The organism is Bartonella tribocorum CIP 105476 (assembly GCF_000196435.1).
Classification (GTDB): domain Bacteria; phylum Pseudomonadota; class Alphaproteobacteria; order Rhizobiales; family Rhizobiaceae; genus Bartonella; species Bartonella tribocorum.
Genome location: NC_010161.1, coordinates 288,357 through 346,027 on the forward strand (window position 1 = coordinate 288,357; position 57,671 = coordinate 346,027).

The following is a 57,671-nucleotide window of genomic DNA, read 5'->3' on the forward strand; positions in this document are numbered from 1 at the left end:
TTCGTGAGGGGTACGCATAGCACCAGTTATGATGAGTGGTTCAGCTTCCTGCCAATAAAGAGAAAGAAAAAAAGCAGTTTCTTCCAGAGTATCAGTCCCTTGTGTTAAAACAATCCCTTCTGCGCCAGCATTTATTTGTTGTTTTGCCCACTCGATTATTTCAAAAAGAATTTTAAAAGATAAAGATCCACTTGGTATTTGCATTAATGTTTGTGTATGAATATCAGCAACCTTATTTAAATCAGGAACACTTTTTATGAGGTTGTCTGAGGTTAAAGTTGGTTGCATGTGGCCAAAATGATCAGCAGTCATTGCAATTGTTCCACCTAAGGTTCCTATAGCTATTTTTTTCATAATTTTCCTCTATAAAGGCACAAACTGTTTACATAAAGCTATTTAGCAGTAATTTACATTGACAACAATGATATCATTTTTTCAATTTCAACAAATTGAATTGTGCTGAATCATTGTGTTTTGCTGTATATGTTCTTAAATAGAACAATAGTAATTGAGTTTTACATTGTATAAAAACACAATATTAAAAAGAAAAATTAATATTAAGGAGTTTCCTTATGACAGAACATAAGCCAGACATAATGTATGGTACAACGATTATTACGGTACGAAAAGGTGGCAAAGTTGTGATGGCTGGCGACGGTCAAGTCTCTCTTGGACAGACGATTATGAAAGGCAATGCACGTAAAGTCCGCCGTCTTGGAAAAAGCGGAGTGGTTATTGCTGGTTTTGCAGGTGCTACAGCAGATGCGTTCACATTACTGGAAAGATTGGAAACAAAGCTTGAGCAATATCCTGATCAGCTTATGCGTGCTTGTGTAGAACTTGCAAAAGATTGGAGAACAGATCGCTATTTGCGTCGTCTTGAAGCAATGATGCTTGTGGCTGATAAGAAAGTAACTTTGGCTCTAACAGGGCTTGGTGATGTCTTAGAACCAGAAGATGGGGTTATGGCCATTGGCTCTGGAGGAAATTTTGCTCTTTCAGCAGCACGGGCACTCATGGACTTGGATTTGGATGCAGAAACTATTGCCCGTAAAGCTATGGCTATTGCCGCTAAAATTTGTGTTTATACCAATGATCATTTTACGATTGAAACATTGGATGCAGAATTATCTTCTTTAGAGAAAGCTATTTAAATGTGTATTGTATTTTCCCCTCGTGAGACTGTTTCTGAACTTGATCGCTTTATTATTGGCCAAAATGATGCCAAACGTTCTGTCGCTATTGCACTGCGTAATCGGTGGCGTAGACAACAGCTTGATGAGCCGATGCGTGAAGAAGTGATGCCAAAAAATATTTTAATGATAGGGCCAACAGGTGTTGGTAAAACAGGGATTGCACGTCGATTAGCAAAACTTTCTGGAGCACCCTTCGTGAAAGTAGAAGCGACTAAATTTACTGAAGTTGGTTATGTAGGGCGTGACGTTGAGCAAATTATTCGAGACCTTGTTGAAATTGCTGTTTCTCTTGTGCGTGAAAAAAAACGGGATGAAATAAAAGAAAAGGCGCACATGAATGCTGAAGAGCGCGTTTTAGATGCCCTTGTTGGCAAAACAGCAAGTCCCGCTACCCGTGATAGTTTTCGCAAAAAATTGCGTGAAGGTGAATTAGATGAGAAAGAGATTGAAATTGAAGTAGCCGATAATAATAGCAATAGTGCTTCAACCTTTGATATTCCTGGTATGCCTGGGGCGCAAATGGGGATTATGAATTTATCCGATATTTTGGGCAAAATGGGCAATCGTACAAAAGTCCGTAAAACGACAGTAAGGGATGCTTTTAAACCGCTTATTGATGATGAATCTGAAAAACTCCTTGATCAGGAACAAATTATTCAAGAAGCGCTTCGTGTTGCTGAAAATGACGGTATTGTTTTTATCGACGAGATTGATAAAATTGCAACGAAAGATGGTGGAGCCAGTGCTGCGGTTTCGCGTGAGGGCGTCCAACGTGATCTTTTGCCTTTGGTTGAAGGAACAACAATTGCTACAAAATATGGGCAAATCAAAACAGATCATATTCTTTTTATCGCCTCTGGTGCATTTCATGTTTCCAAGCCTTCTGATTTATTACCGGAACTTCAAGGACGTTTGCCTATCCGCGTGGAGCTCAACCCTTTAACAAGGGAAGATTTACGACGTATTCTAACAGAACCAGAAGCGAGTTTGATTAAACAGTATATTGCTCTTATGGCAACGGAAGAGGTTCATTTGGAAATTACCGATGATGCGATTGATGCTCTAGCAGATATTGCTGTAGATTTAAATGCAAGGATTGAAAACATAGGAGCGCGTCGTTTGCAAACCGTTATGGAGCGCGTTTTAGATGAGATTTCTTTCACGGCACCGGATAAAGCTGGAACATCATTTAAAATTGATGCTGCTTATGTGAGAAAATCTATTGGCGAGCTTGCTGCTGATATCGATCTTTCTCGTTTTATTCTTTAGAGGTATTGCTTGTTTTGTTTATTTTCGTGCTTCGATAATTTTGAAACCATGGGCTTGTTCATGTATCAACACTGTGCGGAAAATATCTTTTAACAATGTTTCATAAGGCAGGTGGCGGTTTGCAACAAGAAGCAGACTGCCACTGGGCTTTAGGCATTTTGCAGCATTTATAATAAAATGTTTTCCTAAGGAGACATCTGTCGTTTGTTGTGTGTGAAACGGTGGATTTGAAATGATTGTGTCATACAGATTTGTGACAGGCTCATGCACAAGGTCGTGCCAATAAAAATGAATTGGAAAAGGAGCTGTTATGGGTTTAAGGTGCTGTTTTGCTGCTTTCAAAGCGTTGTAGTCTGCTTCATAAAGATCAAGAGATGTAAGTTTTACATCGCTTTTAAGTGCGACGTGAGAAAGATAGCCCCAACCAGCCCCAAAATCAGCTGTTTTCCCAGAAATAACTTTGAGCATATAAGAAGCAAGCACTGCAGATCCTGGATCAATACGACCGTGTGAGAACATACCGGAAGTGGTTTGAAATTTATCAAAAGAAAGCGGTTGTGAGCGCAATTGTGCAATATTTTGCCTCTCTATTTCTTGAGGAACTTGAAGCCAAAATACAAGACCATGGTTTTTAGATAGTTTATTGGTTATGGGAACAATTGTTTTGATCCATTTCATCATTGAAGCAGCACCAGCCGTTTTATTCCCACTGATCACAATCCATCCACTGGGTTTAACGCATTCTAATAAATCAAGAAAACAATTTTGGTTGAAACCACGATATTTGCTTAAATGTAAAAATGCTCCATCATAGATGAAAGTTTTATCTATTTGAGGAGAACAGTGAAATTGAGTATCGACGAATTTTAAAAAATCTGGTCGCCAAGGCGTAATAACTTTTAAATTTTGCGCCCATTCTGGAGCAGGGACCTCCGTTAAACCGAAACTTAGCCAGCATTGGTTTGGATCTGGATAAGGGAGTGCATAATTTTCAAAAGGTAAAAAAGATAACACATGTGGTTCTTTCAAAGAAAAATGCCACTCCAGTGTTGGGATGGCATTTCATGATTACGATAAGAAGAAAAGATTACTCTTCTTTTTTCTTCCGGCGGCGCTTATTTTCAGGTTGTTTTTTTTCATCCATGCACTTTTCTTCTTTCACCGATTTATCATCGGTCATTTCCTTTCCGGTTTTTTGATCAACGGCCTTCATTGATAAACGCACTTTTCCACGCTCATCAAAGCCCATGAGTTTAACCCAAACTTTATCACCTTCCTTAACAATATCTGTTGTTTTGGTGACGCGTTCTGATGCTAGTTGAGAGATATGAACGAGCCCATCACGAGAACCAAAGAAGTTTATAAATGCACCAAAGTCTGCAGTTTTTACAACTGTTCCTTGGTAGATAGCACCAACTTCAGGTTCATCGACAATAGAATGGATCCAGCGTTTTGCTGCTTCAATGGTTTTAGCATCAGCAGAAGCAATTTTGATAGTACCATCATCTTCAATATTAATTTTTGCTCCAGTTTGTTCCACAATTTCTCGAATAACTTTACCACCAGAGCCGATAACATCACGGATTTTATCAACAGCAATATTTATCACTTCGATTCGTGGAGAAAATTCACTCAATTCAGCTCGTGCGCTGGTTAAAGCTTTCGCCATTTCGTTAAGGATATGAATTCGTCCATCCTTGGCTTGTTCAAGTGCGATTTTCATAATTTCTTCGGTAATACCGTCAATTTTGATATCCATTTGTAAAGCAGTAATACCATTTTCTGTTCCAGCAACTTTAAAATCCATATCGCCAAGATGATCTTCATCTCCTAAGATATCAGACAGAACAGCAAAGCGTTCTCCTTCTTTAATCAAGCCCATGGCAATACCTGCAACGGGGCGCGCGAGCGGAACACCAGCATCCATGAGAGCAAGCGAAGTTCCACAAACGGTTGCCATAGAAGAAGAACCATTGGATTCAGTAATTTCTGAGACAGCGCGAATGGTATAAGGAAAAGATTCTTTTGTTGGCAACATGGGGTGAATTGCGCGCCATGCTAATTTTCCATGTCCAATTTCACGACGACCAGGAGAACCAAGGCGTCCTGTTTCACCTACTGAAAATGGTGGAAAATTGTAATGGAGGAGGAATGTTTCCTTATACATCCCCGTTAAGGCATCAATATATTGTTCATCTTCACCAGTTCCCAATGTCGCAACGACAATCGCTTGCGTTTCTCCGCGGGTAAAGAGTGCTGATCCATGTGTGCGGGGCAAAATACTTACTTCTGATTGGATAGGACGCACGGTAGAAAGATTACGTCCATCAATACGCTTTTTTGTATCAAGAATGTTTCCGCGAACAATTTTTGCTTGCAACTGTTTAAATACAGTTGCAATTTGGTCTGTACTAAATTGACAGTCTTCTTCTGTTTCTGGCATAAATTTATTGATGATCTCTGTTTTGAGCGCATCAATTGCGGCATAACGTTCTTGTTTATCGGTAATTGTGTAAGCCTTTCGTATATCCTGTTCGGCCATTTCCTGCATTGCTTTTTCAAGGTCAGAAAGATCTTCAGGAACAAAATCACGAGGATCTTTTGCCGCAACCTCAGCAAGTTTGATGATGGCATCAAGGACAGGTTGAAGACCTTTATGACCAAACATTACAGCACCCAACATGATATCTTCCGGCAATTCTTGTGCTTCTGATTCAACCATCAATACAGCACTTTCTGTTCCAGCAACCACAAGATCAAGTTTTGACTCAGGCATTTCATCCATATGAGGATTGAGAACATATTGCCCGTTACAATAGCCAACGCGGGCACCCGCTATAGGCCCCATGAAAGGAACACCTGATAGGGTCAATGCCGCAGAAGAAGCAATCATCGCGAGGATATCGGGATTATTTTCGAGATCATGCTGTATAACGGAAACAATGACTTGTGTATCATTTTTATATCCCTCAACGAAGAGAGGACGAATTGGCCGATCAATCAAACGTGAAACCAGAGTTTCATTTTCACTTGGCCGACTTTCACGTTTTAAATAGCCCCCAGGTATTCGACCAACGGCATAGGATTTTTCTTGATAATTAACGGTAAGTGGAAAAAAGTCCTGGTCTGGTTTTGGGCTTTTGGCCGATACAACGGTTGCTAAGACAATCGTTTCTCCATAGGTAGCAATCACTGCACCATCAGCTTGACGCGCTATTTTCCCTGTTTCAAGGGTAAGCGGACGCCCGGCCCATTCAATTTCTATCTTGTGCGTTTTGAACATTTTTTATCCTTAATGACCAGTGTTTAAATCTTTGATTGCTCACATTCTGGCTTTGCGTAGCATATTTTCAGGCTCTAGGGTGGACAACAAGTTACTTCCATCTTTGTTGGGAGAAGAGAGAGATAAATCGCCTTAAATGCGAAATGATGAACAGTCCTATCCCATAATAACTTGTCAGTTTTTAAAATTTTTAACTAAAAGCAACATGTTGAAAAAATGGGTGGTTTTTTCACACCACCCCATTTTTCTTTTAGCGACGCAAACCTAACTTCTTGATAAGTGTCTGATAACGATTTTGGTCAACTCCTTTAAGATAATCAAGAAGGCGCCGGCGTTGAGACACCATCTTTAAAAGACCACGACGAGAATGGTTATCTTTTTTGTGAGATTTAAAATGGTTTGTTAAATTAGAAATACGTTCAGAAAGCACAGCAATCTGCACTTCTGGTGATCCTGTATCACCAACTTTATTTGCATATTCTGCCACAAGAGCTTGTTTACGTTCAGCTGTAATCGACATCGTATCATCCTTTCAAAAAACGAAGAAACATAAAGTCACCCATAGCCGAGATGTCGTTCAGCTAGGGTCTGCGAGGAAATAAGAAGAGCCAAAGACTCTTACCTACTTTCGCTCTTATATAGGAAAGAAGGTTAAAATACTAGTCCTTTACAGCATTTTGAAGTCTTTCTTTAAATAAAGGCTTTTGTTTTGAAATATTGATTTAAATAGGGTTTTATGAGAAGTTTTTTAAAGATTTATGCATCCTTTTGATACAAAGATTATGAACGTGCGTGTGGTAACAAAAGTGATAAATACCGATTTGGAGGGAAAAGATGCAGAGTATTTCAACATTAAAACTTTTTCGTAATTCGGTATTTCGAAATTTATGGTCATCTACGCTTATTTCTAATTTAGGGGGGCTGATACAGGCTGTTGGAGCAGGGTGGTTAATGGCATTAATTAGTTCTTCGCATTCCATGGTTGGGCTTGTTCAGAGTGCGACAACATTACCACTTGTTATATTTTCTTTGATGGCAGGGGCATTAGCGGACAATTTTAATCGGCGTCAAATTATGTTGTGCGCACAGATTATGATGATGGTCATATCCATGATTCTATCTATTTTAGCCTATATGGGATTTTTAACACCTTGGCTTTTGTTATGTTTTACGTTTTTGATTGGATGTGGCACTGCCTTTTATAATCCTTCTTGGCAAGCAACCATAGGAGATATTGTGAGCAGGGAAAATATTCCTGCTGCTGTTAGTTTGAATAGTGTCGGCTTTAATTTGATGCGAAGTGTTGGTCCCGCTATCGGAGGAGCCATCATTGCAACTTTGGGAGCATCTGCTGCTTTTTTGTTTAATGCTATAAGCTATATCCCTCTTATTGGTGCATTATTTTTCTGGAAATTGAATTATGAAAACAACCCATTGCCACGAGAAAGATTGTTGGGGGCTGTCTCAGATGGTCTGCGTTATGTTGCGATGTCACCTAATCTCCTGAGTATTATGGTTCGAGCGTTCCTTTTTGGTATAGGAGCAATTTCGATTTTAGCCCTTTTGCCAATTGTTGCGCATCAAGTTCTGGGAGGAAATGCTCTGCTTTATGGGACATTGCTTGGTTGTTTTGGGTTAGGAGCCATGACAGCAGGGATTATTAATGCATTTATACGGCATCATTTTCGTTCAGAAACAATTATTGCAAGTGCATTTATTGGTTTTGCTTTTTCTTGCTTTTTATTGGGAATAAGCCGTTCACTGATTATAAGCCATATTGCTTTATTTCCTGCAGGCCTAAGTTGGGTTTTGGCGTTATCATTGTTTAATACATCTGTACAACTCTCAACACCACGCTGGGTTGTTGCACGTTCTTTAGCGCTTTATCAAACGGCATCTTATGGGGGGATGGCTATTGGTAGTGCGATCTGGGGAATTTTGGCTGATGGTTATTCTCCAACAATTGCTTTAAGTATTTGTTCTCTATTCTTGATTGTTGGGGCTCTTGCAGGGGTAAAGTTTAGAATTCAAGAAATTCCTCAAATAGATTTGAATCCTCTTGATCATTTTAGAGAGCCAGAACTCTTACTCGACCTAAAAGCAAGAAGTGGCCCGATCATGATAATGATCGATTATCAGATTCATGAAAATGATCTGGAAGAGTTTCTCAAAGTGATGACGCGTCGACGCCATATTCGTTTACGTGATGGTGCGCGTCAATGGGTCCTTTTACGAGATCTTGAAAGACCTGAATATTGGACAGAGGCTTATCATATGCCAACATGGGTAGATTATTTACGCCATAATCATCGTCGTACGAAAGCGGATGCTGAAGTTAATAAGCGTTTGCGTCATTTAAATTGTGCTTCTAGCGGTATAAAAGTTCACCGCATGATTGAACGACAGACAATACCCCAAGTCAATGAGATGCTTTTAAAAGTCCCTTCTGATCATCTTCCTTAAGGTTAGAACAGTTTTTTTGTAAAAATATTAAATATGATCATATTCTTTTAATCAATTGGTTAGCGTAAGCACAATAAATCAATGATTTAATTATTAACTCATTGATTTATAATGATATTTTATCATTTTTTTATGTTGAGTAATAGCCCTAAAAATACTTAAGCTTAATCTATTAATCTTATTTATATTGAATCAATCCAAATCATTTTTTGTACGTTACAAGTGAAGTAAGTATGAGAAAGACGATAGAAAAAGAAGGATTTTTGATGAACTATATTCGTTGCTAAGGTTTATTGCGACATTTTAAATTGAAAAATAGGATTATGATACCGGCTTGTACTTTGTATTGTGCGTAAAAGATGGGGTGATGCACAATGGATTTTATACACTTTACGAACGCTGTCGTGAATAGGCTAGAGTATATTGAGAAACATTTTTTAAAAAAGCGCGTGAATAAGTCGTACAACAATTTTCTGTTTTGGGCGTTCTACTTTGAGTAAAGGATGGCTATATGTCAAAGATAGAGAGAAATAAAGGAGTGGGATAGATAAATGCATAATCTCCATTATTTAAAAGGTAAAGCCGAATTGGTAAAAATAGCTTGCTCCCTTTATGGTTTCATATTTTTCCCAAATGAAGTCACCTTATCTTTTTAAATATACTCAAATAAATATATGCCTAAGCATATATGGTATAGAAAACTATAACTATTTACAAAATACTAAACTCTTTTAATCGTTGTTTTCAAATATGCTTGTAGTATCAGGATTGAATATTACTTTACAAGAAAGAGCAAAAGTACAATTTTATCAGATAAAAAAGGTCATGAAAGAAAAAATATACCAACAATAGGCTGAAGAGACATATCAGTTTTTTATTTGATACAAAAACCAACAATAAGATACCGATCTTTAAAATTTTTTATTCTTTACAGATATTTTTACAAATCCTTTACATAATATTTATGACAATTAGAATAATGGCTGATTGTAAGCATAATTACACCATTTTTAGGGAGAAAGATCGATTTTTACGAGACAGATAGTTGGTGTGCATCATCTTTGTATTTCAATTCTAGGGTTTGAGTTTTCTTATTCTAGATAATTCTCTTAGCAAAAATAGAGTGTATCCATGTATTTTGTAATGACTGAAATAGTAATTTAGAATGATATCAATTTTTGAGCTTTTAAAATTGAATTCAATGAATGTGATTGCAATGCAATTAATTATAAAGGATAAATTATTGTTTTTTATATTGAATGTAAGATTCTACAATATCATAGGGTTATCTCATTTCAAATCTGTTTAGTTTGAATCAATCCAAATTATTTTCTTGCACATTACAAACGGGGCCTAATGTGAGGGCAAAAACGATTGAAAAAGGAATAAAAAAGTCTCTTGAAGCTTCTCAAATATGAGGGTTTAAAAATTAGGGGATGGCAAAGTATATGATAGTGTTAGCTTGTAGCACGATCTTGAAGTTTTGATATGAATACGGTGAGCGTAGAGAAATGAAAAGCAACATATTTCTCTTCATTTGATAGAGAACAATATCTTAAGATGATGGTTAGAAGAAAGAAACGCTTAAATTGTGAAAATCCGCTTTGGTTTAAATAGACCTTTGTCGAGAGTACCAATAGCAAGAAGTTGTTCCTTATAGAGGACACAAACTTCTTCTTCATCAAGAAGTGTTTTTTGAGCAGACAAAGGAATAGAATGCCCCCGCATAACTCTCTGCGCTTGGGTATCAGTAAGCGGATAATGAGGGAGACAATCTAATGCTGCTCCCGTTTCAATTAACAGTTCATCGAGTGTTAAAAAGTCTTTTTCAAAAGAATTCTCGTTTTCATCTGTTGTGTTTTTATTTGGCGATATTGCTGCTTTTAGTTCATCCCATGTAACGAGATCTTCTTCACAAAAAGGTGCGACAGCAATACGTCTTAAGTCAGCGATATGCCCATAGCATCCCAAATCACGTCCCATATCGCGTGCTAGCGAGCGCACATAAGTTCCTTTTCCGCAGGTTATTTCAAAGACAGAGTGCTCTTTAGTAGGAGTTTCTACTAACTTGAAAGTTTCTATTTCCACTTCACGGGGCGGAATTTCAATGACTTCTCCTTCACGCGCTAGATCATAGGCACGATTTCCAGCAATTTTAATTGCTGAAAATTGTGGAGGTGTTTGCAAAATAATACCTGTATATTGAGGAAGAAGAGCAAGTATTTCTTCTTGTGTTGGGCGTTTGAGAGATGTTTTCGTTATTTCTCCCTCTAGATCATCTGTTGAGCGCTCTTGCCCCCAAGCGATATGAAAACGGTAAGTTTTTTTGCCTTGCATTACATAAGGAACAGTTTTGGTTGCTTCACCCAATGCAATGGGGAGGAGACCAGAAGCAAGAGGGTCAAGCGTACCCGCATGCCCTGCTTTTTGTGCATGAAAGAGCCATTTGATTTTTGAGACAGCTTCTGTTGATTTCATGCCTTTTGGTTTATCAAATACGACCCAGCCAGAAACAGGACGTCCCTTTTTTTTTCGTTGCCGTGCCATATCTTTAATCCTCATCTTTATCACTATGGTGAAGATCGCGTGCAACCTCAGGGGAACGAAGGAGAGCATCAATTTTTGAAAAATTATCAAAACTATTATCAAGTCGGAAACGCAGTTCCGGCATATATTTCATTTGTCGCAACGCATGACTGATTTCTCCACGGAGAAAACGACTATGTTTATTGAGAGTATTAACGACATCGGTATGGGAAGTATTTTTAAGCGTGCTGAGAGGTGATACAAAGCAAGTAGCAATTTTTAAATCTGGAGATATGCGTACTTCAGAGACAGAAATAACAATATCTTTCAAGACATCATCAAGCAAAATACCACGTTGTAATATATGCGCTACTGCGTGACGTACTTGCTCTGCTACTCTAAGTTGTCGCTGTGATGGCCCTGCATTTTTCATCAAAATTTTATCCTTGCTCCAAGCCCTCTTTTTTTGACCATCCAGATAAGGAAAAAAGAGATATTGTGTATAGAATTCCAATAATTTTTCTCATTTCAAAATAGAGTAAGTTATGGGATTATTTTATAATGTGCGATTAATATGTTCGATACGGAAGGTCTCAATAATGTCTCCTGCGCGCATATCTTCATAGTTTTCAAAGGCTATTCCACATTCTTGACCACTTTGCACTTCATTGACTTCATCCTTAAAGCGTTTGAGTGTTTTCAGTTTTCCTTCGTGAATAACGATATTATCCCGGATAAGGCGAACACCAGCTCCTCGTTCTATTTTACCTTCTGTAACACGACATCCAGCAACTTTTCCGATTTTTGTAATATTAAAGACTTCTAGAATTTCAGCATTACCAAGGAAAGTTTCACGCTGTTCTGGTGAGAGTAATCCAGACATGGCTGCTTTTATGTCATCAACAAGATCATAAATGATGTTGTAATAACGAATTTCAATTCCTTGTGTTTTAGCAAAATCACGCGCCTGCTTATTGGCTCGAACATTAAAACCAATCACAGCTGAGTTAGAAGCTTCTGCAAGAGAAATATCACTTTCGGTAATTCCTCCAGCACCAGAATGTACAACACGTGCACGAACTTCATCATTTCCTAGTTTTTCTAATGCCGAAGCGATTGCTTCAATTGATCCTTGCACATCTCCTTTGATAATAAGAGAAAACTCTTTAACACCAGTGGTTTGCAATTTTGTCATCATTTGTTCAAGAGAACCACGCGAACCGGTTTGTCGAGCAACAGCTTTATCACGTGCTAATCGTTGACGGTATTCAGAAATCTCGCGCGCTTTTGCTTCATGGGTGACAACCGCAAAACGGTCTCCAGCTTGTGGTGTTCCTTGCATGCCCAAAATTTCAATCGGTGTAGAGGGAACAGCTTCTTTGACATGGCGACCATGGTCGTCGATTAAAGCACGCACACGACCCCACTCATTTCCGGCAACAATAATATCAGAAGGATGTAATGTACCTTTTTGAACAAGAACGGTTGCAACAGATCCGCGTCCGCGATCCAATTTGGCTTCAATGACAACGCCCTCTGCCGTTCGCTGAGGATCTGCTTTGAGATCAAGCATTTCAGCTTGAAGAAGGATAGCTTCGAGAAGTTTATCAAGATTTTGACCAGTTTTAGCAGAAACTTCAACGTCCAAAGTCTCACCACCCATCGTTTCAACAAACACTTCATGTTGTAAAAGTTCTGTACGAACTTTTTGTGCATTCGCAGCGGGTTTATCAATTTTGTTGATAGCAACAATGATAGGGACACCAGCAGCTTTGGCATGATTAATTGATTCAATCGTCTGCGGCATGACACTATCATCAGCGGCGACAACAAGAACGGCAATATCAGTAACACGAGCCCCACGGGCACGCATAGCGGTAAATGCAGCATGACCCGGTGTATCAATAAAGGTAATTTTTTGACCGTTTTGTTCTACTTGATAGGCCCCAATATGCTGCGTAATACCACCTGCTTCACCAGAAACAACATTTGCTTTGCGAATGGCATCCAAAAGAGAAGTTTTTCCGTGGTCAACATGGCCCATAATGGTTACAACAGGAGGGCGCGGCTGCATATTTTGAGGATTATCTGTTATATTAAAAATACCTTCCTCGACGTCAGATTCTAAAACCCGTTTAACAGTATGACCAAATTCAACAGCGATGAGTTCAGCAACGTCTGCATCAATAACATCGCCAGGTTTCATCATTTGTCCTTGTTTCATTAAAAATTTAATGACATCAACAGAACGCTCAGTCATACGTTGTGCGAGCTCTTGAATGGTAATCGTTTCAGGAAGGACAACTTCACGAGAAATCTTTTCTCTTGGTTCTTGATTTTGTGCACGCTTAAACTTTTCCTGTCTGCGCCGCATTGCAGCCATTGAGCGTCCGCGTGCACTCCCTTCTTCGTCCAGTGCGCTGTTAAGAGTTAGTTTTCCACGGCGTCGCTCATCAGCCCCTTTGACAATTTTGGGTGCACGTATTTCTGATTTAGCAGGATTAGCACGTCGGCTATGCCGTTCTTCCTCTTGATTTTCATCAATTTTGCGTTTTTCAATCACAGTTGTGTTTTTAGGCACAATAGGAATATCTGTCTTTTCGATGAGGGAAGGATCAGAGGAAACAGATGAAATCGGTACCGTTGGTTTTTCTTCTTCTTGTTTTTGAAGTATTTCTTGTTCTTGAATTTCCTGCTTTAAAATTTCTTCACGCTCTTTAGCGAGTCTTGCTTCTTTTTCAGCTTGTTCTCGCGTTATTTTTTCTTGGATATGGGCTTCTTCCAACGCGCGAAGCCTTGCTTCCATTTCAGCCGATGAAAGATTGCTTTTGGCCATAGCTTCTTGAGGTTTTTTTTCCTCAAAACGCGGTTTAGAGCGCTGGGGTGCCACATGCGGCTTTGTAATAGGCTGCAGGGGCTCAGCTTTTTCATCAGGTCGTGTAATTTTACGTCGTTTGGTTTCGACAACGACAGCTTTTGTGCGACCATGGCTAAAATTCTGCTTGACCGTACTCGTTTCCAAGACAGACCGCTTGAGAGTTAGTGTCTTCTTGCCTGTTGTTTTGTCGTTGTTATTCTCACTCATTGTACTTCCTTCACGGCTTGTGCCGTCATCTCACCGTGCTTACTATGCTTGTCATCACGATAGCTGATTAATTTATATGTTGTTTTGAGAAATCCTTCAGCAGCCTTTGTATCCAATAAGGCTGCATGCATGACAGGATTAGAACCAAAAGCTACACGCATTTCATCACTTGTAAATAAAGATATGGTTTCTATCGTCCGATTTGTTTGTTGTTGTATTGTATGGATGGCCTGTGCAATTTTTCGTTTTCCATCTTCTGTTGTTTCTTTAGCATGAAGTACAAGAATAACTTGACCAGAGCGGATAGCAGCATCAACTTTCGTTGCTCCCATGACAACAGCTCCGGCTTTTCTTGCCATGGAAAGGCTTGAAAGAGCAGCTTTGAGTAAAAGCTTATCAACAATATGCACAAGATTTGGTGCAACCTCAACATCTGTTTTAAAATTTTTATGAAAGGCTTTCTGTTTGATCGCTTTCTCAATAACAGTGTGATGGGCAGAAATCCAGACGCCGCGCCCTGGTAAATTCGCTTTAAGATCAGGAACAATTTGGTTATTGGGACCAATAACAAAACGGATCAGCGTTTGTGCTGAAGCGTTTTGTCGGGTCACAATACAAGTCCGTTCATTCATTTAAAGTGTATCCACATCCAAATCATCTGTTTTTTCATTTTCTGCAGAATTTTCATCTTCTACAGGATTTTCTGCAACAAGATCAGCTTGATCTATCCAGCCTGCTTGTACACGTGCGGCTAAAACCATAGCTTCTGCATCCGCGCGTGTAATGTCAAAAGGGGTTAAAACACCAGAAAAACTCTTTGTTTGACCTTCTTTACGTTCTCTCCACCCAGTTAAATCATCAACGGCATAGCCAGCAAAGTCTTCTATCGTTTTTACACCATCCTCACCCACTGCAACCAGCATAGCACTTGTCATTCCAGGAAGTGTTCGCAATTCGTCAGAAACTCCAAGCTTTTTGCGTTTGTCATCAAGTTCTTTTTCTTGATGTTCAAGATATTCGCGGGCTCGACTTTGAATTTCAGAAGCGGTATCATGGTCAAAACCATCAATAGAAGCGATTTCTTCAAGATCGATGTAGGCGATTTCTTCAATAGAAGAAAAGCCTTCTGATGCCATAACCTGTCCGATCATTTCGTCAACCTCTAAGGCTTCCATAAACAATTTACTGCGTTCAGTAAATTCTTTTTGACGATTTTCAGATTCTTCCTTTTCCGTTAAAATATCAATGTTCCATCCTGTGAGTTGCGAAGCTAAGCGAACATTTTGTCCACGCCGTCCAATAGCAAGGCTAAGTTGATCATCGGGCACGATAACTTCAATGCGTTCAGCATCTTCATCAAGGATGATTTTAGAAACTTCAGCAGGTTGTAGTGCATTAACGACAAATGTTGCTGCATCAGGTGACCAAGGAATGATATCAATTTTTTCGCCTTGTAACTCAGCAACAACAGCTTGTACACGGCTTCCTCGCATTCCAACACATGCTCCAACGGGATCAATGGAACCATCGCGTGAAACAACGGCGATTTTGGCTCGTGAACCTGGATCACGGGCAACCGATTTGATTTCTATAATACCATCATAAATTTCAGGAACTTCCATAGTAAAAAGTTTTACCATAAATTGAGGATGTGTGCGTGAAAGGAAAATTTGTGGTCCACGTGTTTCACGGTGTACATCATTGACAAAAGCACGAATACGGTCTCCATAGCGGAAGGATTCACGGGGAATTAATTCATCACGGCGCACAATAGCTTCACCGCGTCCTAGATCAACGATAACATTGCCATATTCCACACGCTTGACCGTACCAGAAATAATTTCACCAACTTTATTTTTAAATTCTTCATATTGCTGATCACGCTCTGCATCGCGTACTTTTTGTACAATAACCTGTTTAGCAGATTGTGCTGCGATACGTCCAAAATCCATAGGGGGTAAAAGATCAGCAAAAAAATCACCAATTTTCGCTTCTTCTTGACATTTAAGTGCATCGGACAAAGCAATTTCCGTTGTATAGTCTTCAACAACATCAACGATTTTAAGCAGGCGTTGTAATTTAATTTCACCTGTTTTAGAATTGATTTCAGCACGGATATTGGTTTCTTGACCATAACGAGAACGTGCTGCTTTCTGAATAGCATCAGCCATCGCAGAAATGACAATTTCACGGTCGATTGACTTTTCACGTGCAACAGCATCTGCAATTTGCAGAATCTCAAGCCTGTTAGCGCTTGTAGCCATCAATTTTCTCCTTCTTTGTGCCACACGATGGGTATTTCCCAGTGATATTATTTTTTGAAATTGAGCGTCTGTATTGAGTCGGTAGGATTATCTTCAGGAATGAATTGTTGACTTAAATCTTTATTTTTTTTCAATGCATCACGAATAAGCTCATCGGTAAGCACTAAATGCGCGCCTATGATATCACAAAAGGAAATAGAGGTATACATGGCTTCTCCGTAAGCAGCTTTATCAGCGTTTAAAATAAATCCATCTTGCGTGATATTGGTAAGTGTTCCACGAAATTTTCGGCGCCCATCAATGGTTATTTTTGTTTCAATTTTTGCAAGATGTCCTTGCCAATGAAAAAAATCAGATTTTCTTACCAATGGACGATCAATACCAGGAGATGAGATTTCTAAATGATATTTGCGTTCAATAACATTTTCCACATCAAGGAGGGGGGAAACAGTCCGACTAACAGTTTCACAATCTTCTACGGTCAGAGAACCATCAGCGCGTTCGACCATAATTTGAAGTGTTAAACCATTTTGTCCAAGAAGCTTCACGCGAACCAAACGAAAACCTAAAGGTTTAAGCAGTGGTATGACAAGAGCAGCAACCCGTGCCTCGATACCATCTTCTTCAAACAGACGTGGTTCGTCAAGATTGCTTATTTTTTCAGCTTCATTCATACATTTTATCCAAGTTATTTTCGTCAGTTTTATGATATTAAAAAAGAGCAGGTCCAAGACCCACTCTTCATCATAAGACCAAGAATTTAGCTATTGATACTCTTAAATTCAAAATTTTTCAAGTTGTTTATGAGAAAAGCACTTGATCATTTATTTCTTTATAAAGGTGAGATAGGCAGGCGTTCGTCCTTCGCGTAAAGCTTTTGCTTCATAGCGTGTACCTTTCCATAGTGGATAAGGGGTTTTCCAATCTTTGGGATTTTCTGCTTTCCATTCAAAGTGATCATGGTGTGCACAATGATAGAGGGTCCAGTTTACATAACTGTCTATATCACTAGCAAAGCGAAAAAATTTTCCCTTTTTAAGAACGCGAGCGAAACGGTTAAGATTTTTTATATTGATGAAACGTCGTTTCCAGTGTTTCTTTTTCGGCCAAGGATCAGGATAGAAAAGATCTATGCCATCAAGCGAGTTATCAGGGAGCCAATCAAGCAGGTGCGTAGCATCATTATTATAGAGGCGAAGATGATTTTGATGGTGTGTATGCTGTTCAAGGGAAAACAATATTTTTGCCATGCCATTGATAAAGGGCTCGACGCCGATAAAACCGGTTTGTGGAAAATGTTCCATTTCATGGAGTAAATGTTCACCGCTACCAAAGCCGATTTCAAGTCGAATTTTTTTTACTTTGCTTGAAAATAAGGATGTAAGGTTTGAGGGAGGAGGGATATTTAAATCAATATTTAAATTGGGAAGAAGTACTTTTATACGCGTAAGCTGACTGTTTCGCAGCCGCTTTCCTTGTCGGCGTCCAAAAAAGGCTTCACTCTTGTGTGTATTATATTGAATCATGGAATTTTTATCATCGTTTGAAGCGTTTTCACAAGATCAGTTTTTTCCCATGAAAACGAACCATCATGCTTTGGTTTTCTCCCAAAATGACCGTAAGCAGCTGTTTTTGTATAGATTGGTTTATTAAGGTCAAGATGTTTACGAATTCCGGTGGGGGAAAGGTCCATTATTTTGCGAATAGCTGCCTCGATAACCTTTTCATCAACCTTTCCTGTCCCATGAAGATTAAGATAAATCGACAAAGGTTGTGCAACACCAATGGCATAGGAGAGTTGAATGGTGCATCGCTCTGCTAAATGAGCCGCAACAATATTCTTAGCCAGATAGCGTGCTGCATAGGCTGCAGAACGGTCAACTTTTGTTGTATCTTTTCCTGAGAAAGCACCACCTCCATGGGGGGCTGCACCTCCATAAGTGTCCACGATAATTTTGCGTCCTGTTAATCCAGCATCGCTTTGAGGACCACCAATGACAAATTTTCCTGTTGGGTTAATATACCAACTGCATTGAGCTGCAATGGGAATATCATGTAAAGCTTGACGAATATAAGGTTCAACGACTGTGCGAACTTTATTGGAATCCCAACTTTCGTCAAGATGCTGCGTTGAAAGAACGATGGATGTGACCTCTATAGGTTTTCCATCTTTATAGCGTATGGTGATTTGGCTTTTAGCATCTGGTCCTAATTTTCCAGTTTCTCCTTCTCCTTTATGGCGGGCTGCGGCAAGAAGTTTGAGAATCTTATGCGCATAATAAATTGGCGCAGGCATAAGGTCAGGTGTCTCACGGCAAGCATATCCAAACATGATGCCTTGATCACCTGCTCCTTCTTCACCATGCCGATCCGTCGCATTATCAACGCCTCTTGCAATGTCAGCGGATTGAGGGCGCAAAAGAACATCAATTTTAACAGTTTTCCAATGGAATCCTGGTTGTTCATAGCCAATGGCGCGAATAGCATGGCGCGCTGCTGTACGAAAACGCGTAGGATTAATGAGTGGAAAGCCAGTTTCATCATAGATAAATTCTTTATTTTTATCTTTTTTAAAGAGTGTATCAGGAACACGGACTTCACCGGCGATAACAACACGGTTTACACTGACGAGAGTTTCACAAGCAACGCGCACTAACCACGGATCAGTTCCAGTCTTGTGCGCTTCTTTATAGATCATATCAACGATTTCATCGGAAATACGATCACAAATTTTATCAGGATGCCCTTCCGATACCGATTCGCTCGTAAAAAGATAATCTTGATGCGGCATAGGAACTCCTTCAAAAAAGAAAACCAACAATTCAATTAGTTGCCTACTAAAGTTGCTACGGTTTGCCAATTCGACAGCAAATCGTCAATGCGAATTTATATGAACAAGAGAGAAAAAATATAATTTTAATTTGATAGCTTATTTGTCAAATCTTCCTCAGAAAGTGCTTTTGCCAAGTCAATGATTTTTCGACGCACTTTAGCATCAGATATATTCGTAAAAGCCCGCATGAGTTGGATACCTTCGCTGCTAGAACAAAAGTCCATAAAATTGTGATCACTTTCAGCAAAACCTTCTACTTGTTGAGAGGTAAGTCCTTTATCAAAAAAGTAAGAAACAGGAACATCCATAATTTCTGCTATCGCTTGAAGACGACTGGCACCGATACGGTTTGTTCCTTTTTCATATTTTTGAATTTGCTGAAAAGTGATGCCTAATTTTTCACCTAGTTTTTCTTGAGTAAGTCCTAAAATATTACGACGTAAACGGATACGAGTTCCAACATAGATATCTATAGGGTCAGGTTTTTTTCTAGTTTCGGTCATAATGCAACTCTTTAATTTCCAGCACTTTTATTTTAAACCAACATCAGATTTATGCGAAGTTGATTTATCATATAATTAAAATAATATGTAATATTTTTTCCCAATATTACTGGTACACGCAACATAATACCGCACAAGGAGCACTTGAATCATTTAAGCTGTTTTGTAGAACCAAAACCAATACGACACAATAGCATAAGGATGAATAAGATAAAAGTAGAGAAAGTTCTGTATTCATTGCTTCCTATGGGAGTAATGGATGATGGAATTTCTGAATCAATAATGCCCACAGCATTTTGCTGAAGAGCTACAACGATTCGTCCATAAGAATCAATAACAGCTGATATTCCATTATTGGCTGCTCGTATGAGGGGGATTCCCAGTTCAATGGCACGAAGCTGTGCTTGTTGAAGATGTTGATAGGGGCCTGGTGTTACACCAAACCATGCATCATTTGTAACATTAATGATTGCTTGAGGTGGGGAACCTTTAAAAGTCATTTCATGAGGAAATATTGCCTCATAACAAATCAAGGGCAGATAAGAAAATCCGTTTGGCATGGTGATAGTTTTGCGCACATGTGCAGCGCTATATCCACCAATATTATCAGCGAGAATACGCAATCCAATTTTTTTCAATAAATTCTGATAGGGAAGATATTCACCAAAAGGGACCAAATGAAGTTTATCGGAAGTGTGTAAAATATTACCTTGAGCATTAATGACTGCAATTGTATTAAAATATTGTGTTTGGGAGTGAGAAAGATCATCACTGGCGCGTATTGCTCCGATAATAGCCCATTGTTTAGGTTTTAAAAGAGAGGCAATGTGCATTGTGACAAATGAGTTATCATAGAGAAGATAAGGAACAGATGCTTCGGGCCATATGATAAAATCAGGTTCTGGATTTTTACCAGTTATTGGTGTTGCACTCAGATGCATATGTGCTTCCAACATAGCTTCTCGTGTATTATCGCGCAATTTTATATTTTGTTGGATAGAAGGTTGAACAATACGTACCCAATAATTTCTTTTTTGATTTTCAGCTGTATTCTCTATTGTATGGAGACGATAAAATCCAAAACCACTATGAATGAATATAAGTGCTAAGCAAAGAGAAAGTGCTGTTTTCTTTTTTTCATCCGTGAGTAAAACTGTTGGCAAACTGTAGGTTAAGACCGCAAGAATATTCATTCCGTAAAGTCCCACGATGGCATCAGATTGCATGAACATCGGGGTTGGCATAGCTGTATAGCCAAGAGTATTCCATGGAAATCCTGTGAATAAGAACGCACGCAACCACTCGGCCAATCCTAATGCAAAGGCTAAAACAAAAAAGCGTGCTATTCCTTTTGTCCATAATAAGCCGACAATGAAACCAGAAAAAAACCAATAAAGAGAAAGGTAGAGAGGGGGAAATAAAATGGCGAGTGGGACTGCCCAACCAAAAGAATCTGGATCTGTCAACAAAGCATTGCAAAGCCACCAAAGTCCGCAAATAAAATAACTAAAACCAAAGGTTCCACAGCTTAAAGCGTAGGTAAAAAAAAGTTTTTTATTGTTTGGAGAGGACTGTATCGAGTCAAGTAAAACAATAAAAATAGGAAAAGTAAGAAAGCAAAGAGGTGTTAAATAAAAGGGGGGAAGTGCAAAGGAAGTAAGAGCGCCACATAGAAATATCCACACCTGCCTCTTCCAGCCGGTAACAGAGGACAAAAAAGCGATAAAATTGTTGAAAAATGCTTGATTATTCTTTAAGGGAGGCATTATTTTCAAGATTCTCATTTTCTGGAATGCGAAAAATGCGCAACCGCTTAATTCGACGTTTATCAGCTTCTAAAATGCGAAATTTATAGCCAGGAACAGCTTCGACAACTTCACCTTTTTCAGGAATACGATCAAGAATGGAGACAATTAAACCACCAATAGTATCAACCTCATCACCATATTCTCCTACGATAAAATCAGGTCCAAGAGCTTTCTCCACATCTTCTAATTCGGTTCTTGCATCAACGAGCCATTTATTGTTGTGTTCGCGTACGATAGCATTGTCGACATGATCATGTTCATCTTCGATATCCCCAACGACTAATTCAACAATATCCTCCATTGAAACAAGACCATCTGTTCCCCCATGTTCATCAATAACTAAAGCCATTTGTGTTCGTGTGGTTTGCATCCGTGTTAATAATTTGCTTGCAAGCATAGAACTGGGAACAAAGAGAACGGTTCTGATCAAATCTAATTCACCGATTGGGGTATGTAAATCTGTATGATTTAATTGAAGCAAATCGGATTTCTGTTCAGTTTTTGTAGGGTTTATAATAAAGCGAGTCATATAGTTAAGAATATCGCGGATATGGATCATGCCACGCGGATCATCTAAAGTTTCGGCATAAACAGGTATGCGAGAATGACCAATTTTTGCAAAACATTTAAGGGCTTCTCCAAGTGAAGTGTTTATTTCCAATGCTTCAATTTCAGAACGCGGTATCATAACATCATCCACGCGCGCTTCACGCAAGCGTAAAATATTATGCAACATCGTACGTTCTTCAGGTGAGAAGAGGGCGGTATCTTTTTCATTGTTAGTCGCAAGTGCAACGGTAAGATCGTCGCGCAGTGACGTAGATGCACAATGACGCCCCCGTAAGAATGAAAACAAATGATTCATTAGGGAATATTTTTCTGTATGATTTGTCTGTTGAGAGGGGTCTTTTTCATTATTAGAAGATGTTTGACTGTCATTTTGTGCATTTATTTTGTTTGTCATGGTTTTAAAATCTTCTAAACTTTCTTTTTATAATAGGTGAATAAGAGGCTTTAAATGGTATGCTCGTCATATTGATGTTAAAAGTTAAATTTTATCATTTATAGATAACTCAATATAAGGATCTTTTATGGAGAGCTTTTGAAGGATTTCTCTTTCGAGCTTTTCCATTTGATGTGCTTCATCATCGGTTTCATGGTCATAGCCAAGCAGATGCAAGATACCGTGAACGATCATATGCGTTAGATGGTCTTGAAATGTTTTTCCTTGTTTTTCTGCTTCAAGAACAACAGTTTCTCGGGCAATAATAATATCACCCAGCATGGGACCAGGAGGATTTCCAGCTTTAATTGGGAAAGCAGGAAAGGATAATACATTGGTGGATTTGTTTTTACCACGCCATTGTGCATTGATTTTTGCCATATGTTCATCATCCGTAAAAAGCAGACTAATCTCACTTACAACATTTTCTAATGAAACATGATGCATTGCCGTCGTTAATGCTTTTTCGGTGATATTATAAAGCATTTTCTCATCATTCCACCCTGCGTCTTTAACCATTATATCAATAATAATCATGATGAATCAAATTCATTTTTTAATGTATCGCACGCGAGTGATTTTTTCTCATTTTGCATGATAGAATCACGATCATAAGCACGAACGATAGCAGCAACAAGCGGGTGGCGTACAACATCTTTTTCATCAAAGCGCACAATTGTGATATTTTCTACATTTGAAAGAATGCGGATTGCTTCAATAAGACCCGATTTTTGCCCTATAGGCAAATCAATTTGGCTTACATCACCGGTAACGATCATACGGGTTCCTTCTCCAAGACGTGTGAGGAACATCTTCATTTGCATGGGGGTCGTATTTTGTGCCTCATCAAGAATAACAGCGGCATGGGCAAGTGTTCGCCCGCGCATAAAGGCGAGAGGAGCAATTTCTATGACACCAGAAGCTAAAATACGTTCTATTTTTGCAGCAGGTATCATATCATAAAGAGCATCGTAAAGTGGTCGTAAATAGGGGTCGACTTTTTCTTTGAGATCACCGGGAAGAAACCCCAGATGTTCTCCAGCTTCAACAGCCGGCCGTGAGAGAATAATTCGCTCAACGATACCACGTTCTAGAAGCATAGCAGCATGAGCAACAGCAAGATACGTTTTTCCTGTTCCTGCTGGTCCTACACCAAACACAAGTTCAGTATGCTCCATAGCGCGTATATAAGTATCTTGTGTTGGCGTCCTTGCATGAATTATTTTTTTATGGATACTCAACTGTGCTGGTATACGTTTGGCAGATTTTTGTGTTATGGTGCCTTCTTTCTGCTTCTGTGATATAGTTGCCATAGCAATTGCTCCTTTTATATCTGATAAAGTGAGCTCTTGATGTGTTTTTGCACGTTCATAAAGCTGCTGCAATACATATCGCGCTCGCTTTATGACAGAAATATTTCCATGGATTAAGATCTCATTACCACGTGGATGAATACTAAGTTTAAGTTTTTTTTCGATATAAGTAAGATTTTCGTCAAATTGACCAAAAACTGCTTTTGCATATTTATTATTTTCGAAAATCAAAACGACTTGGCTTGTCTCTGAAGCGCTTTCTTGTTCCAAGGGGGCAATTTTTTCAATGTCAGTATTTATTTTTTCAGTTGAAACTTTCAGTCTATTCTCCATATCGACATAAGTATTAAACATTTTTTTGAGTAAACTTTATAAAAGACAAATTTTCTTTCATAAAAATTCACTCTCTAGATGTAATCATTTTCTTTGAAAATAAAAGAGTTTTCAAAATCTTTATTGTAAACAAGATAGTAGAGACATATTTATCTATTTGTCATTTCACCGACAAAACTATTTGAGCTTGCATTTTTAATATGAATTTCTACCACGCTACCTGTAGAGGATTCTGTATCGACGACAACAGGTAAAAGCCAAGGGGAGCGCCCCACCATTTGCCCTGAATGACGTCCAGGTTTTTCGATAAGAACATCCGTTTTTTGTCCAATTTTAGAACGTAAAAATGTATTTTGTTGTTCAAGGAGAAGAACTTGTAAATGTTGAAGCCGAGCATCTTTTACAGATTCATCAACGTGATTTTTCATGGTGGCCCCTACTGTTCCAGGACGGGGGGAATACTTAAAAGAATAAGCTGAACTGTATTGTACTTGTTGAATAAGCTTAATGGTTTCTTCAAAGTCTTCATCTGTTTCACCTGGAAACCCTACAATAAAATCACCTGAAAAGGCAATATCTGGCCGTGCCGCTCGAATTTTTTCGATAAGATGAAGATAATAAGAGCTTTTGTGCTGGCGGTTCATGGCTTTTAAGATGCGATCTGAGCCTGATTGAACAGGGAGATGAAGATAAGGCATTAACATATCAAGATCTCGATGCGCGGCAATAAGGCTATCATCCATATCACGCGGATGGCTGGTTGTGTAGCGCAAACGTTTTAAACCATCTAGTTTGGCAAGATGATAAAGAAGATCACCAAGCCGCCAAGTTTTGCCATCAGCACTTTGCCCATGCCAACCATTAACATTTTGTCCAAGCAGCGTAATTTCTTTAACACCAGCTTCAATGAGTTGACGCGCTTCTTCGGTAATTTGCTCGACGGAGCGGGATATTTCAGCACCACGCGTATAGGGAACAACACAAAAAGTGCAAAATTTATCGCACCCTTCTTGTACTGTTAAAAATGCACTAACACCCCGTTTTCTTACAGCGCGTTTATTATGAGGCGGCAAATGAGCAAATTTATCTTCAACAGCATAATCTGTTTCGATAATCTTTTTGCCTTGTTTGGCTTTTTCTAACAATTCTGGCAAACGATGATACATTTGCGGACCAATGACAAGATCTACTATTGGAGCACGGCGCAAGATTTCACTTCCCTCAGCTTGTGCAACACAACCCGTTACACCAACTGTCAAGGGTTTATCCGGTGTTCGCTCTTGACGCATAACGCGCAAACGACCCAAATCAGAATAAAGTTTTTCTGCTGCTTTTTCACGAATATGACAGGTATTAACAAGAATAAGATCGGCATCATTTGGCGTTTGTGTTGTCACATAGCCTTGTGAACTGAGACTATCAGTCATCCGTTGGCTATCATAAACATTCATTTGACATCCATAGGTTTTAATAAAAACTTTTTTAGGAGCAACAGGAGATGTGTTTTTAGGGTTTACTTTATTCATAGTGCTTGTCTAAATGTTTTTTACATAAATCTCAATCTATTTGCTTAAAAGTTTTTTGCATAATAATTGCATCACCGCGACCATTTTTTGACGGGTAGTAAGCTAGACGTTCAGAAATTTTTTGAAATTCAAAGCGTTGATAAAGATTTAAAGCAGAAAGATTTGTGGATTCTACTTCCAAGAATAACTTTATAGCGCGCTTATCCTGAAGATAGTGAATTGTATGATCAATAAGTAAGGTACCAATTCCTTGTTGACGATAATGAGGATGGACAGCAATTGTGATGATTTCTGCTTCATCAAGAATGAGACGGCATAGGCAGAAGCCTAAAATTTGATCAGAGTGATCAATGAGAAAGACTTTGTACCCAAAGATAGAGTGATCTGTTAAAAAAGTATCAAAAGCTTGTTTTCCCCAAGCTGGGGTAAAACAATGTTGATGAATTTGGTGAAGAGAAGCACTATCATTAACGTGTAGTGGAGCAATTCCAAGATGCTTTTTTGTCAATGAAAATTTAAACATTATTTTTTTCGTGGTAACGCGAAATTGGTTTGTTGTTTTGCATCAGCGCTGCGTAGATAGAGGGGGCGAGGCGAATTTTGTGGTTGTTTGTTTGCAGCAAGATAAGCATAGTTCACAATATCCGCTGCCTCACAAGGGATTTTTTCTAGGATAATTTTTTCGTTTATTTTATGGTTTTCAATATGCTGCATAACGATATCAGCTGCTGGACCAATTAGTTGGGTTTTTTGAGGCAAGTCTTCTAGGATATTTTCAATTGTTTTTAATCCTGGTTCTCCCAAAGGTGTGAGATCCTTATGGAAATTTTGATGGTAGAACATCTCTCTGCCTGCTTCAATGACAACAGTAATTGCTGATGCAAGATTTTTACGGGTTGTGACTTGTGCGGCTAAAGCTTCAAATGCACTCACTCCAACAGCTGGTATTTCAAGTGCTAATGCCAAAGCGCGTGCTGTGGCAACACCAACACGCACACCGGTAAACGACCCAGGTCCAACATTGACCGCAATACGCTCAACTTGATCAAGCGTCATATTGGCTTGTGTCATTATTTGTGTCATCTGCCCAATAAGTCTTTCAGCATGTCCTTTATTCATGCGCTCATTAAGACGCGCAATCACAGATTTATGATGAATGAGTGCAACAGCACAATAAATTGAAGCAGTATCGATAGCAAGAATAAGCATAAAAATATCTTAATTGAATAAGGCGATAGACAAAAGGTATCTAATGTATTTTTAATCTTTTTTATTGTCGTATAGTTCATTTGTAAGAAAGTTGCTAGTGCCAATAAGCAACAATATCTTGTTATGAATAGGACGAGGTGTTGATTTGATTCCTATTTGTTTTAGTTGTCATAAATTGATTGATCATGATAATTTATTATTTCTATGTTCAATAAAACCCTAAAAAATTAAATCCTTGAACATTATAAGATTTTTTCATTTTAAGCCCATAAATCAAAACCATTTTCTTATATGTCATAAGCAGAGTTGGTGTATGAATAAAATTACTTAAGAAAGGATCATTTAAATGCAAGAGCTATTCAACATTGGGAGCTAGAAAGAGTATGATGCTACCGACTTGTTGCTTCACAAGCGTAAAGATTGGGCTGCACAATAGATTTTATAAACGTTATGGAGAATTTTAATGATATTATTCACGGCCCTCATCGTGAAAGGCGGGGGACATGGGCTTTGAAAAGTATTTTTTTTAACACATACATGAATGTGGGACATAAATATATTTTTGTTTTGGTCGTTATGTTCTTCTTAAGAGGTGCGATTTCATTAAAGAGTATATTCTATCAATTTTTTATAAAAAATTTAGCTTCATAAGAGCAGAAATAAAAGAAATAGAACTGTTTTGATACTCTTCCATTGTAAATCATTATGGACGGAAAAGCCGATTGAAAAAGCCATTTTGATAGTTTTTACTGAGTATCACAGCTCTTTCAATTTTTGTATAAAATAATAAAAAGGTTTTTAGAATTTTTGCTGGTTTTATGAAAGAGCTGATTTTAATATTGTCCATTCCCTGGATTGATTGTATGCTTCATTGAAAAAAGAAACAACAATATTTCAAAATGCTATATGATTTAAATCGTTCAATTGTATCATGATAAGGCTACAAATACCGAGAATAATTATAGAGCAGGATGAAGCCAAAATAACACGCCATCCCGCTTTTTTTAATGAGCGAATATCAACGCCCAGTCCTAATGCGGCCATCGAAATGACCGTGAACAATTGAGCAATAAATTTGATAGAATTGAGAGTTGTTTCGGGGATAAGATTGCTTGAGCGCACCAGCATCATCATAATAAAACCAATAATAAACCATGGAACGAGAGTATGTAAGCGAAAGCGTGTTTTTGCTGAGCGGCGATAGATGATTGAGAGAGCAAAAATAAGAGGTCCTAACATGAGAACGCGTACCAATTTCACAACAGTTGCAATTTGAACACTGGCAAAAGAGACAGATGCGGTTGCTGCTAAAACCTGTGGTACAGCATAAACAACCATACCGGCAAGCACACCATATTGGTTGAATGACAAATTCAGAAGTGGCTGTGCAAAAGGGAGAAATAAAATAATAAGAACCCCTAAAAGAGCAGTAAAAGCAATTGATGCAGCTATTTCTTCATGTTTTGCTTTAATAACAGGAGCTACAGCAACAATGGCTGAGTTCCCACAAATAGCATTCCCGCAAGCAACAAGCATGGCCAAATGCATAGAAAGTCCGAACAATCGACCAATGATAAAGCTAAGAATAATTGTTACAAATATAACGAATACGATGCTTGCAAGCAAACCCCAACCAGCGGAAAGAACGGAATGAATACTAATGCTTGCTCCTAGAAGGACAATAGCAACTTCAAGAAGTGTTTTGGCACAAAAAGTTATACCTTTTTGAAAATATGTTGGCATCCTAAAACAACTACGGGTAACAGATCCTAAGAGAATTGCTAAAACAAGACTTTCAAGCCATGCTTGCCCCAAAAGCTGTTTTTCTAGAACTTCTAAACCATACGCTAAAGCTGATATGAGTAAACATACTAAAATACCAGGACCAAAGTTATTTAAAAGTGAGAGGTTTTTCTTTAGCATTTGAATATTCCCCCATCATTGAAGAGCTAAAGGTTAAGATGAAAAAGTTTTAAAGATTTGTTCTTGCTTGTACAGCCGCTGCTAAAGTTCCATCATCAAGATAATCGAGCTCGCCTCCTACAGGAACACCATGAGCAAGTCGCGTAATTTTGACTGGAAAATTGGAAAGCTGATCGGTGATGTAGTGAGCGGTTGTTTGTCCTTCGACAGTCGCATTGACAGCAAGAATAATCTCCGTAATTGGGTTTTGTACAACACGTTGTATTAAGGTGGCAATGTTAAGCTCGTCAGGACCTATTCCATCTAAAGGTGAGAGTCGTCCACCCAATACATGATAACGTGCGGCTAAAGTTTTTGCGCGTTCAAGAGCCCACAGGTCAGCAATATCCTCAACAACAATGATTGTTGTATCATCGCGTCGCGAATCTGTACAAATTGAACAAGGATCAATGGTATCGACATTGCCACAAACAGAACAAATGCCGACTTTTTCTATAGCGGCTTGTACTGCCGCTCCCAAAGGTTCCAGTAAAGTTTCCTTTTTCTTAATAAGATGAAGCGCAGCACGACGTGCTGAACGCGGACCAAGACCTGGCAACCGTGCTAAGATTTGAATGAGACGTTCAATCTCAGGTCCTGCAATGTATTTAGACATATATTTTGTCCCATGAGAAAAAAACGTTTCATTAAAATGGTAGCTTGAAGCCTGATGGGAGTGGCAGCCCCGCCGTCATGCTTTTGGTTTTTTCTTCTAGTGCGTTGTCAATTTTTGCCCTTGCTTCATTATAAGCTGCCATAATGAGATCCTCAAGAATTTCAGCTTCCTCAGGTTTGAGTAATGAAGGATCAATTTGAATGGCCGTTATAATATTTTTGCCATTTAAAGTGATACTGACGAGATCACCCCCTGCAGTGCCGGTAGCTTGTAGATTAGCCATTTCCTCCTGAATTTTCTGCATTCTCTCTTGCATTTCTTTGGCTTTTTTCATCATGCTCATCATTTCACGCATAGGAATAGGTATCCTTATTCATCATTGCTATCATTTTCATTTTTAAAGAGATCAGTATTTTTAAAGGTATCGGGGGGTAAATCAAGATCATTTTCTTCTCTATTGAGTCGAATATCGACAATTTTTGCTTCTGGGAAATGGTTGAGGATTTTCGCGATATCAGGATCTGTCTCTGCGTGGGAAAAAAGAGTCTTTTGAATCGCTACACTTTCTTCCTGTAAAGTTGGACCGCCTCCTTCATTGACAAAAGTTACCACATAGCGTTTTCTAGCCCATTGAGAGATTTTTTTTTCGATATCATGAGCAAGAAATTGTGGAGTATTTTCAGAAAGTCTTAAAGTAATGCGTCCAGTTTCAAAAGAAACGGGATGAACAAATTCTTTAACAAGGAGTTTGAAAGGCACGTCACTATGCTGTTCGGCTAATTTAACAATATCATGCAAAGAATTAATCACGAGAGTTTTAGGTTCAGTAATCTCTTCGACTGGTTGTGTGACAGAATGCGATAAATTTGCAATATTTTTAGAAAAATCAGTAGATTGAGAAGTTTCAAGAATTTCTATTACTTCTTGAGCTTTGGCATTATCATGAGTTTTATTTTTAACGAAATTTTCTGGTTTTAAGGAGTGGTCTAATGGGGGTTGCAAGGATGTTTTTAGGTCTGATTGATTTGGTAATGTATTTGAAACGCTTGAGGAAGCATGGACATCAATTGTTGTTTCTTGCGTTATATTATTTACACTTATCGCTTCTTGATGAGAAGAGTTTGTAACGAGTGTGAGAGGTGTTTTTTCTTGCGTAAGTTTTTTTAAAGCTTCATCAAGAGTGGGGAGATCAGCTGTGTGTGCAAGACGAATTAAAAGCATTTCAGTTGCTTGCAGTGGACGTGCGGTTTGATTAACTTCTTGTAAGCCTTTGAGTAACATTTGCCAGTTGCGGGATAAAACAGGAACAGAAAGTTTTTTTGAAAAGTCTAAACTTCTTAAACGTTGTTCTTCAGTCAGTGAGAAATCTTCCACTATTTCTGGTGTGAATCGTAAACGTGTGACCAGATGATTAAAATCGGCGAGTTCTGTTAATATCGTAAGAGGATCAGCGCCTGCATCATATTGACTGCGTAATTCATGTAATGCATGGATAACATCGCCCTTCATGACGAATTCAAAGAGATCAATAATACGTGCTTGATCCGCTAATCCTAACATTGTACGTACTTCGGCAGCACTGACATTGCCATTGCTATGAGCAATCGCTTGATCAAAAATGGATAATGCATCACGTGCAGAGCCTTCTGCAGCACGAGCAATCATGGAGAGTGCTTGATCTTCTACTTCCACTTTTTCATATTTCGCAATTTGGTGCAAATGTGCACTCAAAGCTTTTGCTTCGATTCGTCGCAAATCAAAACGTTGGCAACGCGAAAGAATTGTAATGGGAACTTTGCGAATTTCTGTTGTGGCAAAAATAAATTTTACATGGGATGGTGGTTCTTCAAGAGTTTTCAGCAAACCATTAAAGGCTTGCGTTGAGAGCATATGGACTTCATCGATAATATAAACCTTATAGCGCGCAGAAACAGGACGATAGCGTATTTGTTCAATAATTTCACGAATATCATCAATGCCCGTATGAGAAGCGGCATCCATTTCTATAACATCAATATGGCGTCCTTCGATAATTTGTGTGCAATGTTCACCAAGAGTGTCCAATACGGTTGTTGGTTGGTCAATATCTTTTGTTTTATAATTGAGTGCGCGTGCCAAAATACGCGCCGTTGTCGTTTTCCCTACACCACGAATCCCTGTTAACATCCACGCTTGTGCAATACGACCTTTTTCAAAGGCATTGGTGAGAGTACGCACCATAGCTTCCTGACCAATGAGATCAGAAAAGTTTTGTGGTCGATATTTACGAGCAAGAACACGATAGGCTGTTTCTACCGGTATATTTTCCATGAATGTTTCCAACTTCGAAGTTTTTTATGCGTACATTTTGATCATACACAACGCACAGGTCAATACTGTATGTACTCTCATATAAAAGGATTTTTTTCTCAATCAACGTATTTTTTATGGGATATTTGCTTAAAAATAACCAAATCCCTTTATGTGCTGCATAAAAATACTGCTCTGAAGATTAAATACCTCGCTAAAACATAGCAAAAAAATAATCTCTTCAGCGAAATAGGAGGCTGGCACGATGACCCGTACCAGAACTCGTTGGGGCTGCTTCTTTCCAGACCTGACCCGGTTGGCGAGTAGTTCGTCCACCACCAACCTCCCAAGTTCATATTGTCGATTTGGAATGAAAAATCAAGCTCAGAAACAAAAAATATAACACGAACAACCAAGAATTTTTTCTTTGAACTTAATTCTTGTATTATGGACAACAAAAAGTAATGGGGATTTAAATTTTCAGAAATAACTTCTACACTGATTTGTTATGCACAAAGTTTTTTATTTCTCTGTTTATATAAGATATAGCGCGTAGCAATTTTGAGAGGCTTCAATTGCACAGACAGATACGAGATTCTCATACAAATAAGTCATTCTGATAGTGAAAATATAATAAACAATTTCATGATTCGCAAAAATTGTTCAATATTTATTCTTTTTAAAAGTTGTTTTTCTTGACAGTTTAATTTTATGATACAAATTTCTATTACATAAGCACAAAGCTCAATCTTTCAAAAATTAAGCGTTAATAATTTACAACGGCCAATTTCGAAAAAATCTTATTTCAGTCTTTTTATAGATCTACGCAAAGCTATAAGATATTGCTGAAAATATTATTAAAAATCTCCTGCATCACAATCTACACCAGTAACTTTTTCCTTAGTAATATTTTTAAAAGTATAATATCCTGATGGAGGAAAACCTATATTAAGGGATTTTACATCTTTGAGCATAAAGATCTTATGTTCTCTATCATGTGTTATTTTCTTTTCATCATCTGCAACAATGTGTAGTCTGTTTACGTCAGAAGGAGATGAGTACGATAAAGTAAAGGATACTTTTGGGGGGTTAAATGCTTCGCACCCATATTCAACACCTTGCTTTATTGTATCAGGTGCACCAATTGTAACAGTTTCATTTGGTGCAAAATTCCATTCTCTCTCACCAAATCCGGCAAACGCAACACTAGAGTAGGCGAAAATATTTGCAGTTAATAATGCTTGCGTGAAGATTGTTTTCATTATCTTCTCCTTTTTCATAAAATAGAATGAATCATAAATCAGTTTTTAGAAAGAGGAAGGTCCAACCGTAATGCAAAAAATATAGTTAAACGGCATCTTACAGTTTTATAAAAATACATTGAAAATTATCTGAACTCAAGAGATTTGAATGATCTGTTATCTCGAATATATTCTGATGATAAGTTAAATATTGTTTTTAGTGCTAATTGAGACGTTCGTTATTTCTGTTGGAATAAACGGCTATAGGATATGATATCTTTTCTATAAAGGAAAATGGAGGATCCAAGTGCTTTCATTTTCAGTTTTTTTCTTTACATAGATCTTTGTACACGTTGAATTGCTATTTATCATAATGTAATTTGTCAAAAAACATTATCAAAGCAATTTATATATTCCATTATCAGATGTTATTTCTCTTTTTCTACTTTAGCATTTATGATAAAGCGTGTTTAGTATAAGAAAATGGGTTTCTCCAAGATACATGGCATCATAGGATTTTTAGAATATTCTTCGATATCAGCAAAAAATGCTGGTGGTTTTTTTGCTTTATATATATAATGTCCGATCATTTTGTGCTGGATAAGTACCGATAATACGCAATTCAGCAGAGAAGAAAGACAACTCTTCTAAGGCGAGTTTCATCATGGGATCTTCAGGATGTCCTTCAATATCAACAAAGAATTGTGTTGCATTAAAATTTCCACCGATTTGATAGCTTTCTAATTTTGTCATATTGATACCATTTGTTGCAAATCCTCCCATAGCCTTGTAGAGAGCAGCGGGAACATTGCGCACTCGAAAAAGAAGACTGGTAATAATTTTTTCGCCATTTGTAGGTTTGGGGACATGTCGTTTGGATCGTGAAAGGATGACAAAACGGGTAATATTATGAGAGTTATCTTCAACATCTCTTTCAAGAATATCAAGCCCGTAGAGTTCTGCTGCGATCAGAGGTGCTAAGGCTGCTTGTGAACGTTGAGCACTTTTTTTAATAAATTTTGCAGCTCCAGCGGTGTCGGCAGAAACAACAGGTTCCCAACCATTGTTTCGTATAATTTTTCGGCATTGTGCAAGGGCATGCGTATGACTGTGGACGGTTTTAATTTCATCATGGGTAACGCCGGGCAAAACCATTAATTGAAAATGGATAGGCAAAAAATATTCATCAATAATATAAAGCGATGATTGTGGTAAAAGATGATGAATATCTGCAACACGTCCAGCAAGAGTATTTTCAATCGGGATCATAGCAAGATCAGCTTTCCCATTTTCCACCAAATTAAGGGCGTCTTCAAAAGTAGCACAGGGTGCAGCATCCATACTGGGGAACATATTAGAGCAAGCAATATGAGAATTAGCTCCATATTCTCCTTGGAAAGAGATTTTATTAGTTTTTTTGAGTGTTTTCATGCTAAAATCTTACGTACTCTCTCGAGATCACGTTGTGTGTCTACACCTAAAGGAATTGTATCGACTATTTCCACATCGATACGCATATTATGCTCTAATGCACGTAATTGTTCAAGTTTTTCACGTATCTCGAGTGTAGAGGGTTTGAATGATACAAATTTTTCAAGTGCTTCGCGCCGATAGGCGTATATTCCAATATGATGATAAAGAGGACCATCTCCATAGGGAGATGTGGTGCGCGTGAAATAAAGAGCACGAAGGCGATTTTGAGAAAGCGGTGTCCCAATGATTTTGACAACATTGGGATCTCTTTTTTCACTTTCTTCTATGATTTGAGAACCCAAGGTTGCGATATCAGTAAAGCTATTTTCTAAAGGACGTAATGCATGAATGATTTCACGAGGCATTATCGTTGGGAGGTCACCTTGTATATTTAAAATAGCATTGTAGCGTTGTTCAGGATCAATACGCATTAAAGCTTCATAAATACGATCAGATCCAGATTTATGATCACCTCGTGTTATGATATATTCGTGCCCATACTCTGCGACAGCTTTGGCGATATCATTGTGATCTGTTGCAACGATTGTACGCCCTATTGCTGCTTTTTTGGCTTGTTCTGCGACATGAACAATCATCGGCTTTCCACTGATTTCAGCAAGAGCTTTTTGAGGAAGGCGGGTTGATCCCATACGGGCAGGAATAAGAATAATCGGTTCAAGAGCCATTGCAAGATTCCAAACGTCGTTTGTGCTGTATTTATGATGTTGTGTGTTATAAAGAAAAAACTTATACTAAAAATGGTAATGAAACCGTGAACATTTGAGTTTTTATGAATCGCTGGAAAGCTATCTATTTTATTGGCGCATGTTTATGTGTGCTGGTTATTGTTGTGGGAATTTCCACACTCAGCGATATAGTTTACGATCATTCTCCATCAGTCCAATATTATCACACAGTTACCAAGAATGATACATTTAAAGAAAAACAGAAAGAATCCGATATTCCTGTATCACTAAATAGCCGCCTTCAACAAGGCGATTTTGAAAATGGGCGTAAAATTTTTCGTCAATGTGCCATATGCCATACTTCTGGACGCAATCAAGCAGGGCGCGTTGGTCCAGTTCTTTGGGAAATTGTTGACCGCCCTTTGGCATCTGCCGCAGGTTTTGCATATTCACGTGCATTGCGTGCGCATTCTGATCAAAAATGGGATTTTGTAACGTTAGATCGTTATCTGCGTTCTCCACGTGAAGCATTTCCTGGGACCATTATGTCTTTCCGTGGAATTAAAAATGACCAAGATCGTGCCGATCTTTTGCTTTATTTACGCAGTCTATCGGATCATCCCGTTCCTTTACCAATCGATAATAACAAAGTGAACGGGCCAAAATAACGTACATTCTAGATGTTTAGTTTAGAAAAAAATCCAATTTTTTGTAGCTTTGGTTTCAAGGTTTTATCGAAAGGGCTTTTATGAATGTTTTGATAGGGGCAATGCCCACATGTAAAACAGAATACACTTAACGTTGCATATTTTCCCGCTTTTAAAGAGATTTTTTAAAAAATGCACACTTTACGTTATCATCTACGGATTTGTTTTCAAGACCTGTTTGCTTCACCTTTTCTACATATGCTTGTCTATGAAATTATCGCTGAAGGATTATCTCTTTATGAGCGACAGTTTTCTGCTTTTGAATGTAATAATTGTGTAATTAAAGCTCTACATGAGGTTTATCTTAATTCTTCTATATACATCAATCTCCATGTGTTTTTCTTATGGACAGAGATAATTGATTATTCTTATACGTGCAATAATCCTAAGCGGCATTTTATGAAGCGTGATGAATAGATGTTTTTTCTTGGGGGTAGAGGTATAGATACAGATCATTGATCTTTTATCGTATCGATAACTAAAATATGAGTTAGATTATTTATTGATGGTATGGTTTAAAGGAAGCACTTTCGTGGGGAACAATTTTATGCGTGAAAAGCAAACTGGTTAAATAGAGTTCTGCGGCTTATATTTTCACCCACCTCGAAAATTCTTTATACAAGAACACTGATGGCAGCGCCTTTTGCACGAGTATCTAATCGTTTATAAAAGATGGCATAAAATTATGCTAATAATCCATTATAGAGGAGAATTTTTTCCATAAAAAGTCTTCAATTTTTGTGATAAGTTTAATTGTTCTCATTGTTTCCAGCATTTCGATGATTTGCGGTAAAACGTCAGTGTTTCAGTTTCAACACATATCGCCAGAATCTTGAAAATGAGTAGGGATAAAATCATGATTCTCCAAGCTTATTAATCGCTATGGTATTTTCTTTGGAATTTGATCGTTTATAGGTAATAATATTAAATTGCGCTAATAATCCATTATAGAGAAGAATCCTTCCTACCAATGGATCTCCGATGTTTGTGATCATTTTAATCGTTTCCATTGCTTGTAAGGTTCCAATAACGCCAGGTAAAGCACCGATGATTCCAGCTTCAGCACATGTTGGAATAGTATCGGGAGCAGGAGGGGTGGGGAATAAATCGCGATAGTGAGGGTTATTGTCTTTATACGGCATAAGAACGGTTAATGAGCCATTAAAACGTTCTACAGCACCACTTATTAAAGGCTTTTTGCATTGGGCAGCGTGATCCGCAAGAAGATAGCGTGTGGTAAAATTATCACTTCCATCAACAATGATATGGTAGGCATTGATCAGTTTATCTACATTACTTTTATCTAAGCGTAGGGTGTGTTTTTCAATCATAACATGGGGATTTATTGCTTTTATAGTGGTTTCAGCACTGTCTGTTTTGCTTTGGTTGATTGCATTTGTCTTATGAATAACTTGACGTTGTAAATTGGAAAGTGAAACAGTGTCATTATCGACAATTCCAAGGGTTCCAACGCCTGCGGCAGCCAAATAAGTTAAGACAGGCGCTCCAAGACCACCAGCACCCACGACAAGAACTCGCGCTTTTTTGAGCTTTTGTTGTCCCGCACCACCAATCTCAGGCAAAATAATGTGGCGTGCATAGCGTTCGATTTCTTCGTTATTGAATTTTGTATCTGTTTCTTGTGTCATGAATTTTCTCTTGTCATTGTTCTTTTATTGTTTACTAAGTTTATGGTGCATAGACCAGTCTGCTTTTACGATAGGGAGAATTTATTTATGAAAATTGCCATTCAAATGGATCATATTTCAACAATTCGGATTCAAGGAGATACGACATTTGCACTCGCTTTAGCTGCGCAAGAACGTGGACACTCTCTTTTTCATTATACACCAGATCGTTTATCTTTGTGCGATGGTTGTGTGATTGCACGATTGGAACCCTTGACTGTCCATGATGAAGTGGGAAATCACTATCAGTTAGGAAAGCCTGTTCGCACGGAATTAACAGATATGGATGTGGTTCTTTTGCGCCAAGATCCCCCTTTTGATCTCAATTATATCACCACGACTCATTTATTAGAGCGTATTCATCCTCAAACACTTGTTGTGAATAATCCGACATGGGTACGAAACAGTCCAGAAAAAATTTTTGTGACAGAATTTTCTGATTTGATGCCTGAAACGTTAATTACCAAAGATATTGAAGAAATAACAGCTTTTAGAGAAAGATTTGGCGATATTATTGTGAAACCACTTTATGGGAATGGGGGCTCTGGTGTTTTTTATTTAAAACAAGATGATCGCAATTTAGCATCGTTGCTAGAAATGTTTGCAGATGTTTATCGCGAACCTTTTATTGTTCAGCGTTATTTAGAGGCAGTACGAAAAGGAGATAAACGGATTATTTTGCTTGATGGTACGCCTGTTGGCGCCATTAATCGCATTCCGACAAGAACAGATGTGCGTTCTAACATGCACGTTGGAGGTCGCGCGGAAAATGTTGCGTTAACAAAACGTGATTATGAAATTTGTGAACGCATTGGTCCAGCCTTAAAGGAACGTGGTCTTCTTTTTGTGGGGATTGATGTCATTGGAGATTATATAACAGAAATCAATGTAACGTCCCCTACGGGAATTCGTGAAATTAAACGCTTCTGCGGTACAGATATTGCACATCTATTTTGGGATGTTGTTGAGTTCAAACGTTCAAATTAATTTACACAAGGCTCAACCATGGTATTGTTAAAAAATGGTCCATGTTGTTTTTTATATTTGTTATGTTGCAAATGTGAACTAAAATGACCGTATGATATAAATTAAGAGGCTTTATCCTCAATTTTTAGGGAGTTTATAGATGAGCAGAGTCTTATCAATTGGAGTGGGATTGGTTTTTGCGTTACTGCTGTCCGTAAATGTAGGTAACGCGCGCGATCAAATACAGGTTACTGGCTCATCTACAGTTTTACCTTATCAAAAGATTGTCGCTGAGACATTTGGAGAAATTTATCCCCATTTTAAGGTTCCTGTTATCGAATCAGGTGGAACAGGAGCGGGGATTAAGGAATTTTGTCGTGGTATTGGGGAGAATACCGTTGATATTGTTAATGCTTCACGAGCAATGAAATCGAGTGAATTACAGTCTTGTTTTGATGCTGGTGTGAAAGATGTTGAGGAAATACGCATTGGGTATGATGGCATTGTTTTTGCAACAGATATTAAGGGGCCTGATTGGAGATTGCAGCCGATAGATGTTTATAAAGCCCTTGCTGCTCGAGTTATCGTAGATGGAAAGTTGCAGTCCAATCATGTTTCGAAATGGAATGCGGTTAATAGTGCTCTTCCTGATTGGACGATAGCAGCGTATATTCCTGGAGAAAAGCATGGAACGCGGGAAGTTTTTGAAGAAAAATTACTTGCTGTGGGCTGTAAAGAAAGTGGGGCAGTTAAGGTAATGAAGTCTTTGGGAATGAATGATAAGGAGATACACGCTGCTTGTATTGCTGTCCGTAAGGATGGAAAAGCGGTTGATATTGATGGTGATTATTCTGAAACATTTGCGCGTCTAACTGCGAATAAAACAGGGGTTGGTATTTTTGGTTTGTCTTTTTATCAAAATAATGCTGATAGGCTAAAGGTTGCAGATATTAACGGTTTTGCGCCAACAGTTGAGACAATTTCGAGTGGACAATATCCGGTTTCTCGTCCACTTTTTTTCTACATTAAGAAAGCACATTTAGATATTGTTCCAGGTTTGCGAGAATATGTTGATTTTTTCCTGTCAGATCAAATGATTGGTCCAGAGGGGCCTTTGGCTGAATATGGTTTGATTGTTGCTCCTGAAAAAGAGCGCCAAGCACAGCGTTCTGATTTTTCTTCTGGCCAGGTAATGATGTTGAAATAATTTTCTGGGAATAATTTATTTTATTGCTGGAGTAGGCGTTTTCGGTGCTATTTTTTTATAAAAACTGAAAGATAACATGCGCGTTCCCTTCATTGTTTTTTTGTTATTGCTTCTTGGATTTTGTGGCTTTTGTATTTCTTATGTGCGAGCACGCAGTCTTGAATACAAACAACATAAAATGCATTCTCGTGCGTATCATTATGGCTGGTGGACATTTTTGATTACTGTTATTCCAGCTTTTATTTTTTCAATTTTGTGGGATGCAGGGAGTACAATTTATTTAGAATATAATGCCTCTCGAGAGCTTTGGGCGTATAGTGCGCATATAACAGAACCTTTCAATCATGATCTCCTTTGGGAGACACTTCGAAGTCTCGCCAAAATGATTCACTACTTTGAAGGGGATCTTTCTACCGCCTCCTATAAGGAAGTGCAGGCACAATTACTTGTGAAAGGATTGATTTTACCTCATGAAGTATCGAATGATGTGTTCAAAATAGCACGGTCATGGGTATTTTCTTCTAAAAAGCTTCAGTTTATTGGTTATGGTTTCCTTTTTGCTATTGCCTCTTTCGGTTTTATCTATGGAATAATACAAATTGCACCTCATCAACGTGCGCGCAATAAGGTTGAAACTTTAATTATTATTGGATTGGCTTGTGCGTCTATCGTTGCCGTCTTGACGACAATAGCCATTGCACTTTCTCTGTTCTTTCAGACAATAAGTTTTTTTCAGTCTGTATCCTTTTCAAATTTCTTTTTGGGAACGGTTTGGGATCCGCGTTTTTCCGCGAGTGGTTCAAGCGCTGAAGTGGGACAATTTGGTTTAATACCGCTTCTTGCTGGTACGCTGTATATTGCATTTGTCGCCATGCTTTTTGCTGTACCTATAGGCTTATTTTCAGCTCTTTATATGGCCGAATATGCTTCTGCGCGATTGCGAGCAATTGTAAAACCATTATTGGAAGTTCTTGCTGGCATCCCAACCATTGTTTATGGTTTTTTTGCTTTGAAGGTTGTCGGACCATTTTTACGTGATCTGTCTGTTTCTCTCTCAGATGGGGGTGGTTTTATTATGGCACAAAGTGTTTTGACTGCTGGCGTTGTGATGGGAATCATGTTGATTCCTTTTGTTTCCTCTTTATCGGATGATGTTATTACCGCTGTTCCACGCATTTTACGTGAAGGTTCTTATGGTTTAGGCGCAACGCAATCTGAAACAATTAAAAAAGTTGTTATACCAGCGGCACTTCCAGGGATTATGGGGGCCATTTTGTTGACGGCATCGCGTGCAATTGGGGAAACAATGATTGTCGTTTTGGCAGCAGGGGTTGCAGCAAACTTAACACTCAATCCTTTTGAGGCAATGACTACCATGACGGTTAAGATTGTTAATCAATTGACCGGTGATTTTGAGTTTAATTCTCCACAAACTTTGGTGGCTTTTGCCTTGGGGATGACACTCTTTGTGATGACACTCTTAATGAATATTCTCGCTCTTTATATTGTGCGTAAATATCGGGAACAATATGAATGAATGAAGATTTTTTTCCTCGTCGCAATATTAGCCTCAAGCGTCGGTATAGGGCTGAACGTCGTTTTCGTGCCTATGGTTTGATTGCTATTTTTATTGGTTTGTTTTTTTTATTTGCGCTTTTATGGTCTATCATTAGTCAAGGCTATACAGCTTTTTTTCAAAGTGAAATGACATTATCGATTTATTTGGATGAAAAGATCATTGATCCAAGTGGACAACGTCAAACAAAACCACAAGTCCTCATAACAGCGAATTATCCACTTCTCGTACGCAATGCTTTAGCAAAAAAACTTGATGTCAATCAAAATGATCGAGCCTCTCTGCGGGACATTAACCGTATGTTTTCAAATGGAGTTCGTGTTCAACTGCGTGAAATGGTGACAAAAAATCCAAAACTGATTGGCACAACGCAAAAAATCAAAGTTTTGGCAGCCGCAGATATTGATTCTGCTTATAAGGGACAGATTGATCTGCATGTAGCAGAAAAAAACCGTAAAGTTTCTAATCGACAAGTAGAATGGATAAAGCGTTTAGCCCATGATGGTACGCTTTATAAGACATTTAATATTGGTTTTTTTACATTTGGTGCTTCAAGTCGTCCTGAAATTGCGGGATTAGGTGTTGCGATAATCGGTTCCCTTTATATGATAGGTATCGTTTTATTGGTTTCACTGCCGATAGGCATAGCAACGGCTCTTTATTTGGAAGAATATGCACGCAAAAATAAATTTACAGATTTTATTGAGGTTAATATCAATAACCTTGCAGCTGTTCCTTCGATTGTGTTTGGTCTTTTAGGACTCTCTGTTTTTGTTAATTTTTTAGGATTACCACGTTCAGCCTCTTTTGTTGGTGGTCTTGTTTTAGCGCTCATGACTCTTCCCACGATTATTATTGCAACACGTTCTGCTTTGCGTGCTGTTCCTCTCTCTATTCGTGCAGCAGCTTTAGGGCTTGGAGCATCAAAAACACAAATGATTTTTCATCATGTTGTTCCTTTAGCAGCGCCCGGTATTTTGACTGGTACGATTATTGGAGTAGCTCAGGCTTTGGGTGAAACAGCCCCTTTGCTTTTGATTGGAATGGTTGCTTTTGTTGTTAATATTCCTACAACTCCTATGGATCCTGCAACAGCTTTGCCTGTTCAAATTTTTATGTGGGCGGGTGAAGCAGAGCGCGCTTTTGTTGAAAAGACATCGGGGGCTATTATTGTATTAATGATGTTTCTTGCAATCATGAATATTTCTGCAGTTTTTTTACGTCGACGTTTCGAACGCCGCCAGTAATTTTAATAATATAACAACTTCGATAAGATTTTTGTAAGGTGAGTTTTTGTCATGAAGATTAAAATGCGTGGTCAGGATGTGAAGGTTTCTTATGGAGATAAAGAAGCACTCCATGGTATTACCCTTGATATTCCTGAACATCAAGTCACTGCTTTGATTGGTCCGTCAGGATGTGGGAAGTCGACTTTTTTGCGTTGTTTCAACCGTATGAATGATACGATTGAAGGGGCTAAAATAACGGGTCTTATTACCTTAGATGGGGAAAATATTTATGACACACGGATTGATGTTGTAGAATTACGTGCTCGTGTTGGAATGGTTTTTCAAAAGCCTAGTCCTTTTCCAAAATCTATATTTGAAAATGTTGCTTATGGTCCGCGCATTCATGGTTTGGTGAAAACGCGTTCTGAATTGCATGATGTGGTTGAAAAGAGTTTAAGGCAGGCTGGTTTGTTTGAAGAAGTAAAAGACCGTCTTCATGATCTTGGAACAAGTTTATCAGGAGGACAACAACAGCGTTTGTGTATTGCGCGTGCTATTGCGGTTAGTCCCGAAGTTATTTTGATGGACGAGCCTTGTTCAGCTCTAGACCCTATTGCGACGGCTCGGATTGAAGAGCTTATCGATGCGTTACGGCAAAATTATACAATTGTTATCGTAACACATTCCATGCAACAGGCGGCACGTGTTTCTCAATATACGGCCATGTTTCATTTAGGGCATTTGGTCGAAGTTGGTGCAACTGAAATGATCTTCACTTCACCAAAAGAACAACGGACGCAAGATTATATTACGGGGCGTTTTGGATAGGTGAATTGAGGAGTGTAAAATATGTCTATGAACCATACTGTTCGTTCTTATGATGCAGAACTAAAATATCTAAAAGCAAGGATTACAGAAATGGGGCGCCATGCGGAAAGAATGATTGAACGTTCTGTTGCATCGGTTGTATGTAGTGATCTTCAACTTGCCACGGCGGTGATTGCCGATGATGTTTTTTTAGATGAAGCAGAACGTGATATTGATGAAAAAGCAGTTGCTATTATTTGCAAGCGCCAACCGATGGCTGTAGATTTGCGTGAAATTATTGGCGCCATTCGTATTTCTTCTGATCTTGAGCGGATTGGGGATATGGCTAAAAACATTGCTAAGAGGACCGTTGCTCTTTCAGAAATACGTCAATCTGCGTCCTTTTATCACGGGCTTGAAACAATTACAGCCTTAGCGCTTAATCAATTAAAAGAAGTCTTAGATGCTTATACAAGTCGCCGATTAGAGCGTGTTGATGCTGTGCGTGAGCGGGATGAGAAGATTGATGCTTTGTATACTTCTCTTTTTCGTGAACTTTTGACATATATGATGGAAGATATGCGCAATATTACGGTTTGTACGCACTTACTGTTTTGTTTAAAGAATATTGAACGAATTGGTGATCATGTTACCAATATTGCTGAAATGTTGCATTATATCATAACGGGTTATCATATGTCTTCTGATCGTCCTCGCGATGATCTTACGTATAAAGTTGGCGTAGGTGAGAATAAAATAGATTAAATTTTTTTTAAATGTCTAAAATAAGCTTGTCGATACATTGAACATTTTCTCACAATACAAAACTCTAAAAAGAACATAAAAAGAATATAATAACCATATTATGAAAAAACACAAAGAAGCCATAAAGAATTTTTTCAAGCTATACATGGCAGATTGTTAACTCTTGATTTGACATATTTGTATATTGGATGATACCATCATTTGTATTATGGCTGGAGGGGAGTTTTTTCTGATCATTTTTTTAAAATTTTATATTAAAGGGGATATCTGTTTTATTTTTTCAATATTGATGCAAAGAGTTTTGGTATCAAAATCTTTTTCGCCCAATCTTTTTCATCTGTAGAATAAGGGGATAGTATTATTGTATTGCGATTAAAATGTGTGGGTTTTTATAAGTCTATATTGTCCCATGAGGAGAGACAATATTGATCTATAAATTAAGAGTTTTTTATTTTTTATTTCGCATAGATAGTTTTTGATTACCATTTGTATTAAAATTTTACTGAGTGGTAACAATTAGCTGTGTACTTTATTGAGAGATACATTTAAGGCTCATTTCAAAATTTGAATAGCTCAGAGATTATAGGAATGTGTTGCATAAGATGAAAAAAAATCGTTGGAATGTTTTTGTTACCTGTTGCGTAGCGCCTTTGGTTTTTGTGGGGTGTGCTGCAAATCATTTAGATGCTGAAAAAGTAAATAATAAGAAAACAAAAACAGTTACGTATCCATTAACAGAGCGCCAATGCCTTATGCGTGCGATGTATTTTGAGTCAAATCGCTCAAGTCGTGAAGGAATGATTGCCGTTGGGACGGTTGTTATGAATCGTGTTAATTCAACCGCCTATCCCAAGACGATTTGTGGTGTTGTTGGTCAATATAAGCAATTTGCGCCGGGGGTTTTAACGCGTCCTATGACGGAGAAAGCATCTGTTGCTCGTGTAAGAGAGGCTGCTGATGCTGTTTTACGGGGTGAACGAGATAAGAAAGTTAAACACGCTAAGTTTTTTCATACCGCTGGTTTGTCTTTTCCTTATAAAAACATGCACTATGTTCATGTTGCAGGGGGCAATGCTTTTTATGAAAAGCGATCACGTGATGGGTCACTTCAAGTTCCTACGGATAATCGCCCTTATGATGTTGCGTATGCCTTTGCCCAGGAACGTTCTGGTCATGCGCCAAGCTTTATCGATGAAGGCTTAGAAAGTAAGGAAGTCAAAGCAGAGAAAAGTGCATCACCTTCAACAGAAGTAGCTCAGTTCAAGACAGTACAACCTACATCTTTTGCTATGGTACAGCTTGATAAAGTTCCCATTCCAACCTATGCGCCTCAACATCTAGCGAGGAAAGAGGAAAATAAAACAATTATGGCGTTGCCTTCATCAGATCAGTTAAATGCAATTGTTGCAATGTTAGAAAAGCGACACAGAAACTGGTAAGTTTTTGCACGACCAAAAAAGAGTTTTACACCCCATTGCGATTGATGAATTCAGTGAATTCTTTAAATGTGCTATGCATAAATAGACGTAGAGAAAGTACATTGAAAGGATCTGGAAAAACAATTTGGAATAGGACGGCGTTAAGGAACACATTTTATTTAAAGAAGGGTATAGGTAATGTACTTTGATATTCATGAGGCAATTTCACCTGAAATGCTTAATCGTCTTGCAGAAGTTACGGTAAAAGTGGGATTAAATTTACAAGAGAGGCAGAATCTTGTTTTGACTGCTCCAGTTTCAGCTCTCCCTTTTGTTCGACGTATTGCGTATCATGCTTATAAGGTTGGCGCTGGTGTCATTACACCCATTTTTAGTGATGATATGTTATCGCTTACACGTTTTGAAAATGCCCATACGGATAGTTTTGATTGTGCCCCTTCTTGGCTCTATGAAGGAATGGCGAAGGCTTTTGAAAATGGGGCTGCACGTTTAGCGATTGTTGGTGATAATCCTTTGCTCCTTTCCAATCAAGATTTTGATAAGATTGCGCGATTAAACAAGGCGACTTCCTTAGCTTACCAACCTGCTCTCAAAAAAATATCAAATTTTGCTATGAATTGGTCGATTGTTGCTTATCCAACAGCAGGGTGGGCTGAGGCGATGTTTCCTTCTTTACCGCTTAATGAGGCGATTAAAAAATTAGCGGATGCAATTTTTTCTGCTTCACGCGTTACAGGAGAAGATCCGGTGCAGGCGTGGACTGTCCATAATGCAAATTTAAAAAAACGATCATCTTGGCTTAATCAACAGCGTTTTTCTGCCTTGCACTTCACAGGACCAGGGACTGATTTAACAGTTGGTTTGGCAGATGATCATGAATGGCATGGTGGTGCATCCGTTGCTCAAAATGGTGTCGTTTGCAATCCTAATATTCCGACAGAAGAAGTTTTCACGACTCCTCATGCTCATAAGGTTGAAGGTTTCGTTCGCTCAACAAAGCCTCTTTCCTATCAAGGAACACTGATTGATAATATTGAAGTACGTTTTGAAGCTGGGCGTATTGTTGAGGCCCGTGCATCAACAGGCGAGGCAGTTTTTCAGCAGGTTTTGCAAAGTGATGAGGGTGCAAGCCGATTGGGCGAAGTTGCTCTTGTGCCTCATTCTTCACCAATTTCTAAGAGTGATCTTCTTTTTTATAATACCTTGTTTGATGAAAATGCAGCCTGCCATATTGCTTTAGGGCAGTGTTATTCCAAATGCTTTTTAGATGGAGCCTCCTTGACATCAGAAGAGATTGCAGCACGTGGTGGTAATAAAAGCGTTATTCATATTGATTGGATGATTGGTTCTGGTGAAATTGACATAGATGGTATTACGCAGGCAGGTGTAAGAGTTCCTGTATTTCGTAAGGGTGAATGGGCTTAAATCTGTTATGCCGTAAAAAACGTCATTGGAGGTGGGGCAAGTCTCCTTGACAGGGGAAGTGTTTTTAGAGTACGCGAATGAATGTTCAAGATAGAGCTTGGTCGTAGAGCCTTTCGTTAAGTGAATCACATGCGTATGAAGCCTAGAGAAGTCCACTTGACAGGAATCGCGGTTGTTTACAGACCAGATGGGATTAAAATTTTTGTTCTTTGAGGGTGGAGAAGGGGTCAATTTATCGGTGATACGACTGGATAAGTGCATAATTATCAAAGAGGAGTGATGCCTGAGCTTCCTGAAGTAGAGACGGTTCGTCGTGGACTTGAGTCTGTTGTCACTGATGCAAAGATAGTATCTGTCCAACTTAATCGTAGAGATTTGCGTTTTCCTTTTCCTGAGGCTTTTTCTGAACGGCTTATTGGAAGAAAAATTCTGGAACTTGGTCGGCGTGCGAAATATTTATTATTTCATCTGTCTCAAGATGAAACGATTTTAAGCCATTTAGGAATGTCTGGTTCATGGCGTATAGAGAATGATCTTTTAAGAACAGCTTTTTCAATGACCAGTAAATTGGTTAAGCATGATCATTTTATCATGGATATTCAGACAAGGAATGGTGATGTTTATCATCTTATTTATAATGATGTACGCCGCTTTGGGTTTATGCTTTTAGTTGATACGGACAAGCTTTATAAACATCCGCTTTTAAATAAGCTAGGGCTTGAACCTATGAGTCATGGGTTTTCTGGTCGTTATTTACAAAAGGCTTTTGTTAATAAAAAAGTATCTCTTAAGGGTGTTTTGCTTGATCAGTCTATTGTTGCAGGGCTTGGGAATATTTATGTTTGTGAGGCGCTTTGGCGAAGTCGCTTATCTCCACAGCGTGGTGCATTTACATTGGCATCAAAAACGGTCTATGCACGTGAACTTGCAAATTCTTTAGCACAGAATATACGCAATGTGATTTCTGAAGCTATTTTGTCTGGCGGGTCTTCTTTACGTGATTATATGCATGTGGATGGCTCTCTTGGTTATTTTCAACATGCTTTTTCGGTTTACGGACGAGAAGGCAAGGAATGCTTGCAATGTGGAACGCCTATTATACGTATTTTACAGTCGGGACGTTCAAGTTTTTACTGTTCACAGTGCCAAAAATGAATAAGATCTCTTGCAAAATCCTACAAGAGGCTTAAAGTCAAGTTCTTACAATTATACAAATCCATGAGGCTTGAGAGGTTTTTTTATGCTGAATAAAGTACTAACACATCTTGATGAGAATATAGAAAAGAGCCTTGAACGCCTTTTTTCTCTTTTACGTTTTCAATCGATTTCTACAGACTCGGCTTATAAGGATGCATGTCGTCAAGCAGCTGATTGGTTAGTAGAGGATTTAAAAAGCATTGGTTTTGAGGCTTCACGCCGTGATACACCGGGTCATCCAATGGTTGTTGGGCATCATCCAGGTCCTTCAGATGATTGTTTACATGTATTGTTTTACGGACATTATGATGTTCAACCTGTTGATCCATTGAGTTTATGGGAGGATGATCCATTTACACCTTCTTTAAAAGAGAGAGATGGAGAGAAAGTTATTTGTGCTCGCGGTGCTTCAGATGACAAAGGTCAACTTATGACATTTATTGAGGCATGTCGTGCATATAAGAAAGAAACAGGACAGCTTCCTGTTAAAGTGACTATTTTATGTGAAGGTGAGGAAGAATGTGCTTCTCCTTCTCTTATTCCTTTTTTAAAAGCAAATAAAGATGAACTTAAGGCTGATTACGCATTGGTTTGTGATACGTCGATGTGGGATGCTGATACACCATCTATTGCTCTTTCTCTTCGGGGAATTATGGCGGAAGAGATTTTTATCACAGCAGCAAATCGTGATTTGCATTCTGGTTATTTTGGGGGAGTAGCAGCTAATCCCATTCGTATTTTAGCTAAAGTTTTGGCAGGACTTCATGACGAAAATAATAGGGTAACACTTCCTGGTTTTTATGATGGCGTAGAAGAAACACCTCCACATATTTTACAATCATGGAATGCGCTTAATTGTACGGCTGAAAGTTTTCTTGGTCCTATCGGTCTTTCCGTTCCAGCTGGTGAAAAAGGGCGGAGCATTTTAGAGCTTGTGTGGGCACGTCCTACCATGGAAATTAATGGTATTAGTGGGGGCTATGAAGGGGAAGGGATGAAAACGGTTATTGCGTCTCAAGCGAGTGCAAAAGTATCATGTCGTCTAGTCCATAAGCAAGATCCAGAGAAAATACGCCAAGCGTTGCGTGATTATGTACGTAGCTCAATTCCTGCTGATTGTACGGTTGAATTTAAAAATCATGGTTCTTCTCCAGCACTTCAGCTTTCTGATGATTCATCCTTTACCAAGGCGGCGAAGGATGCTCTATCACAAGAGTGGGAAGTTCCTACTGTATTGACAGCCATGGGGGGCTCGATTCCAATTGTAGCAGATTTTAAGTCAATTCTTGGTATGGAAACTCTTTTGGTTGGTTTTGGATTGGCTGATGACCGTATTCATTCGCCTAATGAAAAGTATAATTTAAAATCGTTTCATAAGGGACAGCGGTCTTGGGCGCGTATTCTTACTGCTTTAGCAAATAGGAGGGTGAATGGCTGAGATTCGCGTTCATCAAGGTGATTTGCCAAACTTAGACAATTATAAAACTGATGCCATTGCGATTGATACTGAGACTTTAGGATTACAACCACATCGTGATCGTTTGTGTGTTGTTCAGATTTCTCCTGGAGATGGAACTGCTGATATTATACAGATTGCTAAAGGACAAAAGAATGCCCCTAATTTGGTCAAGCTTCTTGAAGATAACGCAGTCACCAAAATATTCCATTTTGGGCGTTTTGATCTTGCTATTTTAGCGCATACATTTGGTGTTATGCCAGAAGCTGTTTTTTGTACAAAGATTGCTTCAAAGCTCACGCGTACCTACACGGATCGTCATGGCTTGAAAGAAATTTGTAATGAATTGCTGAATGTGAATATTTCTAAACAGCAACAATCTTCGGATTGGGCGGCAGAAACCTTATCACAGGCACAAATTGAATATGCTGCGTCGGACGTGTTATATTTGCATCGTTTAAAGGCTATATTTGAAGAACGTTTAAGACGCGAAGAGCGAGAAAGTGTTGCCAAGGCATGCTTTCAATTTTTGCCTATGAGAGCTAAGCTAGATCTTTTAGGATGGTCGGAAGTTGATATTTTTGCGCATAGCTAACTTTAAAAATTGGCTTTTAATGGAGCAAATTATTGATGCAAGAGGACAAAAGGCGGATAATGTTGGCATTTTGTCCTCTCATCTTTTCAGAAGAATTATACAGAAGTGTTCTTTGATTTGAATTTTAGGCAGTAAAAATCTATTTACGAATTCATATTTTTTATGTTTGTAGCAGCCTTTATTTGAAAAAAGCTATTTTGAGGAGAGGCTAGAAACATAAGGTGAGAGGGCTTAAATCTCTGAAATTGGTATACAGACTAATTGGGGGAGAATATGAAGACAGCAATATAAAAAACAATTCCCATCCTTACCATCATTTTTAATTCTTCTTTATCATTTTCAGAAGTATCTAAAAGCGATATCCGTTAAGTAATGCAGATGACGTATTGCTTTACGCTTTTATTTTTCACATTCTTTAGCGGAGCTACGCTTCTCATGCAAAATAAAACACCCTAAACGGGATATATTTGGATTGCTCATTCATATGCTTTTTTAAGAAATCTTTCTTAAGGTACCCGAGCCCATTATACGGCGGCGCTTATGAATGGTATAGCAATAAAGCCCCTCAATATGATATAAAACCTATTAAGCACGCCCATTTTTACGCTTATGGAAGAGTAACAAGCCGCTAACATCACACATTTTGCCAACACCCAATTTTGTAACAGTCCTTCTCACTGGAGACGTTTCATAAAAGGCATTTTTAGTCCTTTATTGCACCGTTTCACTCCACATAGGTTTCTCCACTTGTAATGTACAAACAAATGGTGTTGGTTGATTCAACATGAGGGAGATTTGGAATAAGAGAATTTTATGGCATTCGGGGTTCTAATTTAATATGAATAACGCTATATTATCATTATAAATCAAAATGTTGGAGGCTTAATATATAAAGATTGACCACGATTACACTGGACAATACAAAGAATGACACCTAGAAAGTGACCTAGAAATAAGCTAGCAGGAGCATGCTTGTGACGAAGTCAAAATGTGATAATAACTTTAGTATTTAAATGGGTTTATTAAGAAAAAAACGCCTTTTCCCCCGAGTTTTATCCATATATCAACTTCATTTATGATAAGTAAGCGAATAATTTTGCTTAAGTGTATCATGAACAAATTTGAAGATAATCTTATGATACGGAGAGCACGCATTAAATAGGAAAAACTATATAAATCAATATATTAATATGAGATTTGTGTAGTTTGTCGTCCCCATACGATACTTCGTGCTTTTATTCATTGCTAAACAAGCGATTTCTGTGTTGGTAGAGCAGGATAATTTGTATTTATTTTTAAATTAAAATGCCCAAAAGCTTTGTTTGTTTTTGAGGATTCTCACTTTTTATCTATAAACATGCTATTTTTTCTGGAAATTTGCAATGAAGACACTAGGTAAAATCCATTATGGATATTTACACGAGGTTAAATTTATGAACATAAAATATTTTATTACGGCTTTTGCTACTTTTTCTTCAATCTCTTTTGCTCAGGGAGCTTCTTTTTTGTCTTCTCAAAAGTTCATAGAGGGCATATTTGCGGTTGTTCCTCCCAGAGATCTTTTTTCTAGTGAGCAGTTGAGCAAGATCTTATCTGAAGTTGTCCAAATGGAACTTTCTTGCACAAATAACAGCCAATGCATGACAGCAGTTAATTTAGTACCTGTATCACATTCTGGCAAAAAGCCTAAAAAAGGACCAGGAAAGAGAAAACGACCAGGCTTATTTGGACGAAGTCCAATGAGTTTTTAAAAAGTAAGAAAACAACATCAAGAGTTCTGACGTATGATCGGGAATTGAAGAAGGGGATATTTTTATCACTTGAAAACAGGGGGGGAGCTATTTGTTTGCGAAGGGTATTATGATTATGCGCCGGGTCGTGAAGGGTACTGTTCGGAAAAGATAAGGGAAGGGAGATTTCGATAAAAGAATATACTGTATAATGGCGGTTGCTCGTTATAAACTCTTATATAACGTGTAGATTTTGGATTACTGTATTATATTATGTCTGTGGCAAATTCCCTCATTTGAAGTTTGGTTATATAAGCCATAGAGATCTTCCTTATTTAAGTATTTTTAGGATACGAGGTGGATAAAGGGCAGGATTTTGTCCATAAAATCTTAAGTTAAGTAAACCACAAGAGCGAGAAACCAAGACAAACTCGCTCGACAAAAATCTGGGCTGTTTGCATACAGGATCTGATGAGGACCACTTCCTCAAAATCGAGGAGGAGGTGTGTGGTCAAGTATAAAAATATTAGACTTTCGATTTTTTTGGGGTATGTTTCGATTATAAATAAAATATTCTTTATTTGTCTACGATTTAAAATATCAAATATCTTTTCTGCCAAACTCATGATTTTAAAAGCAAGATTTTGTCTGAAAACTTTAAGAAAGATTTCTCATTTTTTCAGTTTTAGGGAGAGTTTTTAGATAAGTTTCGATGTTTATCATACCAGTTGTTTGTCATGCGTTGTTTTTTAATTTATTTTATAAAAGAGTATGAAATAGAGCAAGAGCACTTACAAAGAAGGCTGAAGCTTTGAAAAAGACTTTCTATGAGGTTGAGGTAAAAAATGGTCAATCTTTCAAAAACAATAAGTGCTAAAGTAAAAACAAAAAGCAGGTAAGTTGAATGTAATCTTGTTGCAATCCTCTGAAGTCTTCGACAATTTGTTTATGTGTGATACACATCTTTTACAGTAAAAAAAATCTAAAGAGCTATGCACCATTTGGTCTTGCGAATGATGAAGCTAAAAACATTGTTTGTATAAATTTAAATGGAACGGTTGCATTTGGCTTGTTCTCAATATTGTAATAGTTCTCGCTATCCTTGATATTGAGAGCTTTCATAAGAGGCATTTTAGCCTTTTCTTAAACGGTTTCATTCATTTTCTTGTTTGTAAAGGGTAGGCGGATGATTTTGGTTACTTTAAATAAAATGATTTAAGATGAGAGCATTTTTAATATTACAGACGAAAAGATAATTTTTGCATTATAATTAATATGCCATCTTTGCCATAGCCAATAGCAAATGCTTTATACAGGGGAATGTCACAATTTTTTTCAAAATTCATAAATGAAGAGAAAATGTGAGGAGAGGAACTCATTTATGCATGAGCATTGTTTAGTTCTCATTGACTACAGATCAAGCAATTAGGGGTGCTTTGATTGGATTTTTGTTTTTTTTATGAGTGTATCATTTTTGCTACAGATATCTGGAGTTGTGGCTCTATATGATGTGATGTGTTCAAATAAATATTTCAGCTATGGAGAGAAAATATGAATATGAAATGGTTAATAACAGCTTCTGCTTTCGCTTTTGTTTCAGTTTCAGCGGCGCAAGCAGCAGATGTTATTGTTCCCCCGAGTCCAACACCTGTTGCTCCCGTTATTGTTGCCCCAACTTTTTCTTGGACAGGTTTCTACTTTGGTGGGCAGATTGGTGGTTTTTCGGGTAAAACGAAGATGGATATTCTCGCTAAAGGACAAAAGATTCCGGTAAGTGATGATTATTTGCCAAAACTATCAGGTTTCATGGGTGGTCTTTACGCAGGTTCCAATATTGATCTCGGCAATGGCCTTATTTTAGGTGTCGATACAGATATCATGTGGTCTAATAAAGATGACACAAAGACAGGAAAAACATATGTCATTGCTCCAGGTCACATCAATTATATTAACAAGATTTTAAAAGACGCTGCAATTAATATTGGTAAAGATGCGCTTGAAGCTGGTGCTAAACGAACCCACAGTTTTACTTTTAAAGAAAAGTGGGCTGGTGCAACACGTGTACGTATTGGTTTTGCTGCTGAACGCATTATGCCTTATGTTGCTGGTGGTATCGCATATACACAGCTTCAAGATACAGCATCGATTTCAATAACAGAGAAAGATTCAGACAAAGTCATAGCTTCTGGTACCTTATCTGATGAAACAAAGACTCTTGTTGGTTACACCCTTGGTGCGGGCGTTGATTTAGCAATGACCAATAATATTATTGTCCGTGCGGAATATCGTTACTCAGATTTTGGTAAAAAGAAATTCTCAAATGATAAATATGAGACTTCTTACAAAACCAATGATTTCCGTGTTGGTGTTGCTTACAAATTTTAACAGATGGTAAGTTAAATAACAAAGAGGCTCTATCAAGGATAGAGCCTCTATTATTTTCTGTTGCTATATTATCACACATTATATATTTTATAGTGGATGTGGAAAAGCATTATTCAGATTTTATTTAAAATTTTTTTATAAACAATAAAAATAATTACCTTTAAAATCAAAAAGTTATTTATATATACAGTTTGTAATTTGTCGTACAAAACTAAGCTATGAAGCGATTTCGTCTGGGATGTGCTCTCCATTTTCTGTGACTGTATCATTTTTACTACAGCTTTTCTCTGTGTAATCTTGTAGCACTGTGTTCATAAATAAATTAGGAGCAAAATTTATGAATATAAAATCTTTAGTAACAACTTCTGTTATCGCTATGGCAGCAGCTTCTGCGGCACAAGCTGCTGATGTTATCATCCCTCATGAAGTGGCACCAGTTATCACTGCCCCTAGCTTTTCTTGGACAGGTTTTTATATTGGAGGTCAGATTGGTGGTTTTTCAAGTAAAATTGACCTAAAAGATAAGGATAAAGATACTTCAGTTTTTAAAGACTTGTCACCTAAACTTTCAGGTTTGATTGGTGGTTTTTATGCAGGATCCAACTTTGATCTTGGCAACGGTATTATTTTGGGTGTTGAAACAGATGTGATCTGGTCTGGCAAAAAAGATGTACGGTTAGCCACTAAAACTAAAACTCCTGAAACTCCTGAAACTCCTGAAACTCCTGAAACTCCTGAAACTCCTGAAACTCCTCCAACTGGTAGTGAAACTACTCAAACTGGTAATGAAACTACTGGAACAAAGAAACTAAGTGCTAAAAATGCACGTGACTCAGAGGTTGTGGACGTATCAGAAGGTGTTGGTTTTAAACAGAAATGGGCTGGAGCTACGCGCGTACGTGTTGGTTTTGCTGCTGCTGACCGCATTATGCCTTATGTTGCTGGGGGTGTTGCCTATACACAGCTAGAAGCTGCTCATGGACAAGTGAAGGTAGCTGATAAAACTTTTTCTGCAGGTTCATCTGATGAAACAGCAACGATGGTTGGTTTCACTATTGGTGGCGGTATTGATTTTGCAATGACTGATAATGTTCTATTGCGTGCAGAATACCGTTATTCAGATTATGGTAAAAAGAAATTTTTTGCAAAAGAAAAAGAATATAATTTCAAAACCAATGATTTCCGTGTAGGTGTCGCATACAAATTCTAATTTCATAAAAATGAGATTATAAGCAAAAAAAGTATAAAGGCCTCGTTAAACGAGGCTTTTAGTTTATTATCTCTCTATTTTATCTCTTTTAATCCTTTTTATCTCATTATAGTATTTTGTATTATAAGAATTTAAAGGAAAAATTTTTATATTATAGAAGGCAAATAGATATTATAATCTGTTTTATAATGACTATAAAATCTTATAGCGCTATTTTTTTTCTACGAACAAGAAAAAAGCATTCAGTTAACCTCAGAAATTAAGAAAAGATCATACAATGATCAACTTTATTTTTCTTTTATAGGCCAAGTGAGAGCAATCGTATTGCGTATATCTGTTGGATTAATCTCTGAAAGGGAAATACAGTCTCTCATTGGAGAAGAATATAAAGTTATAAAAATAGAAATTATTTTCCAACCTTACTATCTCATTTTAATTCGGCTTTGCAGCTTTTAAAAGCATTTAGAACAATGTCCTTTAAATAATAAACATGACGCATTGTCTTGTTTTTTTGGTTATTGCGTTCTTTTAATGAGATTATACTCTTCATACAAAACAGAATATATTTGTTATTGTATATTAAGACGCTTGTTTTACGATACATTTCTCAATGTTTTTTCCCATTTCGGGGCTGTGTTTGTGAATGGTGTAGAGGCAAATTTCCTATGAAATAATATAAAATCTCTTAAGCACTATTACCTTTACGCTTAATAAAACAAGAGTGAACTGACAATATTACACACTTTGTTAGCCAGCAAGGTTGTGGACAGACACCTTGAACTTAAGAGCGTTCATAAGAAGCGTTTAATCCTTTCTTTAATGTTTTATTAACACGCTCATCCTATTTGTGGCATACAAAAGCATGGTTTTGATTGCTTCAACATGGAACAGGTTTCAAATGAGAAAATCCTACAATATTAGTTTTTTTATTAAACATACAAAATAAAAAATTGCCCTTATAGGTCAAAGTAACGTGGTACGATGAAAATATTTATGCAAAGAATCTAAAATTTTTTTTGCGAATGTTTGATTTAATGGAACTTTGAGGATGCTTGGCTTGAAAAAAGGCAATGATTGGTTTCGTGCCTTTCGCTGGCATTGATTTTGCAATAACAGACGATATTCTGTTGTGCGCAGAATATCGTTATCTAGATTTCAATAAAAGAAATTTATAAAAAATTTTATCATTAACAGTTGCGCAAAAATTTAATGAAAATGAATCCAACTTTAAGACACATAATTTTAGTATGATTGAGTTGATAAATTCTCATTGTCTAAAAAATTAAAGAGTTAAGAAGCCTTATTTTCAAAATTTCTTTATTTTTTTGTGAGTGTGTCATTTTTGCTACAGATCTTTCAAAAAAGATGCTCTATATACACTTCATTTTGGATATTTGGAGAGATTTTATGAACACGAAACGTTTAATAACAGCGTCTATTTTTTCTTTAATTTCAGCGTCTACAGCACTCGCTGCTGATGTACTGATTCCTCATCAGCCAGCATCATCGACTTCTTCTACCATTGTTGCGCCTACTTTTTCATGGACGGGTCTTTATTTAGGTGTCCAGGCTGGGGGCTTTTCAAGCAAGGCTGATTTGGCTCTTGTTGGTCAAGAAAAGAGTTTCCCATTGGATAAAGAATTCTCTCCTAAACTTTCAGGTTTTGCAGGTGGTTTTTATGCAGGGTCTAATATTGATCTCGGTGACAGCTTTATTTTTGGTATCGATACAGATTTAATGTTATCTGGAAAAAAACACACAAAGACCATTACTATAGGTGCAGCTGATAACATTACAGTAGAAAATGCAGTAGGAAGGTCCCGCAGGTCAGCATCACCAAGCACTCCACAAAAAGCTGCTTTAGAAAGTTCTGCGCCAGTATTGCCTAGACAGGCGACATCAACAAAACCTGCAACAACAGTAAGTACAGGAAATCCAGCATCAGGCGCGGAAACTTCGCCAGCAGCAAATGGAGGAACTACAGTAACAAAGTCTACTGAAACACGATCCAATCAAACACAAGCTAGACAAGTAAATTCATCTCAATCACCAAATGCAAGCACAGGACAACCGAATCAATTAGCAAGAACTGACAATTCTGGCAATGTTAATTCTTCAATAACAGTAAAAAAATCAGGAGTTTCAACACCATCACCATCATCAACACCATCATCAAACACGACATCTAAATTGCCAGAAACATCATCAGCCTCCTCCGAACAAGGTGCAAGGTCAGAGCAATCATCATCGTCTACTAAAACGGTTAAAGAAACACCAGCATCATCTGCTTCATCAACAAGATCAGAAACAAGCCAACTAGCGGCGAGTACAGATACATCGGGACGATCATTAACAGAAAGAACAGTGCCAAGTCGTAACCTTGTACTGTCAAGATCAAAGGTATCTGG

The 57,671-nt window shown here is 38.0% G+C and carries 47 protein-coding genes and 1 other RNA gene (2 of these 48 cut by a window edge); 19 read left to right on the plus strand and 29 right to left on the minus strand.

Annotation, left to right across the window (positions count from 1 at the left end; translation table 11 throughout):
* Positions 1-354, minus strand: the beginning of a protein-coding gene (locus BTR_RS01135) for an asparaginase (RefSeq protein ID WP_012230623.1). Its footprint begins 636 nt before the window's first position; 354 of the gene's 990 nt are visible here — the first part of the coding sequence; the start codon lies at positions 352-354; its stop codon lies beyond the left edge, outside the window.
* A gap of 218 nt (positions 355-572) precedes the next feature.
* Here BTR_RS01135 and hslV point away from each other — a divergent pair, with 218 nt between their 5' ends.
* Both hslV and hslU read left to right on the plus strand, forming a co-directional pair.
* The gene (hslV, locus tag BTR_RS01140; protein ID WP_012230625.1) at positions 573-1,154 is read left to right on the plus strand and encodes an ATP-dependent protease subunit HslV; all 582 of its coding nucleotides are present in this window, start codon (positions 573-575) and stop codon (positions 1,152-1,154) included.
* Positions 1,155-2,465, plus strand: a complete 1,311-nt coding sequence (hslU, locus tag BTR_RS01145) for an ATP-dependent protease ATPase subunit HslU (protein ID WP_012230626.1) — start codon at positions 1,155-1,157, stop codon at positions 2,463-2,465.
* 18 nt (positions 2,466-2,483) lie between these two features.
* Here the strand turns inward: hslU and BTR_RS01150 are convergent, their stop codons facing one another.
* The 3 genes from BTR_RS01150 to rpsO form a co-directional block, all read right to left on the minus strand.
* On the minus strand, positions 2,484-3,479 hold the full coding sequence (locus BTR_RS01150) for a class I SAM-dependent methyltransferase (protein WP_038473211.1): 996 nt from the start codon (positions 3,477-3,479) through the stop codon (positions 2,484-2,486).
* A gap of 73 nt (positions 3,480-3,552) precedes the next feature.
* Positions 3,553-5,748: a polyribonucleotide nucleotidyltransferase gene (pnp, locus tag BTR_RS01155; protein WP_012230628.1), complete on the minus strand. Its 2,196-nt coding sequence runs from the start codon at positions 5,746-5,748 to the stop codon at positions 3,553-3,555.
* A gap of 250 nt (positions 5,749-5,998) precedes the next feature.
* Positions 5,999-6,268 (minus strand): 30S ribosomal protein S15, encoded by a 270-nt coding sequence (gene rpsO, locus BTR_RS01160; RefSeq protein WP_005774142.1) that lies wholly within the window; start codon positions 6,266-6,268, stop codon positions 5,999-6,001.
* A gap of 314 nt (positions 6,269-6,582) precedes the next feature.
* On the opposite strand from rpsO, the gene BTR_RS01165 reads away from it, so the two are divergent.
* Positions 6,583-8,211, plus strand: coding sequence for an MFS transporter (locus tag BTR_RS01165; RefSeq protein ID WP_012230629.1), 1,629 nt, complete (start codon positions 6,583-6,585; stop codon positions 8,209-8,211).
* Between the two features lie 1,584 nt (positions 8,212-9,795).
* On the opposite strand, the gene truB is transcribed toward BTR_RS01165, so the two are convergent.
* The 24 genes from truB to BTR_RS01280 all read right to left on the minus strand — a co-directional run bounded on the left by truB (position 9,796) and on the right by BTR_RS01280 (position 34,881).
* On the minus strand, positions 9,796-10,758 hold the full coding sequence (gene truB / locus BTR_RS01170; RefSeq protein ID WP_012230630.1) for a tRNA pseudouridine(55) synthase TruB: 963 nt from the start codon (positions 10,756-10,758) through the stop codon (positions 9,796-9,798).
* A gap of 4 nt (positions 10,759-10,762) precedes the next feature.
* Positions 10,763-11,170 carry a 30S ribosome-binding factor RbfA gene (rbfA, locus tag BTR_RS01175; RefSeq protein ID WP_012230631.1) on the minus strand — a complete coding sequence of 136 codons (408 nt, stop codon included), beginning with the start codon at positions 11,168-11,170 and terminating at the stop codon, positions 10,763-10,765.
* 123 nt (positions 11,171-11,293) lie between these two features.
* Complete coding sequence (gene infB, locus BTR_RS01180) at positions 11,294-13,822, minus strand: translation initiation factor IF-2 (protein WP_012230632.1); 2,529 nt, start codon at positions 13,820-13,822, stop codon at positions 11,294-11,296.
* Positions 13,819-14,454 (minus strand): RNA-binding protein, encoded by a 636-nt coding sequence (locus tag BTR_RS01185; protein ID WP_012230633.1) that lies wholly within the window; start codon positions 14,452-14,454, stop codon positions 13,819-13,821. The genes infB and BTR_RS01185 overlap by 4 nt, the downstream gene beginning before the upstream one ends.
* Positions 14,455-16,086, minus strand: coding sequence for a transcription termination factor NusA (gene nusA / locus BTR_RS01190; RefSeq protein WP_012230635.1), 1,632 nt, complete (start codon positions 16,084-16,086; stop codon positions 14,455-14,457).
* A 47-nt stretch (positions 16,087-16,133) separates the two neighbouring features.
* Complete coding sequence (gene rimP / locus BTR_RS01195) at positions 16,134-16,760, minus strand: ribosome maturation factor RimP (protein ID WP_012230637.1); 627 nt, start codon at positions 16,758-16,760, stop codon at positions 16,134-16,136.
* A gap of 150 nt (positions 16,761-16,910) precedes the next feature.
* Positions 16,911-17,612: a tRNA (guanine(46)-N(7))-methyltransferase TrmB gene (locus BTR_RS01200; protein ID WP_012230639.1), complete on the minus strand. Its 702-nt coding sequence runs from the start codon at positions 17,610-17,612 to the stop codon at positions 16,911-16,913.
* The gene (gene metK, locus BTR_RS01205; protein WP_012230641.1) at positions 17,609-18,877 is read right to left on the minus strand and encodes a methionine adenosyltransferase; all 1,269 of its coding nucleotides are present in this window, start codon (positions 18,875-18,877) and stop codon (positions 17,609-17,611) included. Before metK ends, BTR_RS01200 begins: the two co-directional genes overlap by 4 nt.
* A gap of 125 nt (positions 18,878-19,002) precedes the next feature.
* The gene (locus BTR_RS01210; protein WP_012230643.1) at positions 19,003-19,422 is read right to left on the minus strand and encodes a helix-turn-helix domain-containing protein; all 420 of its coding nucleotides are present in this window, start codon (positions 19,420-19,422) and stop codon (positions 19,003-19,005) included.
* Positions 19,423-19,571: 149 nt separating this feature from the next.
* Positions 19,572-21,206 carry an apolipoprotein N-acyltransferase gene (lnt, locus tag BTR_RS01215; RefSeq protein ID WP_012230645.1) on the minus strand — a complete coding sequence of 545 codons (1,635 nt, stop codon included), beginning with the start codon at positions 21,204-21,206 and terminating at the stop codon, positions 19,572-19,574.
* Complete coding sequence (locus tag BTR_RS01220; protein ID WP_012230647.1) at positions 21,169-22,194, minus strand: hemolysin family protein; 1,026 nt, start codon at positions 22,192-22,194, stop codon at positions 21,169-21,171. Before BTR_RS01220 ends, lnt begins: the two co-directional genes overlap by 38 nt.
* 84 nt (positions 22,195-22,278) lie before the next feature.
* On the minus strand, positions 22,279-22,770 hold the full coding sequence (gene ybeY / locus BTR_RS01225) for an rRNA maturation RNase YbeY (RefSeq protein ID WP_012230649.1): 492 nt from the start codon (positions 22,768-22,770) through the stop codon (positions 22,279-22,281).
* Entirely contained in the window at positions 22,767-23,900 is a 1,134-nt protein-coding gene (locus BTR_RS01230) for a PhoH family protein (protein WP_012230651.1), read from the minus strand. Before BTR_RS01230 ends, ybeY begins: the two co-directional genes overlap by 4 nt.
* 128 nt (positions 23,901-24,028) lie before the next feature.
* Positions 24,029-25,405, minus strand: coding sequence for a tRNA (N6-isopentenyl adenosine(37)-C2)-methylthiotransferase MiaB (gene miaB / locus BTR_RS01235; protein WP_012230653.1), 1,377 nt, complete (start codon positions 25,403-25,405; stop codon positions 24,029-24,031).
* A gap of 31 nt (positions 25,406-25,436) precedes the next feature.
* Positions 25,437-25,928, minus strand: coding sequence for a ribosomal protein S18-alanine N-acetyltransferase (rimI, locus tag BTR_RS01240; protein ID WP_012230656.1), 492 nt, complete (start codon positions 25,926-25,928; stop codon positions 25,437-25,439).
* Positions 25,928-26,614 carry a tRNA (adenosine(37)-N6)-threonylcarbamoyltransferase complex dimerization subunit type 1 TsaB gene (tsaB, locus tag BTR_RS01245; RefSeq protein WP_012230659.1) on the minus strand — a complete coding sequence of 229 codons (687 nt, stop codon included), beginning with the start codon at positions 26,612-26,614 and terminating at the stop codon, positions 25,928-25,930. The genes rimI and tsaB overlap by 1 nt, the downstream gene beginning before the upstream one ends.
* An 894-nt stretch (positions 26,615-27,508) precedes the next feature.
* Positions 27,509-28,537, minus strand: coding sequence for a YeiH family protein (locus tag BTR_RS01250; protein WP_012230660.1), 1,029 nt, complete (start codon positions 28,535-28,537; stop codon positions 27,509-27,511).
* 49 nt (positions 28,538-28,586) lie between these two features.
* Positions 28,587-29,192: a recombination mediator RecR gene (recR, locus tag BTR_RS01255; RefSeq protein WP_012230662.1), complete on the minus strand. Its 606-nt coding sequence runs from the start codon at positions 29,190-29,192 to the stop codon at positions 28,587-28,589.
* A gap of 31 nt (positions 29,193-29,223) precedes the next feature.
* A complete protein-coding gene (locus BTR_RS01260; protein ID WP_012230664.1) occupies positions 29,224-29,547 on the minus strand; it encodes a YbaB/EbfC family nucleoid-associated protein in 324 nt (107 codons plus the stop codon).
* Positions 29,548-29,561: 14 nt separating this feature from the next.
* On the minus strand, positions 29,562-31,502 hold the full coding sequence (locus BTR_RS01265; RefSeq protein ID WP_012230666.1) for a DNA polymerase III subunit gamma/tau: 1,941 nt from the start codon (positions 31,500-31,502) through the stop codon (positions 29,562-29,564).
* A gap of 228 nt (positions 31,503-31,730) precedes the next feature.
* Positions 31,731-31,828: signal recognition particle sRNA small type (ffs, locus tag BTR_RS12045), an RNA gene on the minus strand.
* 510 nt (positions 31,829-32,338) lie between these two features.
* On the minus strand, positions 32,339-32,743 hold the full coding sequence (locus BTR_RS01270; RefSeq protein WP_012230668.1) for a hypothetical protein: 405 nt from the start codon (positions 32,741-32,743) through the stop codon (positions 32,339-32,341).
* A 546-nt stretch (positions 32,744-33,289) separates the two neighbouring features.
* On the minus strand, positions 33,290-34,153 hold the full coding sequence (locus BTR_RS01275; RefSeq protein WP_012230670.1) for a prephenate dehydratase: 864 nt from the start codon (positions 34,151-34,153) through the stop codon (positions 33,290-33,292).
* Positions 34,150-34,881 carry a 3-deoxy-manno-octulosonate cytidylyltransferase gene (locus BTR_RS01280; protein ID WP_012230672.1) on the minus strand — a complete coding sequence of 244 codons (732 nt, stop codon included), beginning with the start codon at positions 34,879-34,881 and terminating at the stop codon, positions 34,150-34,152. Before BTR_RS01280 ends, BTR_RS01275 begins: the two co-directional genes overlap by 4 nt.
* Before the next feature lie 104 nt (positions 34,882-34,985).
* Here BTR_RS01280 and BTR_RS01285 point away from each other — a divergent pair, with 104 nt between their 5' ends.
* Complete coding sequence (locus BTR_RS01285) at positions 34,986-35,549, plus strand: c-type cytochrome (RefSeq protein ID WP_012230679.1); 564 nt, start codon at positions 34,986-34,988, stop codon at positions 35,547-35,549.
* A gap of 893 nt (positions 35,550-36,442) precedes the next feature.
* On the opposite strand, the gene BTR_RS01295 is transcribed toward BTR_RS01285, so the two are convergent.
* On the minus strand, positions 36,443-37,237 hold the full coding sequence (locus tag BTR_RS01295; RefSeq protein WP_012230681.1) for a molybdopterin-synthase adenylyltransferase MoeB: 795 nt from the start codon (positions 37,235-37,237) through the stop codon (positions 36,443-36,445).
* 87 nt (positions 37,238-37,324) lie between these two features.
* Here BTR_RS01295 and gshB point away from each other — a divergent pair, with 87 nt between their 5' ends.
* The 15 genes from gshB to BTR_RS01370 all read left to right on the plus strand — a co-directional run.
* Positions 37,325-38,263 carry a glutathione synthase gene (gene gshB / locus BTR_RS01300; protein ID WP_012230683.1) on the plus strand — a complete coding sequence of 313 codons (939 nt, stop codon included), beginning with the start codon at positions 37,325-37,327 and terminating at the stop codon, positions 38,261-38,263.
* Between the two features lie 139 nt (positions 38,264-38,402).
* Complete coding sequence (locus BTR_RS01305) at positions 38,403-39,449, plus strand: PstS family phosphate ABC transporter substrate-binding protein (protein WP_012230685.1); 1,047 nt, start codon at positions 38,403-38,405, stop codon at positions 39,447-39,449.
* A gap of 76 nt (positions 39,450-39,525) precedes the next feature.
* Positions 39,526-40,986 carry a phosphate ABC transporter permease subunit PstC gene (gene pstC / locus BTR_RS01310; protein WP_012230688.1) on the plus strand — a complete coding sequence of 487 codons (1,461 nt, stop codon included), beginning with the start codon at positions 39,526-39,528 and terminating at the stop codon, positions 40,984-40,986.
* Positions 40,983-42,272, plus strand: coding sequence for a phosphate ABC transporter permease PstA (gene pstA / locus BTR_RS01315; protein ID WP_012230690.1), 1,290 nt, complete (start codon positions 40,983-40,985; stop codon positions 42,270-42,272). Before pstC ends, pstA begins: the two co-directional genes overlap by 4 nt.
* 51 nt (positions 42,273-42,323) lie before the next feature.
* Positions 42,324-43,082: a phosphate ABC transporter ATP-binding protein PstB gene (gene pstB, locus BTR_RS01320; RefSeq protein ID WP_012230692.1), complete on the plus strand. Its 759-nt coding sequence runs from the start codon at positions 42,324-42,326 to the stop codon at positions 43,080-43,082.
* Positions 43,083-43,103: 21 nt separating this feature from the next.
* Positions 43,104-43,826, plus strand: a complete 723-nt coding sequence (gene phoU / locus BTR_RS01325) for a phosphate signaling complex protein PhoU (protein WP_012230694.1) — start codon at positions 43,104-43,106, stop codon at positions 43,824-43,826.
* Between the two features lie 602 nt (positions 43,827-44,428).
* Positions 44,429-45,265 (plus strand): cell wall hydrolase, encoded by an 837-nt coding sequence (locus tag BTR_RS01330; protein ID WP_012230696.1) that lies wholly within the window; start codon positions 44,429-44,431, stop codon positions 45,263-45,265.
* Positions 45,266-45,442: 177 nt separating this feature from the next.
* Entirely contained in the window at positions 45,443-46,690 is a 1,248-nt protein-coding gene (locus BTR_RS01335) for an aminopeptidase (protein ID WP_012230698.1), read from the plus strand.
* 279 nt (positions 46,691-46,969) lie between these two features.
* Positions 46,970-47,845 carry a bifunctional DNA-formamidopyrimidine glycosylase/DNA-(apurinic or apyrimidinic site) lyase gene (mutM, locus tag BTR_RS01340; protein ID WP_012230700.1) on the plus strand — a complete coding sequence of 292 codons (876 nt, stop codon included), beginning with the start codon at positions 46,970-46,972 and terminating at the stop codon, positions 47,843-47,845.
* Between the two features lie 85 nt (positions 47,846-47,930).
* Positions 47,931-49,325, plus strand: coding sequence for a M20/M25/M40 family metallo-hydrolase (locus BTR_RS01345; RefSeq protein ID WP_012230701.1), 1,395 nt, complete (start codon positions 47,931-47,933; stop codon positions 49,323-49,325).
* The gene (locus BTR_RS01350) at positions 49,318-49,938 is read left to right on the plus strand and encodes a ribonuclease D (protein ID WP_012230702.1); all 621 of its coding nucleotides are present in this window, start codon (positions 49,318-49,320) and stop codon (positions 49,936-49,938) included. The genes BTR_RS01345 and BTR_RS01350 overlap by 8 nt, the downstream gene beginning before the upstream one ends.
* Positions 49,939-51,371: 1,433 nt before the next feature.
* Positions 51,372-51,689: a hypothetical protein gene (locus BTR_RS01355; RefSeq protein WP_038473220.1), complete on the plus strand. Its 318-nt coding sequence runs from the start codon at positions 51,372-51,374 to the stop codon at positions 51,687-51,689.
* A 1,530-nt stretch (positions 51,690-53,219) separates the two neighbouring features.
* Positions 53,220-54,053 carry an outer membrane protein gene (locus BTR_RS01360; RefSeq protein ID WP_012230703.1) on the plus strand — a complete coding sequence of 278 codons (834 nt, stop codon included), beginning with the start codon at positions 53,220-53,222 and terminating at the stop codon, positions 54,051-54,053.
* Between the two features lie 337 nt (positions 54,054-54,390).
* A complete protein-coding gene (locus BTR_RS01365; protein ID WP_012230704.1) occupies positions 54,391-55,263 on the plus strand; it encodes an outer membrane protein in 873 nt (290 codons plus the stop codon).
* A 1,407-nt stretch (positions 55,264-56,670) separates the two neighbouring features.
* Positions 56,671-57,671 carry the 5' portion of an outer membrane protein gene (locus BTR_RS01370; RefSeq protein WP_012230705.1) on the plus strand. It continues 634 nt past the right edge of the window, so the window shows 1,001 of its 1,635 coding nt (coding positions 1-1,001); its start codon is at positions 56,671-56,673; its stop codon lies off the right edge, out of view.

Excerpts from the sequence above, each read along its gene's own strand:
- hslV (WP_012230625.1), top strand. The coding sequence starts at position 573 with ATGACAGAACATAAGCCAGACATAATGTATGGTACAACGATTATTACG.
- hslU (WP_012230626.1), top strand. The coding sequence starts at position 1,155 with ATGTGTATTGTATTTTCCCCTCGTGAGACTGTTTCTGAACTTGATCGC.
- pnp (WP_012230628.1), bottom strand. The coding sequence starts at position 5,748 with ATGTTCAAAACGCACAAGATAGAAATTGAATGGGCCGGGCGTCCGCTT.
- rpsO (WP_005774142.1), bottom strand. The coding sequence starts at position 6,268 with ATGTCGATTACAGCTGAACGTAAACAAGCTCTTGTGGCAGAATATGCA.
- BTR_RS01165 (WP_012230629.1), top strand. The coding sequence starts at position 6,583 with ATGCAGAGTATTTCAACATTAAAACTTTTTCGTAATTCGGTATTTCGA.
- truB (WP_012230630.1), bottom strand. The coding sequence starts at position 10,758 with ATGGCACGGCAACGAAAAAAAAAGGGACGTCCTGTTTCTGGCTGGGTC.
- rbfA (WP_012230631.1), bottom strand. The coding sequence starts at position 11,170 with ATGAAAAATGCAGGGCCATCACAGCGACAACTTAGAGTAGCAGAGCAA.
- infB (WP_012230632.1), bottom strand. The coding sequence starts at position 13,822 with ATGAGTGAGAATAACAACGACAAAACAACAGGCAAGAAGACACTAACT.
- BTR_RS01185 (WP_012230633.1), bottom strand. The coding sequence starts at position 14,454 with ATGAATGAACGGACTTGTATTGTGACCCGACAAAACGCTTCAGCACAA.
- nusA (WP_012230635.1), bottom strand. The coding sequence starts at position 16,086 with ATGGCTACAAGCGCTAACAGGCTTGAGATTCTGCAAATTGCAGATGCT.
- rimP (WP_012230637.1), bottom strand. The coding sequence starts at position 16,760 with ATGAATGAAGCTGAAAAAATAAGCAATCTTGACGAACCACGTCTGTTT.
- BTR_RS01200 (WP_012230639.1), bottom strand. The coding sequence starts at position 17,612 with ATGATTCAATATAATACACACAAGAGTGAAGCCTTTTTTGGACGCCGA.
- metK (WP_012230641.1), bottom strand. The coding sequence starts at position 18,877 with ATGCCGCATCAAGATTATCTTTTTACGAGCGAATCGGTATCGGAAGGG.
- BTR_RS01210 (WP_012230643.1), bottom strand. The coding sequence starts at position 19,422 with ATGACCGAAACTAGAAAAAAACCTGACCCTATAGATATCTATGTTGGA.
- lnt (WP_012230645.1), bottom strand. The coding sequence starts at position 21,206 with ATGAGAATCTTGAAAATAATGCCTCCCTTAAAGAATAATCAAGCATTT.
- BTR_RS01220 (WP_012230647.1), bottom strand. The coding sequence starts at position 22,194 with ATGACAAACAAAATAAATGCACAAAATGACAGTCAAACATCTTCTAAT.
- ybeY (WP_012230649.1), bottom strand. The coding sequence starts at position 22,770 with ATGATTATTATTGATATAATGGTTAAAGACGCAGGGTGGAATGATGAG.
- BTR_RS01230 (WP_012230651.1), bottom strand. The coding sequence starts at position 23,900 with ATGTTTAATACTTATGTCGATATGGAGAATAGACTGAAAGTTTCAACT.
- miaB (WP_012230653.1), bottom strand. The coding sequence starts at position 25,405 with ATGAATAAAGTAAACCCTAAAAACACATCTCCTGTTGCTCCTAAAAAA.
- rimI (WP_012230656.1), bottom strand. The coding sequence starts at position 25,928 with ATGTTTAAATTTTCATTGACAAAAAAGCATCTTGGAATTGCTCCACTA.
- tsaB (WP_012230659.1), bottom strand. The coding sequence starts at position 26,614 with ATGCTTATTCTTGCTATCGATACTGCTTCAATTTATTGTGCTGTTGCA.
- BTR_RS01250 (WP_012230660.1), bottom strand. The coding sequence starts at position 28,537 with ATGCTAAAGAAAAACCTCTCACTTTTAAATAACTTTGGTCCTGGTATT.
- recR (WP_012230662.1), bottom strand. The coding sequence starts at position 29,192 with ATGTCTAAATACATTGCAGGACCTGAGATTGAACGTCTCATTCAAATC.
- BTR_RS01260 (WP_012230664.1), bottom strand. The coding sequence starts at position 29,547 with ATGCGTGAAATGATGAGCATGATGAAAAAAGCCAAAGAAATGCAAGAG.
- BTR_RS01265 (WP_012230666.1), bottom strand. The coding sequence starts at position 31,502 with ATGGAAAATATACCGGTAGAAACAGCCTATCGTGTTCTTGCTCGTAAA.
- BTR_RS01270 (WP_012230668.1), bottom strand. The coding sequence starts at position 32,743 with ATGAAAACAATCTTCACGCAAGCATTATTAACTGCAAATATTTTCGCC.
- BTR_RS01275 (WP_012230670.1), bottom strand. The coding sequence starts at position 34,153 with ATGAAAACACTCAAAAAAACTAATAAAATCTCTTTCCAAGGAGAATAT.
- BTR_RS01280 (WP_012230672.1), bottom strand. The coding sequence starts at position 34,881 with ATGGCTCTTGAACCGATTATTCTTATTCCTGCCCGTATGGGATCAACC.
- BTR_RS01285 (WP_012230679.1), top strand. The coding sequence starts at position 34,986 with ATGAATCGCTGGAAAGCTATCTATTTTATTGGCGCATGTTTATGTGTG.
- BTR_RS01295 (WP_012230681.1), bottom strand. The coding sequence starts at position 37,237 with ATGACACAAGAAACAGATACAAAATTCAATAACGAAGAAATCGAACGC.
- gshB (WP_012230683.1), top strand. The coding sequence starts at position 37,325 with ATGAAAATTGCCATTCAAATGGATCATATTTCAACAATTCGGATTCAA.
- BTR_RS01305 (WP_012230685.1), top strand. The coding sequence starts at position 38,403 with ATGAGCAGAGTCTTATCAATTGGAGTGGGATTGGTTTTTGCGTTACTG.
- pstC (WP_012230688.1), top strand. The coding sequence starts at position 39,526 with ATGCGCGTTCCCTTCATTGTTTTTTTGTTATTGCTTCTTGGATTTTGT.
- pstA (WP_012230690.1), top strand. The coding sequence starts at position 40,983 with ATGAATGAAGATTTTTTTCCTCGTCGCAATATTAGCCTCAAGCGTCGG.
- pstB (WP_012230692.1), top strand. The coding sequence starts at position 42,324 with ATGAAGATTAAAATGCGTGGTCAGGATGTGAAGGTTTCTTATGGAGAT.
- phoU (WP_012230694.1), top strand. The coding sequence starts at position 43,104 with ATGTCTATGAACCATACTGTTCGTTCTTATGATGCAGAACTAAAATAT.
- BTR_RS01330 (WP_012230696.1), top strand. The coding sequence starts at position 44,429 with ATGAAAAAAAATCGTTGGAATGTTTTTGTTACCTGTTGCGTAGCGCCT.
- BTR_RS01335 (WP_012230698.1), top strand. The coding sequence starts at position 45,443 with ATGTACTTTGATATTCATGAGGCAATTTCACCTGAAATGCTTAATCGT.
- mutM (WP_012230700.1), top strand. The coding sequence starts at position 46,970 with ATGCCTGAGCTTCCTGAAGTAGAGACGGTTCGTCGTGGACTTGAGTCT.
- BTR_RS01345 (WP_012230701.1), top strand. The coding sequence starts at position 47,931 with ATGCTGAATAAAGTACTAACACATCTTGATGAGAATATAGAAAAGAGC.
- BTR_RS01350 (WP_012230702.1), top strand. The coding sequence starts at position 49,318 with ATGGCTGAGATTCGCGTTCATCAAGGTGATTTGCCAAACTTAGACAAT.
- BTR_RS01355 (WP_038473220.1), top strand. The coding sequence starts at position 51,372 with ATGAACATAAAATATTTTATTACGGCTTTTGCTACTTTTTCTTCAATC.
- BTR_RS01360 (WP_012230703.1), top strand. The coding sequence starts at position 53,220 with ATGAATATGAAATGGTTAATAACAGCTTCTGCTTTCGCTTTTGTTTCA.
- BTR_RS01365 (WP_012230704.1), top strand. The coding sequence starts at position 54,391 with ATGAATATAAAATCTTTAGTAACAACTTCTGTTATCGCTATGGCAGCA.